Below are 54,828 nucleotides of genomic sequence, written 5' to 3'. Positions count from 1 at the left end.
ACAACGAGCGGCGCCCGTCCGGGCGGGAACATGTCGGTCAGGACGGCCTCAGCACGGTCCTGGACACCGAGGTTCCGGAAATTCTCACCGGCGCAGGCGATGGCACGCGGTTCATTGTCCGTCGCTACCACACGGTGGACGCCACGGCGCGCGAGGACGGCAGCGAGCACCCCGGTGCCGGTTCCGACGTCGAACGCCAGCGTGTCGGAGGGCAGCGGCGCGGCGGCCACGAGATCCACATACTCACTCCGGGTGGGGAAGAACGTGCCATAGTGCGGGTGGATGCGGCCCTGCAGGGCATCGACGTAGACGCCATTCCGTCGCCACTCGTGGGCGCCAATTGCCCCGACAAGCTCATGCAGGGACACAACGGAAGGTTCTCCGATATCGCCGTACGCTTCAGCGGCGGCCTCCCGGATATCCGGTGCGCGGCGCAGCGGCACCACCGGGCCCGGATCAAGAGGAATCAGCAGCAGTCCGAGAATGCGTGCACGATGCGAGCGGGACTGGCGATGCCGATAGAACCCATCGGCCGGAGTTCCTGCGATCTTTTTCTTTCCGGCGCTTGCCCGCCGGTCCATGGCGTTGAGGATCTGCCGTGCGTTGTGGAAGTCACCGCGCCAAAGCATCGCGATCCCCTGTGACGCCATCCGGTTCGCCTCATCGGCCGTGAGAGAGTCGGTGACCACTTCGACGCGCGTCGGCGCCGGCCTGCCGTTCGCCGAACGCCATCGCGCGGTCATGCTGTCACCAGCCTCAGCCCAGGTCACGAGGGCACACTCATCCATCGCAGCTCTGCGCGAGGGCTTGAGGACTGACGTCGGAATTCCCACGGGAGCTGGCATGTCGGTAGTGATAAAGATCCATTCCAAGAGTCCGGGGGGCCGATAGGAGACTGACGATTGCGGCGGTGATTCCACGACGTCCAAGGCTACGGCCCAAGATTCCGGACCGTCATCCGGCCGCGAACCGAGCTTGGTTGATGGCCGCTGAAGCCATTCAACCTGCATTGTCAGGATACAGGTGTGGCCATGGTCGCCACCCGCCGCCCGACCCCTGGGGAGGACGAAACCCCGGCCAGAGGTTGGGTTGAGGTCTTCAACAGTGAGGCGACCGTCGGCGCCCAACCCGGGCGACGCCGTCGTACTCCCCCTACTTTGGGAGCGTTGCATTGTTTTCCACCCGGCCAGGCCATACCGTGAAGGGACGGTCAGCCGAAGTGCAGGTGCGGGCATGCGAGCTATTTCCTGGTCAGTGCGCTGTCTCCTGTTGTGCGTGCTGACCGTGGGGATCCTCGGCGGTGCCACTACCCCGGCGCGGGACCCTACTGACTCACAGCCCCCAGGACCCGCGAGTCCCGGGCAGACCTACGACGCGCTGGACACCTTCCTCCGGGAGCAACTGGACACCCTCGGGATTCCGGGCGCCGCCATCGCCGTCGTCCGGGACGGCGTCCAGGTGCACTCCGCCGCATTCGGCCGCGCCGACGACACTGGGCGGCCGATGACCGCCCAGACGCCGGTCCTGCTGGCGTCCACCAGCAAGTCCCTCACGGCCATCGCCGTGATGCAGCAGGTGGAGGCCGGCCGGCTGCGGTTGGATGAGCCGGTGCAGACCTACCTGCCTTGGTTCAGGCTGAACGACAGCCGCTCGCAAGCCATCACAGTCCGCCACCTGCTCCACCAGGCCAGCGGCATGTCATCCAGGGACACGGCCTTTGAAGCCTCCGACGCGCAGGGCCCGGAGGCTCTCGAAGAAGGGGTCCGCGCCCTCTCAGGTGCCCCGCTCGCCGGCGAACCGGGCGAGGCCTTCCACTACGCCAGCGCCAACTTCAACATCCTGGGCCTCCTGGTGCAGACAGTCTCCGGCCAGCCCTTCGGCGAGTACCTGGAGCAGCACGTCTTCGGGCCGCTGGAGATGGCCCACAGCCACCCCACGCAGGCTGCCGCGCGCGCGGACAATGCGGCCGCCGGCTACTCGCTGTGGTTCGGCTCCTTCTGGCGCCAGACCGACGTGCCCGCACCCACCACCGGCATGCCGTCGTCCACCCTGTACTCGTCGGCTGAGGACCTGGGCCATCAGCTGATTGCATTGCTCGACGGCGGACGGTACGGCGATGCCCAAATCCTTCAGCCCGAGAGCGTGGCGGCGATGTTCGAGCCGGGTGTGCAGGTGGACGGGTCCAAGGGGTACGCCACGGGCTGGTTCACCCGGCCGCTGGTGGAGTCCGCCGATCCCGCAGCACTTCCCGTCCCGGAAGCGGACTTGCCGCTGCTCCTGGAACATCAGGGCGAATGGGGCAACAGCCACACCTACCTGGCCATGGTTCCGAATTCCGGCCTCGGCGTCGCCCTGGTCATCAACGGCAACGACACCGCTGCCCCGTCACGGCTGAAGGCCATCGACACCAACGTCCTGCGGATCCTCCACGGGCACTCGCCCGTGCCGGCGGTTGTCTTCGAGGACTGGCTGCAGCGCTACAGCTGGGCGGTGGCCCTGGTGCTGCTGCTCGCGGAGCTGGTGAGCCTGTGGCTCGCGCTGCGGTTCCTGCTCCGGCGGCGTGCCGCGTCTCCGAAGCGCTGGGTGCCTCTGGCGTGGGGAGTTGTTGCTCTCGCGCTCGACGGTTTCGCCTTGTGGCTGTGCCTCAGCTACGCCCCGGCCCGGTTCGACACCCACCTGTTTGTGATAATCCGTCAATTTCCCGACGTCGGGATCTCTCTGGTGCCGGTGCTCGCACTTGCCATCCTCTGGCCAATTCCGCGGACGGTCTGGCTTCTTTCCGGGATGCGGGCCGGCCAGCAAGAAACGGCTTAAGGTGGTCCGCGATGCGGCAGCGTGGACCGTCAGTGCCCTGTGATGATGACGTCGATACCAAGTCCGGCGAGGTAGTCGACCAGCCAGTCGAACCCGGTGCCGGCAGCGAATATCCTGCCAGGCCCCTTACGCGCCTTGAGGTCCCCGGGCAGTACGCCGTCCCCGAAAAACACGTAGGTCCGGTCTGTATTGCGCTTGTTGCTGACCCACACCAATCCATCGAACCCGGCCGCGTGGGCGGCCTCTGCCCAGCGCACGGTGCGGTGATACTGGGTGGACATCGTCCCGGTGACGTGCTTGGCCTCAGTTCCGAGCACGCGCAGTCCATCGCCCATCAGCGACGCCAGACGCAGGTCCCTAGTCGGCGTGAGCGGCGCGCAGACTTTGTCTTGGAAGCTGTCGGAAAGAATCTGCCCAGGCCCCGGCGGGACGTCGTGCAGGATCGACTCGCAGACGGCGGCTTCTTCGGTGTCGGCCGCATACAGCACGGGTACCTTTAGGTCCCCGAAAAACGCAAACCTACTGGGATCCCCTCCACCCGGGTTGAATTTGTCGACGGTCCTGGAGTTGCTGAAGACGCGGAACAGGTGACTGCCGGCCGGGAGCACGTACTCCTGCGGCTCGAACGGCTTCGGCGGGACATATCTCACCACTGAACGTTGAAGGCGTGCCGGGCTGCCTCCACCACCATATTGGGGTTGGCCAGCTGGTCAACGGGGCGGGCCCCGTCCAGGTATCCGGTGCGGATAAGCATCCACAACGCCAGGCTCGACTCCGAACGCCCGGCTTCCTTGGCAACGCTGAGCAGGTCCGCCATTACGGGCCGAATCTTGTGTTCCTGACGGTCAATCTGGAAGCCCGGGTAACGGTAGGCGCCGGCGCGCCTGACCGCCAGCAGCTTGCCGGCCGTGTGCTGTTCGGACGCATAACTGCGGTTCGGCGACTTCGAACCCACCGCCGCAGAAACTTCAGTGGCCGTAAGGAGTTTGAACTCCCTCTCCATCGCCCGCCACAGGTTTTCCGTGGCCTGGATACTGCGGGCAAGCTGGGGTGAAGCCGGGGTTTCCACTTCCTCCAGCGCAGACCCGAGAGCCTTGATACTGCGTTCCATATTGACTGCGGTGTCGACCAGTACACGCTCCGTGGGCACGCCCTCCACCTGCCGCGGGTCAGGACGCGTGCGGCGCCTTTTTCGCGCGCGAAATGGCAACCCTCCCAGGATGACCTCTACAATCTCGCCGTCCTTTACGGAGATCTTCACCGGGATCCCCACGCGGGAGCCTGTGGGTGTGGTCCCGATGATTTTCGCAGCGGCCAGTTCGACGTCACCCAGCACGTTCTTACGTTCCGTGCCGTACTTGAAGACGCCGAGCTCCTTCGGTCCAACGGCAAACTTACGGCGGCCGTAGACCACGGCCTTCGCGGTGGCCGAATCAGCCAACGCTCCGTGCCGTTTTTTCTGTGGCATTTTGGTTCACTTCCTGACGGTTCTGACATCTAGCATACTTGTCTGAATCGTCAGAAGGTAGTAGTCGGCGCATGTCAAAGAGGGTAGCCCTCCCTGGTTTTCCGGAGGCGACGGTCGGCCCCCAGTCCACGCGCCGCCGGGCTCTACTGATAGGTGCATCATGGGTCCTCAACCTGGCGGTGGCCGAATACTTCATCTACCGGCGCGCCCAAGGACCCGCACGAACGCCCCGCCCTTCCGTCCGGCTGGCTTAGGGCCAGCCGGGAGCTGACGGTAGCCGCAAGCGGCGGAATTAGTAAGTGCGCTTACGGATTGGGATCTAAACTTAATCATGGACACGATCCCGGCGGTTTTCCTCGTCATCGGGGCAGCGTTCGCCTGGCTGGGCGTAACGCTAGTCGTCATTCTCCGCTCTCGGCGCCGAAGGAGTGCATCGAGGCCGATACATCCAACGCATCCGACGGACCAGGCTCACCCCCGGACCGGCATGCGCTGGCGCCGCCTCCGCAGGATCGCGGACCAGAACACGGGAACTCCGGCGAGACGACGCAGTCTGAAAGTCAGGAAGGTCCGCCATTAAGACCTGGTGGTTGAGCCTGTCGAAGCCGCGGTTTCGACAGGCTCAACCACCGGCAAGGTTTCGACAGGCTCAACCACCGGCAACAGGCTCAACCACCGAAACTCCACCGCTTCAGGACACGCGGCGGAATTCTCCTGGCCGGAGCTGGACATGGATGGGCAGCACCAGCTGGATGTGGGTGTCGCCGATGGGCTTGTCGAGCAGCTCGTTGATGGAGGTCTGCCCTTCCAACTCGCTGTGCTGGTTTTTGCCCATGTATCGAGCTTATGTGCGCCACGGCGGGAGTGAATCCTAAGACACGCGTGAGCTATGGCCTCTTGTCTGCGGCAGTGCCAGTATGTGGAGAATCAGGTTCGCTGCAGGCGCCCAAAACCGGGCAGTAAGGACGCGCGGTCATGACCTACGTCAACAGTTTGGCCGATGTGCGCGCAGGCGACATCGCCGTGGCCGGCGGCAAGGCCGTGGGACTGGGCGGCCTCATCCAGGCTGGGCTGCCGGTCCCCCCGGGGTTTGTGCTGAACATCGTAGCCTATTCGCATTTTGTGGAAGCCAATCACCTCGAGGCCGGCATCCAGGAACTGGCAACCCTGCCGCCGCAGGCCACGCCCCAGGACTACGCGGACTCCTCGGACTCCTCGGAGCGGATCCAATCCCTCTTCAGAAGCGGCACGATGCCGGCCGACATCGCAGCAGAACTCGGCGCTGCCTACGGGCGTCTCGACGGGCGTCTCGACGGCGGGGATGTGGCCGTTGCGGTGCGCTCCTCCGCCACGGCCGAGGACCTCGCGGAGGCCAGCTTCGCCGGGCAACAGGAAACCTACCTGAACGTCCGCGGGGCCGAGGCGCTGTCCGCGTCCGTGATCGATTGCTGGGCTTCCCTGTGGACGGCGCGTGCCATGGCCTACCGGAACCGTGAAGGCATCGGACCGGACTCGGTGCGCATCGCCGTGGTGGTCCAGCGGATGGTCGAGGCCGAGGCCGCCGGAGTGATGTTCACCGCCAACCCGGCCAACGGGCGCCGCGACCAGATCGCCATCAGTGCCGCGTGGGGCCTAGGCGAGTCCGTGGTCAGCGGGACGGTCACCACGGATGACGTAGTTGTCGACGCCGGGACGGGCGCCGTGCTGTCGCGACGCACCGCTGACAAGGCGGTTATGACTGTCTATGCCGAGCACGGCACCCGGGAGCAGCCGGTGCCGGCGGACCGCCCTCGTGCGCCCGTACTAGACGACCGTGCCGCAGCCGAGCTGGCCGGCTATGGAACCCGGATCGCCGATCATTTCGGCGCCCCGCAGGACATCGAGTGGGCGCGGACCGGCGACGGGTTCTTCATCCTGCAGTCTAGGCCCATCACCGCGCTGCCCGAACCGTCGGCCGACACCCCGGACATCTGGCCCGTGCCCTATCCGAAGGGGCTCTACTTCCGGGCGAGCATCGTGGAACAGCTGCCCGACCCGCTCTCGCCGCTGTTTGCCGACCTCATTGATGGCTCGGTGTCCCGCTCGCTGAGATCCCTGATGAACGAGGCCGTGGGCACGAACGTCATCCGCGAGGACGACGTGCGACTGCCCACCATCAACGGCTACGCCTATTACTACTACCGCACCTCGGGAATGTGGCGGGTGATGGGCAAGGCGCTGACGGCGGTACGCGCGCTGGCCCGCGGCCAGGCGCACATGGGTGTGGCCGGCTGGCGCGAATTTTCGCATCCCCGCTACGAACGGGTGATCAAAGTCTGGCAGGCGAAGCCCGCCGCGGAGCTCTCCGGTGCGGAACTGCTCGAGGGTGTGCAGGCGCTGCTGGATGCCGGCACCGTGTACTACACAGCCGTGCAGTCAGTCATTGCGCTCGCCGCAAGCAGCGAACTCTCGTTCCGGGCGTACTACGACAAGTTCATCCTGCGCGAGGGGGATCCCCACGCCCTGACGTTCATCCTCGGCTTCGACAGCGAACCCATCCGGGCGGAGAAGTCGCTGTATGATCTCGCAGCCTGGGCCCGCGGCGTTCCGGGATTGGCTTCGGCGATCCTCCATGAACCGACGACGGCGTTGGCCGAGTCCCAGCGCACGGGATTCCCGCCTGCCGGGTTCAGTGAGTCGTTGTGGCAGTTGTGGCGTCTTCGCTTCCAGGACCACCTCGGCCGGTTCGGCCATGCGGTCTACAACCTGGACTTCGCCAGCCCGGTGCCGGCCGACGATCCGTCAGCGCTGCTGGACACGGTCAAGTTCTACCTGCGCGGGCAGGGCGCTGACCCCCATGAGCGGCAGCGGCACTCGGCCGAACGCCGGGAGGACGAAACACGCCGGATCAGCACCCGGCTCGGGCCGCGCCGCCGGGCCGCGTTCCTCCGTTTGCTCCGGTGGGCACAGAACACCGCGCCGATCCGCGAGGATGCCCTGGCCGACGTCGGACTGGCCTGGCCGCTGCTCCGGCGAATGCTGCTGGAACTCGGACAGCGGCTGGTGGACTCCGCTGTCATCGCCGAGCCCGCCGACGTGTTCTGGCTGCGGCACCAGGAGCTGCGCAGCGCCGTCGAGTTCGGGCTGGCCGCGCCGGGAACCCCGGCGGTGGCAATTGCCGGAGCGGACCGGCCCGTCCGCGCCGCCGCCGTCGAGGAGCGCAAGATGCTGTGGCGGGGCCAGGCAAAGGCCGCTGCCCCGCAACTGCTGCCGGAGAGCCGGTGGATGGAAAAGGCCTTCGGGTCCATGATGCCCGCAGGCTCGCAGCACCAAACCGGCGACATCATCAAGGGCACCGGCGCGAGTGCGGGCCGGGTCACCGCCCCGGCCCGCGTCCTGCGGGGGCCCCAGGACTTCGCCCTGATGGAGCCAGGAGAGGTCCTCGTGGCCCGCATCACCACGCCCGCCTGGACCTCGCTGTTCGCGATGGCCTCCGCCGTGGTGACCGACGTCGGCGGACCGTTGAGCCACAGCTCCATCGTGGCCCGGGAGTACGGCATCCCGGCCGTGCTCGGCACGGGCGTGGCCACCCAGCGGCTGACCAGCGGCCAGCAGATCCGCGTGGATGGCGACGCCGGCACCGTCACGATCGAGCAGCCAAGCCCTACACAGGGGCCGTGACCCGGTGGCATGATGGGCGCATGAGCCGAGTCACGAGCGACCTGACCATCTCCCTCGACGGATTCCTCGCCGGCCCGAACCAAAGCCCGACGGATCCCCTGGGCGAGAACGGCGAGCTCCTGCACCGGTGGATGTTCGAGGAACCCGAGGCCAACGCGGCAGCGATCGAAGGCATCCTCGCGGCCGGCGCCTACATCATGGGACGGAACATGTTTGCGGGACCCGGACCCGGGGCGTGGGATGAGGACTGGCGGGGGTGGTGGGGTGAGGAACCGCCCTATCACGCACCGGTGTTCGTGCTCACCCATCATCCACGCGCGCCCCTGGAGATGCAGGGCGGCACCACGTTCAACTTCGTGACCGACGGCATCGCATCGGCACTTGCCCAGGCGCGGGAGGCCGCCCGCAGCAAGGACGTGGCCATTGCCGGAGGGGCGCAGACCGTCCAGCAATACCTCTCGGCGGGGCTGATCGACGAGCTGCGGCTACACACCGCGCCCATCATCCTGGGAGCCGGCGAACGGCTGCTCGACGGCGTCGCGAACCTCAAGCTCGAGCCGACGGAAGTGAGCGGTACTAGCCTCGTCACCCACGTGCGCTACCGCGTCATCCGCTGAAAGGCTGACGCTCAGTGCATCAGACGCACGCGTAAGGTCTTTTGTCGCCCCTTCCCGCTACACTGACTGAATCGAACATAAACTCCCGTTGGCTCCAGGGCGGCCATATGGCTCTGACCTGCGGAAACGCCTGGTGAACAGGTGTCCGAGACGGGTGCCTGAGCATGGTCTTTTTGCGCGCTAAGCTCGGCTCAAGCCCAATGTGGTTCCCGTCACCCTTGGCAGGGGCGCTGCCGCGCTCCTCGCGGAGTGTGGCGTTCACCGTCGCGACCTCACCTGACAGGAGACTTACCGATGAAGGTATTGATCATGACACTGGGGACGCGCGGTGATGTCGAGCCGTTCATAGCCCTGGCACGGGGATTACTCGCTGCCGGGCACGAGGTGGTGCTCACCGCGCCGCAACGGTTCGCCGGGTTCGCCGCTGGTCACGGGGTGCCGTTCGCGGGCGTGGACGACGGCCCGATGCGGTTGATGGATGACCCGGCAGTTGCAGGTGCGGTGATCGAGGGCGGTGTGCGTGCCCGGCTACGGCAGGCACGGACCATGCCGGCCATGTTCACCCAACTGTTGGTCGACTGCTGGGCCGTCGCTTCACACGGCGCGGGTGCCGGTGCGGACATTGTGGTGCACAACGGCCAGATCATCGCCGGGCAGCACGTGGCCGAGAAGCTGGGTATCCCTGCGGTGCTGGCTCTGCCGATACCGATGTACGTGCCGACCAAGGAGTTTCCGTGGCCGGGCGTGGGCATGCCGTCCTGGCTGCCTGCGGTGGCCAATCGGGCCACGTTCCTGGGGATGAAGGCCCCGGCGGCGATATTCGGCCGGGTCGTCGACAGGTGGCGCGAAGACACCCTCGGCCTTCCGCGCCGCCGCGGCCGGCACGACCCGCTGCGCCGGCCGGACAACGGACAGGCTCCGGTGCTGCACGCGTTCAGTCCCTCGGTGCTGCCCCCGCCAGCGGACTGGCCGGACTCGGTGCACACCACCGGCTACTGGGTTCTCCCGCCCTCGGACGAGGCGCTGCCGCCGCGCGTCGAGGACTTCCTCGCCGCCGGCGACCCGCCGGTGTTCGTCGGATTCGGGTCAATGTCCGGCAGTGACCCCGCGCGCAGCACCGCCCTGGTCCTGGAAGCCGCACGCCGCGCAAAGACACGCCTGGTGATCGGTGCGGGATGGGGCGGACTGGACGGCAGCATACAAGGTGACGGCGTTCTTGCTGTGGAGGATGTGGATTACCTGCGGTTGTTCCCCCGCGTGGCTGCTGTGGTGCACCATGGGGGTGCAGGCACAGCTGGCGCCGCATTCGCCTCCGGGCGCCCGCAAGTGGTGTGCCCGTTCGTCGCCGACCAGCCGTTCTGGGCTCGGCTGGCACACCACCACGGTGTCGCTCCCGCACCACAGCCCCAGCGGCACCTCACGGCCGGCGGCCTCGCCGCCTCCATCACCACCGCCGCCACGGATCCCGATATGGCGCGTGCCGCCGAAGAGTTGGGCCACCGTGTACGCGCCGAGGACGGAGTATCCGCAGCAGTGACCGCGCTGGAGCGCATTGCGGTGCCATGAGCGGAGGGGCTTTTGCAGGTGGCCCATTATGCGGGGCCCGAGGACGCGCGCAGGTTAGCCTTTTCGTAACAGGGATGGATCCTCGTCGAAAAGGAGACCACCATGCCCCCCATATCGCCCTCACGCGGTCGTTGCTCGCGTGCGGCATCATCGCGGGAGCGACGTTGCCCATCATTCTCGGAGTTGCTGGAGCTACCCGCCAGGTGTACAGCTTGTTCTGATGCTCGAGCGCTGGCGAACTTCTCGCTCGTCACCGGCACGCTTATCATCGTTTTCGCGTTTGCGGCCGAGATCGCTTACCGCTTGGACGCACTCGAGATCTGGCGGCTCGCACCGGCCGGGATCCTTGAGCAACTATCGCTCCTCGCCGCGTACAGCTGGCTTATCGCAATCGGAATCCACTACTGCCGCACCCAACCCGTCGGCGCGAGCACGTAGGCGCCCTATTGTGTCTGGACTCCCCGCGAGGACCTTTGAGGCGCGCCTGCCGCCTTCGTGGGCACTGGGGCTAGCCGATGATGGGCCGTTCTTCCGGGAGCTGGTAGAGCCGTGGGCGGGAGGACAGGGCGAGGGCGGACGCGACGGCGATGGTGCCGATGCGACCCGTGAACATGAGAGCCATGAGTACCCATTGGGCGTTGGCGGGCAGGTCGTAGGTGATTCCGGTGCTTACGCCCACGGTAGCGAACGCGGAAATTGATTCGAAGAGGACTTTCTCGAGGCTGTAGTCCGTGAACATGAGGAGCAGCAGCGTGCCGCTGACCACGGCGGCGACTCCAAGGAGTGCGACGGAGAGGGCCTGGCGTTGGACGGAGGAGCTGATGGAGCGGTGGGCGATGGTGACCTGGTCGCGGCCCCGGATCTCATTCCAGATGGCGAACCCCAGAACCAGGAACGTGGTGATCTTGATGCCGCCGGCGGTGCCTGCGCTGCCACCGCCGATAAACATCAGGATATTGGTGATCATGAGGGTCTCAGGGGCGGCTGAGGCGTAATCGATGCTGTTGAAGCCCGCGGTGCGCGGGAAGACACTCCCGGCCAGGGTTGCCAGGAGTTTCCCGGCCAACGACATGGGACCGAGGGTCTCGTCCCGGTTCCATTCAAAGGCGCCGAAGAGCACACCCCCGACGGCCAGGAGGAGCAGGGTGCCGTAGACGGTCAGACGAAGGTGAACGCTCCAGTCTTTCATCCTGACACCGCCCTTGAGCAGGGCGATGAGCACGGGGAATCCGAGCCCTCCGGCGATCACCGCCAGGCAGACCGGGATGATGATCCAAGGGTCGTCGGCGAAGCTGATCAGGCTGTCGCTGTAGAGCGCGAAACCGGCGTTGTTGAACGCTGAAACAGCGTGAAACGTCCCGTGCCAGAGGGCTGTGCCCGGATTGTCGTCGTAGGCAAACCAGAAGCGGAGCGTGAGAACGGCGGCCGTGACGGCTTCGAAAACAACCATGATCCGGGCGACCCGGAAAAGGACGGAGCGGACATCGCCGAAGTTTAGGGTGTGCGTTTCGGACTGGGCGACCAGCTGGCCCCGGAGCCCGATGCTTTTGCGCACGAGCAGCGCCAACAAGGTAGCCAAGGTCATGATACCGAATCCGCCGACTTGAATCAGCCCGAGAATCACGGCGTGTCCGAAAGGCGTCCAGAACGTTGGGGTGTCGACAGTGATCAGGCCTGTGACGCACACAGCCGAGACGGCTGTGAACAGGGCCGGAAGTACGGGGTCTGCCTCTGCAGCCGTACGCGCGACAGGCAGCATCAGGAGTCCGGAGCCCAGGAGAATCACGGCGAGGAACGCCAGGGGCACCGAACGGACGGGATGCAGCAGCCCTCGTCCGATGCTGTCGCCTTGGGCTCTGATCCGCAACTGCATTCGCCGGCCGGCATTCAAGGGCGCGGTATTGCGGATCTTCAGACCTTTTTCTCTTCCGTCGGCCTTCACTTGGACATCTCCTCGGCTTCTGCTGCGACGTTGCGGATACCCCGCGGCCGCCCGGCCCGGACCCACGCCCCGTACAGGACGGCCGCGATGATCAGGGCCGCGGCCAGACTGATTATCGGCAGGCCCCGGGAGAGGTTGGCGATGAGGGTGAACCCCACCACCGCGGCGCCCGCGATATTCATGATGAGGTAGCCGCGGCGGCCCTCACGGTGGGAGAAAAGGGCCATGGAAAGCAGACCGGCCAGGAAGCTCAGGAAAACCGACACAGCGTAGAAGAGCACAAGTTCCTGGTCGATGCCGCCGGCCGCGGCGGTGACAGCGCATGCCAGAGCGATGAACAGCACCACCCCCCAGTAGGGCGTGTGGTGGGTGTTTGTGCGTCCCAGCGCGGGAGGAAGAATGCCGACCGTATCGCCCTGCCGGTTCGTGTGGCGGGCGAGGGCCTTGAGCAGGCCCGGTCCTGCCTGGAACGAGGAGCTGGCGGCCGAGAGAAGCAGCAGGGCGGTAACGAGCTGGAAGGCGGCAAAGACCGGGCCGGGGGCCGCGAGCCGGGCCAGCTCAGCGATCTGGGTGCTGTCCTCGGGCGGGATGCCGACCTGCAGGTGCGCGGCTTCCAGGGTCAGGCCCAGGGTGATCGATCCGACGATGGCGAGGGTCAGCCACAGCGTGACCCTCCCGAAGCGGCTCCGGCCGGCATCATCGAGCTGGCCCAGCTGGGCGATCGCCGAAGACGGGGCTTCCACGCCTGTGGCCAGAGCCATGGCCACGGGGAAGGCGAGGACCACGGCGATGACCGGGGTGTGTCCTGGTGTGTCGGTGATGGTCCCCACCGGTTGCGGGGTGGCGCCCAGGCCGTAGAGCAGGACGAGGGCGGAGACGATGATGAACCCGACGGTCATTGCGGCGAACACCAGCCGCCCCAGATGCCCGAACCACGTCGCGGCGCCGACGAGGACGACGAGTGCCAGCGCGAGCGGCAGGCGCCAGGGCGCCAGGGCGGGAAAGTAGGCGATCGCCGCTGACGCCCCGGCCGAGACGCTGATGGCGATCGTGAGGACGAAATCGACCACGAGTGCGCCGATCGGTATGAAGGACCAGCGGTCCCCGAAGGCTTCACCGACTGCTGCCGACGCTCCGCCGCCCTGCGGGTAGCGGATGACCAGTTGCCGGTAATTGAGGATCACCAGGGCGATGATCGCCACGACGAGCACCATCGTGGGCACGAGCAGGGCCAGATCGCCGTTCAGCGCCCGGAGAGCTGCTTCAATGGCGTACGCGACTGAAGACACGGGGTCGGCCATCACGGCAAACGAGAACGCCAGCAGCAAGGCCGTCCGGGAACGCAGAGCTCCGGCGAGTCCGCGCTTTGGGGCCATCCTCTCAGGTGCCGGCATCGGATGATCCTTTCCGTTCGTCGGCCCGGCCTGCTTTTACCGGTGCGTGACCCGGCAGGACTGCCGAGAACATCACGGAGCGTAACACCGGAAATCCGGCGCACCGCCGCCCCCGCCGCAGTCTTAACGAATCCTTAACGCCGCCATTTCCCGGGCGCTTCGCCCCTTGACGGGTCTGACCGCACGTCTTGCACACACCGCCGGGCCGGAGGGGTAAGCGCTGGTCTTCCTTGGCCGTTCGGGTGCTTGTATGCTGTGGATCGGAGAGCCGGGAAGCCTGGTCGGCCCGTGGGCAATGCCCGCGGAACGCCCCGGCGACCGCCTCGGGTGTTCGCGTGATGACCTGAGGAGCGGCCGGCTCATGAATACATCAACACAACCTGTCATCGAGACCCTCGGCCTTGTCAAGGATTTCGGCAGGACGCGGGCACTGGACGGCCTGAACTTGAGCGTCGCCGCCGGTGAAATCCACGGATTTCTGGGCCCCAACGGTGCGGGCAAGTCCACCACCCTGAGGGTGCTTCTGGGCCTGATCCGCCCCACGGCCGGGACGGCCCGGGTCTTCGGCCTAGATCCCTGGGCCGATCCTGTCAGCACCCATCGGGACATCGCCTACGTCCCGGGTGATGTGAGCCTGTGGCCGAACCTTTCCGGCGGGGAAGTCATCGATCTGCTCACCGGCCTGCGCGGCGGCGCCGACGAGAATCTGCGCCGTGAGCTCATCGAGGAGTTTGAGTTCGATCCGCGGAAGAAGGCCCGGACCTACTCGAAAGGCAACCGGCAGAAAGTCGCCCTGATCGCCGCGTTCGCCCGCCCTGCCAGGCTGTATCTGCTGGATGAGCCGAGCGCCGGCCTGGACCCGGTGATGGATGCCGTGTTTCGCGGCCAAATCGAACGGGTCAGGAGGGACGGGGCGACCGTCCTACTCTCAAGCCACATTCTCAGCGAGGTCGAACAGCTCTGTGACCGGATCACCATCATCCGTTCCGGAGCCGAGGTCGAGACCGGGACCCTTGGTGAACTCCGGCACTTGAAGCGCACGCATTTCCGAGTCACCGGACTTGCCGATCCGGCACGGCTCACTGCTCTGCCCGGCATGCACGGGATCAGCATCGACGGCGCCACCGCCGAGTTCGACGCCGATGCCGCCGACCTCGGTGCCGTCCTGGCCGGCATCGCCGAGCCAGGGATCAGCGGACTCACTGTCGCACCGCCTTCCCTGGAGTCCCTGTTCCTGCGCCACTACAGTGACCGCAACGCCAGTGAGGTGAAGTGATGCCCGGCGTGCTGCGGCTGGCGTTGTTCCAGGCGCTCAGGGACCGGGTGACGCTGCCGGTCTGGATCCTGGGCATCGCTCTGCTCGGCTTTGCGACCTCCAGCGCGGTCGTCACGCAATTCGGTGACGAGCCCTCGCAGGCAGCCATCCTGACCCTGGCAGCATCGAATCCGGCGTTTCTTTTCCTCCGCGGACTGCCCGACGGCACCGGCGTCGGGGCGGTCGTGTTCTTCCAGGGCTACGCGTTCACGGCGGTCCTGGCAGGACTGATGAGCACTTTCCTGGTGGTCCGGCACACCCGCACCGATGAAGAGCTCGGACGGGCCGAACTCCTCGGCTCCGTTCCGCTCCCGCGGGCAGCGTCCCTGGCGGCGACGCTTCTGCTGGGCGCGGCCGCGAACCTGCTTCTGGCCGTGTTCGTTGCCGCCGGTTTCGTCGCGGCCGGGCTGCCGGTTCCCGGCGCAGCGGTGGCCGGTGCCGCTGTCGGTGCTGTCGGTGTCTTCTTTGTGGGTCTCGGCGCGGTCGCCGCCCAACTCCTGCCCTCGGGCAGGAGCGCGAACGGTGCCGCTGCAGGCCTGGTCGGAGCTGCATATCTGCTCCGGGGTGCCGGGGACGCGCTGGGGACTCCGGCGGCGGACTTGCTGCACGTGAGCAGTGCGTGGCCGTCGCTGGTCTCGCCCATCGGCTGGGGCCAGCGGTCACGGCCGTTCACCAGCCCGGACCTGTTCGCGCTGGTGGTACTTCTCGCGGCGGCGCTGGGCCTGGCAGCCGCTGCCGTACTGCTCCGGCAACGGCGGGATGTGGGCGCCAGCCTCCTGCCCCAGCGCACGGGCAGGGAGCGGGCCGGAGTCGGGGGGACTTCGTTCGTGGGCCTGGCCTGGCGCCTGCAACGCTCCACCCTGGCCGGATGGTGCGTCGGCGCCGCGGCCCTGGGTGCCGTGGCCGGCGCTCTCGGCCCCCTGGTTACAGAGACCATGTCCAGTGTCGCGCCGTTGAAAGAACTCATTTCCCGGCTCCTGCCGGGCGGCCAGGCCGGGCTGATCGATGTTTTCATCACCGCCCTGCTTGGCGTGGCCGGGGTGTTCGCGGCGGCTGCAGGCATTCAGGCGGTGCTGCGGATGCGCGCAGAAGAGGCCGAAGGAAGAGCCGAGCTCCTTCTGGCCGCGCCGGCATCCCGGAGCCGGTGGCTCGGCGCGAACTTGTTCATCGCTGCCGTCTCCGCGGTCGCCGTCTCCGGAACGGCAGGGGTCTCTGCCGCCGTCGGCCTGGGACTCTCGGGCACCGCCAACGGATCCGCTGCCTCCTTGGTGCCCGCAGCGCTGGCGCACGTCCCCGCGGCCCTGATATTCCTGGCGGCGGCCTCCGTGGTCTTCGGCGCCGCACCACGGCTCAGCATTCCGCTGGGGTGGGGGATGCTGGCCGCCGGACTCGTGCTGGGCGAATTCGGGGAGCTGTTCGGCCTGCCGTCGTGGCTACAGGACGTGAGCCCGTTCCGGCACTCCTCGGCCATGCCTGTGGAACCTTTCGACCCGACCGGGGCACTGGCCATGGCCGTCATCGCGGCCGCCCTGGCCGGCCTGGCCGCCTACTCCATCCAACGGCGGGACCTCAGCGCCTAAAGGGCCATCGTGTGCGAAAGGAGATGGTTAGGCACGGGATGCCATGAAGTCAGCGACGGCTGCTTGGGCTTCTTCCCGTGCTGGTCCGAGCCAGAACAGGTGGCTGGGCGCTGACAGTTCGACGAGCGTGGCCCCGGGAATAGTGTCCGCGTAGTCCTCTGCGTGGGCGAAAGCGACACCGGCATCCTGGCGTGACGCGGTCACCAACGTCGGACAGGTGGTCCGGGTTTGGACCAGTCGGCGGTATGAAGCACGATCGGGTCGGGCCTGCTGCAGATCGTTGACGAACCCACTACCGGAGCGCATCGTCCGGAACAGCTCCCGTGCCCGACGTTTGTCCTCTGCGGACCAGGTATGCCACCAGTCGTCCACCGGCGTCTTGGATAGTGAGCCGACCATCCGGCGTAGCCCGGCATCGGACTCGACCAAACATGCCACCGTCGCCCATGTGAAGCCCTGCAGGGCCGCAGAGAACGCCAACGAGCCGAACCGGGCTTCGCGGCGGGCGTCTGGATACGCCCGCGTCGAAGCGGCGCAGCTGTGCAGGACCAGCCGGGGCACCAGTTCGGGCAGGGACCACGCGGCGTGAAGGGCCTGCATGCCGCCGAAGGAAACGCCAACCGCCCCTGCGGTCTGATCGATGCCCAGTTCCTCGCACCACTCAGCCACCGCCGGAACAAACTCGGCGGCGTTCAGGCGTCCCACATCCGTGTTCCCGTAGCCTGGGCGTGAGAACGCCAGCACCCCGTGCCCTCCTGACGTGTAAAGGCTCCAACCGCAATCACTGGCCGCAGAGCAATGCCCCCCCGTGGAAGAACAGCACAGCCGGCTTGTCCCCGGCCGGTACATGACCTCCACAGGATCCAAGCGTGTTTGGATCACTCGGGACTTGCTCATTGTCCAAGCCTACGGTGTGCATCCCGACCCCACCCAGCAGCCCCAGAACGATGAGTGGAAGGGGCATCATTCCGGTACGAAGTGTTCGGCGGCCGGCGCCGAGTTTGCCGCTGAAGCGTTCGCGCATGCGCATGCTGGCGTCGGCAGGCACGCTGCCCCTCTGCGCAGCGTGGGCTGTCGCGGGGGAAAGATTCTACTGAATATCTGTGGTGACGGCCGGGGTTCGGCGGCCCCCGCCCATAGACTGGAGGAAGGTGAGCCGGGAAGTCTGGTCGGCACAGTATTTGTCGACCCTACGATCGGGACCCCTCATGAACCTTCAGTCAACTCCGCCCCGCGGATCCACTGTCTTTGGACGCGGCAGCTACGCCGAGGCATTGCGCATCGGAACGATCCTGCGGAAAGAAACCGTCGGTGGAGCCCTGCTGGTCGCCGCAGCCGTCATCGCACTCCTTTGGGCGAACTCACCCTGGGCTGAGAGCTATTTTGCCCTTCGGGACTTCAGGATCGGCTACGGGCCCTGGCATCTTGACCTCAGCCTCGGAGCCTGGGCTGCCGATGGCCTCCTGGCGATCTTTTTCTTCCTCGTCGGGCTCGAACTCAAACGGGAGTTCGTCGCCGGAGACCTGCGACAGATCAGTAAATCCATCGTGCCCGTCGCCGCAGCCGTCGGCGGAGTTGTTGTCCCCGCCGTGCTCTACGCCCTGATCAACCTCTCGGATCCGGAGGCACTGCGGGGCTGGGCGATCCCCACCGCCACCGACATCGCCTTCGCCGTTGCTGTTCTGGCGATCATTGGCTCGCACCTGCCCAGCGCCCTGCGGATCTTCCTGCTGACTCTGGCGGTAGTCGATGACCTGATCGCGATCAGCATCATCGCCATCTTCTACACCACCGACATCCAGCCCGCGCCGCTGCTGCTGGCACTGATCCCGCTGGGCCTTTACACCTTCCTGGCCCAGAAATACCGCCGGTTCTTCGGAACCCGGCTGGCGGCCGCCTGGATTATCCTGCTGCCTCTGGGCATCGCCACCTGGGCACTCGTGCACGCCTCAGGCATCCACGCCACCGTCGCCGGCGTGCTCCTGGGATTCGCCGTCCCCGTCATCCGGTCACGGACCGGCGGCGGCCCCTCAGCCGGCCCTGGCCTGGCGGAAACCTTCGAGCACCGCTTCCGTCCGATCTCTGCCGGTATCGCCGTCCCGATCTTCGCGTTCTTCTCCGCTGGCGTAGCCGTCGGAGGCTGGGACGGCCTGGCATCAGCGCTGACCGACCCGGTCGCCGTCGGCATCATCCTTGCCCTCGTCCTGGGCAAACCCGCCGGCATCCTCGGAACCACCTGGATTCTCACGAAGGCCACTCGGGCACGGCTGGACGATTCCCTTAAATGGGTCGACATCTTCGGAGTCTCCGTTCTTGCAGGCATCGGATTCACCGTCTCCCTCCTGGTGGCTGAACTGAGCTTCGGTCACGGAAACATTCATGATGACCACGCCAAGGTCGGCATCCTCACCGCATCCCTCATTGCTGCGCTGCTGGCCGCCGCGGTACTCAGCACCAGAAACCGGCAATACCGGCTGGCAGAAGCGGAAGAAGAAATCGACTCCGACCACGATGGCATCCCCGACGTTTACCACCAGGACCGCCCCTCCTGACTCCACTGCGGCAAACCATCCGCCCGTATGCCCTGGGTCGTGCCACTGAGGCTCGGCTAGTGGCATGGGCACGCCGCTGCCGCTTTGGCCGACGCCCTGCCGATGTCCCAGAGACTGGGAATCGCCCGGGTTCTTCTCACCTTCGATGAGAATAACGCTGGCTCCCGGGCGACTATCGAAAGAACGGCGGCGTCTTCGAGGATACGCGCAACGGCAAACGACGCTATTGGATCAACACCGTCTGACCGGTTGACGGCAGCCTGCACACGTGCGCGACTACGAGCGCGAGCCACGCCCCGAGGAGATCCGCACCATGCGGATCTCGCGCACGCCGTCCTCCACATTCACGGTCCCGTCCGCCACGAACCCGCGCTTGCGATAGAACGCCTGGGCCCGAGGATTCGGATCGGCCACCCAGAGCGCTGCCGAGTCGTCAGGTCCGACGACGGCATCCAGGAGGGCGGCCCCGGCGCCGGTCCCATGCTCAGCCGCCACGACGTACAACACGAAGAGCTGCGTGCCCCACTGCGACTCGGCCTGCGAGGGCCCCGCCATCGCGGTCCCCGCCATCGCGATCCCGATCACTTCGCCGTCGCGCTCCGCCACCGCCACGCGGTTCGCGCGGTAGCGCTCATCACTGAGCATGGCAGTCCAAAACCGGTCCCGGGCGGCGGGCAACCCCGGATCGTCGAGGACGTGGTCCGCCATCACCCCACGGTAGGCCTCACGCCACGACCGCACATTCACGCGCGCCATCTCGGCAGCGTCCTCGACGCGCGCGTAACGAACCCTCGCCGGGGTTTCCATAGGTGAAACTCTACCGAGAGCCGCCCGCGGCGTAGCCTGATTCTATGGACTCCGAAGTCCGCGATCTCACGCTCCGCACCGGCATCACGGTGCCGTGCCTCGTCCAGGGCGACGGCGACGCCGACGCAAAACCGGTGCTGCTGCTACACGCATGGGGCGAATCCCGCCGCAGCTTTGACCGCCTGATACCCCTGCTGACCGGCTTCAGGGTCTACGCCCCGGACCTCCGCGGGCAAGGCGAGGCGGACAAACCGGAGGACGGCTACTCCCTGGCGGAACAGGCCGAGGACGCCGCAGCGATCCTGGACGCCCTCAACGTGCCGAGCGCCGCCGTCGTCGGCTCCTCCAGCGGCGGCTACGTCGCCCAGCAGCTCGCCATTGCCCACCCACAAAAGGTCGCTGCACTGGTGCTCGTGGGCGCTCCCTTGAGCCTTCACGGGCGGGCCCCCTTCGCCGACGAAGTGGACCGCCTGACCGACCCGCTCGACGAGGCCTGGGTACGGGACTCCCTGGCCTGGTTTCCCCTGCTGCACGAGGTTCCCGCCTGGTACACCCAGGACCGCGTCCGCGACGGTCTCAGGATGCCCGCCCGCGCCTGGAAAGCCATCCTCAACGGGCTATGCGAGGCCACCCCGCCCACGGAAGCGGGAACCATCCAGGCGCCCACACTAATCCTGTGGGGCGCCCAGGACAGCTTGCTGCCACACGGCGACCAGGAAATCCTGGCAGCCCGGATCCCCGGCTCCGCGCTGAAGGTCTACCCCGGCGTGGCACACCCGGTGCTGTGGGAGTGCCCGGATCAGGTGGCAGAAGATACGACGGCGTTCCTCGCCTCCCTCTTTGACGCCCGCAAGCCATCGGACGTACTGTGACGGCCCGCTCTGCAAGCTCGCCAGCCAGGCGGTTGAAGGAGGTTTACGACAACCTCCCGCTGCCGCTGCCTATCGTGGCCGCGCTGGCCCTGGATCTCCTCCTTGACCGGGTCCGTCCAATGCCGCTTCCCGGCTCCCGCTCCCTCCACCGGATAGCGGGGGCGGCACTGCTGCTCGCCGGCGTCGGCCTGAATCTTTGGGCGCTGGCTGAACGGCGACGCCGCTCGGCGGGCCCCTTCGCGCTGGAGCGGCCGGTGGAGCTGGTCATCACCGGGCCGTATGCAATCACCCGCCATCCGATGTATGTCGGCTGGTGGCTCATCCAACTGGGCGCGGGAACCTTGGCCGGTTCATCCTGGGTCCTCGCGACGCTGCCGGCCGAATTGCTTGTGGAACACCGCTTTGTCCTCGGCGAAGAGGCCATGCTGGCCGAGCTCTTTGGACGGTCCCACCGTGATTACGCGAAAAAGGTTCCGCGCTACCTCGGGTTCCCGATGAGGCACAGTCCGCCAGATGCATTGCCCGCCGCAAACTCGTGCTGACCTGAATGTGACAGGTGCTGTCCAGAGCGGGTTGTCATGTCTGAATGGGGAGTTCGGCCCATCGTGCAGAGTTTGTCCCTCGGGGAGGATCCGCAGAGACCGCGCGGCACCGTGTGGTTCGCCGGAACGATCTGGCATCCGACGAAATTTCGGGAAATCATGAATCTGTTTTCACGAAAGACTCCAAGTGCCGGGGCATTGCTTGCGCGGCGGGCTCGCTATTTAGCGGCAAGAGAACTCTTCAACGGGCATCGCGGGTGGCACTTCCTTAGTTCCGGCGGTGCCGGTGATGACTTTCGTAGCTTTGGAACACTTCTGAGGAGGTTTGGCCGGTGTGTCCGAATTTTCCGCGGAGGACCTCGGCCAGGTCATCCAAGGCCGCGTGCATCATCCGTCCGGCGAATTGCAGGTCGATGTTCGTGCTTGCCTGCGCTTCTGAGGCCAGTTGGTGCGCATACGCGACGGTGGCCGGCAGTGATCCTCTCTGCTGCGCTTCGTGGAAGTAGTACGTTTCGTCGAAAGCCAGCAGGTCCATGCTGACCGTAGCTACACTTCTGGCGAATGAGGGCGGGGTACGTCTGCAGAATCCAGGAGACCGTGGCCGTAAGCAACCCGAAGCCTGTGACGGCCTGCGCAGCGACGACGAACCGAAGTAATGGCGCCGCCGGAACTATCTCACCGTAGCCCACCGTGGAGAGGCTGACCATCGAGATATACACGGCCTCGGCAAGGTCCCCTCCATGGGGACGCCCTCTGTGTTGACGAACCCGTCCGGTAAATGCGGTAAATACACCAGTGCCCATCCCATGATGGACAAGGACGTCCAGGCGCCGATCACCGCCGCCATGGCGGCGGGTGCAGCGACAGTGGAGGCCCGGCCGGCGAATCGTCGGGACAGGAGCCACAGTGCACGCATGATCAGCCTGCACACGGGTCCCGTGCCGTGAGGATAGAGCAGCGTGTGAAAGACATCTGCGCCCATCAGCAGAATCAGTCCCGCACCGATGACCGTCACCATCACGCGGTGAGGTCACGGCGCCGGAGCAGGTAGGCAGCGATCCCTGCCCCGGCGAGGGCGATGACGGTCATGGTCAGGGCAGGCGCGGGGTTGAAGGCTTCGACTGGCATCGCCGCGGAGTGACGGAAAGGGCTCGCGTCCTGCAGCCAGGCAGGCAGGCGCAGAAGTTCACCGAACTGGCCCAGGACCAGGCCGGCGGCCAGCATGCCCCAACCCAGTGGAATACTCACTCTGGGTGCCGCTGCCAAGAGGACCGCAGTTGCCGCAACGAAGACGACGGCGGCCGGGACGTGCGCCAAAGCGGCGCCGACCAGCAGGCCTGGCGGGCCGTTTTCCGCGCCGGCCAGGGCAAGACCGATGGTGGCTGCGGTCCCGGCGACGACGGCCACGACTACTGTCGAGGAGGCGGCTAGGACCAGGTTCGCGCCAAGCCACCGGGCCTTGGTTCTGGGTGCGGCAAGGAGAAGTTCGGCCCGGCCCTCGGCCTCTTCTGCACGGAGCCGCAGCACCGCCTGGATGCCGGCAGCTGCGGCGAGGACACCTGCGATGCCCAGCAAGGCTGCAGTGAAGACATCGATCATCCCTGCCCGGGCGCCTGGGACGAGCCGGTTGATCAGCTGCCGTAGTGAGTCATTGCCGCCGATCACGTCGCTGACCGCGGGCCCGAGGCCCCCAGCGATGCCTCCCAGGAGGGCTGCGGCGACGGACCAGCCGATCAGGGTGGGCAGCTGCTGGCGCCAGGCAAGGCCAAGGAACGAAGCACCCGCGGCCCCAGCGCGTTCCGGGCCCGCGCGTTCGGGCAGGAGGCTGGCGCCCAGATCCCTGCGGCTCCTGAGGACCATGACCGCACCGGCCAGGACGGCTGCGGCCGCGGCAAGGATCAGTAGCGGTGCCGGATCGGCGGCCGTGAAAGGCCGGGAACGCTGCCCCCATCCGATGGGCGAAAGAAGCAAAGTCATGACTCCGGACATCAGCGCACCTGCCCATTGGAATCGCTGTAGTGGCTCAGGAACAGGGACTCCAACGACGGCGGCGAGACGATCAGTCCGCTGATCCCGGACGCGGCGACCGCTTGCAAAACCGGGGCAAGGTCCGCTGGGTCCACATCAAACTCGTCAATGACTTCCCCGCCGGAGAGGTTCGGCCAAAGGCTCACGTCCCCGGGAACGTAGGCGACGTCCCGGTGGGCCCGGACCGGGTCCCGCCAGGGATCCAGCCCGAACACACGCGCGGTTCCCGACGTCGACCGGATCAGCCCGAGCAGCACCCTGAGGGTTGTTGATTTGCCCGCACCGTTGGGACCAAGAAACCCGTGGACCTCGCCCGGACCAACGCGCAGATCAAGGTTGTCCAGTGCCCGGGTCATGCCGAAAGTCTTCACGAGCAGGGTGGCGTCAATGACCGGTTCCGCTGCTGATGTCATGGTGGGTTCCGTTCCCTCAGTCCAGCGATAACGACCGAGGCGGCTGCCATGGCGTTCCGCGGGCACAGCTTCCCGCGGGCCGACCAGGCTTCCCGGCTCTCCGATCCACAGCCTACGTCCGGCCAACCCGCCAGGGAAGAGCTACCGGCGCAGGCCCGTCACGGCTGTGCGTTGAGTCAGGTCGACTTCCCGGCACGCTGGGTGTCAGGGACGGATGCCGTCGGATGCTTCCACATGCTGTACGCCATGGGCAGCATGGCCACGAGAGCGGCGACACCGTGGACGTAGAACTGGACGGCGGACAGCGGGACAACACGCGACAGGGCCATGACAAGCAGCGCCACGACGACGACCCAGGTAAGCCAAAGGCTCAGCAGTCGGCTACGCGAGACACTGATGGCAAAGCCGACCATCCCGACAGCAAATGTGACCGCCGCGGCGATCAGCAGCGGGATGAACCATGGGAGCAGGGCAACTTGAGCCGCCCCGACGTCTCCGCCCGTTTCACTCGCGGCGAGCGGTGCGAATTCCATTGCCGGCAGCATCGCGTAGAGCGTGCTGCCGATGACGACGAAGGGCAGCGCGGCGGCGCTCCAGCGGTCTTCGCCTAGCTCGTGCAGGTGGCTTCTGATCGCGAGGAATGCCACGGCCAGGACTGCTGAAGCGACTCCCGTCGCCAAGTGCACAACCCCCCAGCGCGTAGGGTCGGCGGTGACCTCCGCAACCAACGCATCAATGTTCGGCTGTGGACCAGGCAGGTACGGGTGGTAACTGAGAGCGGCGAGCAGGATCACTGGCGCGATCGCCACGACGCCTGCGCGAAGCAAATGCTGGGCCTGGATAGACATGAGATGCCTCCTGCAGCAGGTACCACGCCGGGCTCCCTCTCACCGGAGTCGCGGTTCTGGAAACTCAGTATATGCCCGTGAGTCATGGGAGCGATGCGGGCGCCACTCGCCGGTTCCTTGAGGGTGCACCACATCGCCGGTTCCGGATTTCGACGGCCATCCGGTGATGGCTGGCCTTACCCGGAGTGGCCAATATAGTAAGTTGCCTTATGATTTTGGTATATACATTGCCGCAGCGCCGGAAGGAACGGGTATGGTGGCGGAATCGCCGAGCTCCATCAGAATTGACGTGGTTGGCGGACGTTACCGGCTGGGCGAGGTGATCGGCCGCGGCGGCATGTCGTCCGTCTACCGTGCAAGGGATAAGAATCTGGGTCGCGACGTGGCCTTGAAGCTCTTCGCACCCCAGGCCCCCGATGCAGACGAGTTGAAACGCCAGGAGGCTGAAATCACGCTGCTGGCGACGCTGAACCATCCCAGCCTGGTGACATTGTTCGATGTCGGCGTCGACGTACGCATCCCGGATGAGCCCCGGCCGTTCCTGACCATGGAACTGGTCGAGGGACAGGATCTGCGCAGCCGGATCAGGCACAGTGAAGTCCCCTTGAACGAGCTCGCCGTCATAGGAGCCGGCATCGCTGACGCACTGGCCTATGTCCACGGCCTCGGCATCCTCCACCGCGATATCAAGCCGGGCAACATCCTCTTGGTGCAGACCCGGCCCGGGGAGCCACTGCGGGCCAAGGTCGCAGACTTCGGCATAGCACGAATCGCCGACTCAACACGCCTGACCGTTACTGGAGCAATGGTGGGCACCGCGGCGTACCTCAGCCCCGAACAGGCCATGGGCTCCCCGCTCACCCCTGCCACAGACATCTATTCGCTGGGGCTGGTCCTGCTCGAATGCATCAAGCAAACAATGGAGTATCCCGGCAGCGCTGTGGAATCTGCCGTGGCCAGGCTGCACCGCGCGCCCAGAATTCCCGCGGATCTCCCCGCCGAGTGGGCCGATCTGATCCGCTCGATGACGGCAATCGAGCCGTTGGAACGCCCTGCAGCCGCGGACATCGAGACGGCGCTGCGGCAGGCCCTTGTCTCGCCGACATCCACTCCCGGCGAACTAGCACCGGAAACCACGCGCGTGCTGCCGGCCATGCCGTTCAGGACGCCGTCCGTTACAGCAGAGTCGCCCTCCCCCAATCTGCCGGCCAGGCCAACCAACGAAGGCCCCAACGGCGAGGATTCCGCCAACGCCGCCGGGTCACGGCGGGTGCCTAGCGCCGATCAGCCCAGCAGCCCCCGGGGAACGCGCCGACGGCGGTCATCCCGTGCGGGACGGAAGATGCGGCTCCCGGTGGTGGCCATCCTGATCCTTCTTGCGCTGGCAGGCGGGTCCACGGCACTCACGGCGGGCCAGGCCCCACAGTCCACATCCGGCGTCGTGCCTTACCCTGCGGTCACCGGCACGCTCGGTGACCGCCTCTTGGAACTTCAGAAGAGCGTGGAACCATGACCACGTTTCAGTCCAAGAACCAACGCACCGGAGCACGGGGAGCAGGCCTTGCCGCCGCCCTGGCGCTGGCCGCCTCCCTCGCTGGCTGCGGCCCGGCCGATACCGCCATGCAGCGCGACACTGCCCACCAACTCCAGGAACTCGTGCTCGGCGTGAGCCAGGCAGCGGCCGCAAACGATCACACGGCCGCGCTCAAGACCCTGGACAGCCTGGAAGCGGACGTGGCGACTGCAGCTGGCAGCGGCAAGGTTTCAGAGGAACGGCGCCGGAGGATCATGACCAGCATCACCGCTGTCAGGGCCGACCTCAATGCCGCCGTAGAAGCCGCCGCAGCGGCAGCGAAAGCAGCTGAAGCAGTGGCTGCCGCGGCAGAAGCGGAGAAGAGCAAGGCCGACGCGGAAGCCGCCGCGCAGGCCGCCCAGAAAAACACTGCGCCCGTCGTGCCGGTACCTGTGCCGGCACCAGCCCCTGCACCGGAACAGGCAAAAGGCGCCGAGGGCAAAGGCAAAAACAAGAACGGCTGAGGATTTGCCGTCCACCCAGGCGGAGCCTTCGACTACGCTCGTGTGATGCCTGTTCTTATCGCTCCGGACGTCAGCTATCACGCATCCTGGCTGGAAGGATCCACGGAATTTGACGGCGCCAACCGGGACGGCGGGGGCCCGGAGGACTGGTCCTTGGAAGAACTCAAAGATGCCCAGACGTTCCGCCACTTTGTCGATGCCCTCGTCAACGATGCCCTGCCGGAGAGCCCGCGCAAGCCGGGGCACGTGCCCTGCACCTACTTATGGATTGTGGAGGGTGAGACGTTCCTTGGCTCGCTGGCCATCAGGCACAAGCTGAACGATTTCCTCCTCAACGAGGGCGGGCACATCGGCTACAGCGTGAGGCCCTCTGCCAGGCGTCGCGGCCACCCCGCTGCCGCTTTGGCCGACGCCCTGCCGATGGCCCGGAGACTGGGAATCGCCCGGGTTCTTCTCACCTGCGATGAGAATAACGCTGGCTCCCGGGCGACTATCGAAAGAACGGCGGCGTCTTCGAGGATACGCGCAACGGCAAACGACGCTATTGGATCAACACCGTCTGACCGGTTGACGGCAGCCTGCACACGTGCGCGATTACGAGCGCGAGCCACGCCCGAGGAGATCCGCACCATGCGGATCTCGCGCACGCCGTCCTCCACATTCACGGTCCCGTCCGCCACGAATCCTTGCTTGCGATAGAACGCCTGCGCCCGGGGATTCGGATCGGCCACCCAGAGCGCCGCCGACTCGTCAGGTCCGACGACGGCATCCAGCAGGGCGGCCCCGACGCCGGTCCCATGCTCAGCCGCCACGACGTACAACACCAAGAGCTGCGTGCCCCACTGCGACTCGGCCTGCGAGGGCCCTGCCATCGCGATCCCGATCACTTCGCCGCCGCGCTCGGCCACCGCCACGCGGTTCGCGCGGTAGCGCTCGTCGCTGAGCATGGCGGTCCAGAACCGTTCCCGGGCGGCGGGCAACCCCGGATCGTCGAGAACGTGGTCCGCCATCACCCCGCGGTACGCCTCACGCCACGACCGCACATTCACGCGCGCCATCTCGGCAGCGTCGTCGACGCGCGCATAACGAACCCTCACCGGGGTATCCCATCGAGGACCGCGTGCGCGACGGTCTCAGGATGCCAGCCCGCGCCTGGAAAGGCATCCTGAACGGGCTGTGCGAGGCCACGCCACCCACGGACTCGGGAACCATCCATGCCCCCACGCTGATCCTGTGGGGCGGTCAGGATGGCATCCTGCCACGCGGCGACCAGGAAATCCTGGCAGCCCGGATCCCCGGCTCCGTGCTGAAGGTGTACCCCGGCGTGGCACACCCGGTGCTGTGGGAGTGCCCGGATCAGGTGGCAGAAGATACGACGGCGTTCCTCGCCTCCCTCGCATAGCCTGGCACCAAGCCAGCGGCCGCCGTCGTGATTCCCGACGGCGGCCGCTGGCCAGGTGAGGGGCTTACTTGAGGTATCCGTTCGGGTTGAGGACGTATTTGGTGGCTGCGCCGGCGTCGAACTCGGCATAGCCCTTGGGCGCATCCTCCAGGCTGATCGCCTTCGCGTTCACGTTCTTGGCGATGCTCACCTTGTCATGCAGGATGGCCATCATCAGTTGCCGGTTGTACTTCATCACCGGGCATTGTCCTGTGGTGAAGCTGAGCGACTTGGCCCAGCCGGTGCCCAGGCTCAGGCTCAGCGCACCCTTCTTGGCTGCTTCATCCACACCGCCCGGATCGCCGGTGACGTACAGCCCGGGAATGCCCAGCGCACCGCCGGCCGCGGTGATTTCCATCAGCGAATTCAGCACCGTGGCGGGCGCCTCCTTGGCGTCATGACCGTGGCCCCGGGCCTCGAAGCCCACCGCGTCAACGCCGCAGTCCACCTCCGGGACGCCCAGGATCTGCTCGATCTGCTCCGCCGGGCCGCCGTTGCTCAGGTCAATGGTTTCGCACCCGAAACTGCGCGCCTGCTTCAGCCGGTCCTCGTTCAGATCCCCCACAATCACGACGGCGGCACCCAGCAAATGAGCGCTGGTGGCCGCTGCGAGGCCAACAGGCCCGGCGCCGGCCACATACACGGTGGAGCCGACGCCCACCCCGGCCGACACCGCGCCGTGGAAGCCCGTGGGGAAAATGTCCGACAGCATGGCCAGGTCCATGATCTTCGCCATGGCCTGGTCCTTGTCCGGGAACTTCAGCAGGTTCCAGTCCGCGTACGGGACCAGCACGTAGTTGGCCTGGCCGCCCACCCAGCCGCCCATGTCCACGTATCCGTAGGCGCTGCCGGGGCGGTCCGGATTGACGTTCAGGCAGATCCCGGTTTTGCGTTCCTTGCAGTTCCGGCAGCGGCCGCAGGCGATGTTGAAGGGCACCGAACAGATGTCCCCGACTTTGATGAACTCGACGCCGGGACCCACCTCCACCACTTCGCCGGTGATCTCATGCCCCAGCACCAGGTCAGAGGGAGCGGTGGTGCGCCCGCGGACCATGTGCTGGTCAGAACCGCAGATGTTGGTGGCCACGGTTTTCAGGATGACCCCGTGGGGTACTGTGCGCCCCACGTTCGCCGGGTTCACGCCCGGTCCGTCTTGGAGTTCGAAGCTTGGATAGTCGATGTCGATCAGTTCGACCTTGCCCGGTTCCTTGTAGGCAACGGCTTTGTTCCCAGTCATCAGTGCTCTCCTCTGGTCAGAACGGCGAAGCCCGGTGGGGCCGCCATGAATCATGAGTGTTGCGATGGATCCCCACGTGCAGGGCCTGCCCGTTGCTTGAGCAGCTGGATGTTTCCTGGCGTTGGGGGTCCGGCCAGTCTAGGCATGCCGGCCCGAAGGGTCCATAGCCCGAACCCCTATCTGCTCCCCTGCCGTCGCCGCAGCACCGCGACCAGCGCAACGGCGCCACCCAGCAACAGGGCCGCCGCCCCGGCAGCAATGGCCGGAAGCCCGGGCACGGAAGCTCTGTCGGGGGAACCGCCGTCGGGCACCGGTGGCACCGCCCCTGACGCCCCGCCGTCGGACATTCCCGCCCCAAGCGCTGGATCACCGGCGGCGGGAGCACCGGCGGCGCCCGACGCCGCGGCAATCACCGTCAGGGACCTGCCGCCCCTATTGACCACCACCACTGAGCCGTCGGCCCGGACAGCCATGCGGCCAGGATCCTCACCGGTGGGAATCGTCTCCGCCACGGCCGCAGCCCCCGGCGGGATCACCGAGACCGTGTTGTCCACACTGTTGGTCACGTAGACCGTGCCATCCGGTGCGGCCACCACCTCCTGCGGCGCCTCTCCTACCGGGATCCGCCGCGCCACGGTGGTGCCGCCCGGTTCGATGACCGCCACGTCATTCCTCAGGATGTTCGCCACATAAACGGTTCCATCCGGCGCGGCGGCAACCCCGTGCGGGTGGTCCTTGGCGCCCACGGCGATGGTGTGGGAGGGGCTCGGCGAACCGGCGGGCACCACGGTGACAGTGCCCTCGTACTCGTTGGTGGTGTACGCGGTCCCGTCCTTCGCCAGGGCCACCTCCACCGGATAAGGCCCCGCCAGGATGGAGCGCTCCGTCCACACACCGCCAGGCGGCACCACCGACACGGTCCCTTCAGCCGGGTTGGTCGCGTAGAGCGATCCGTCCGGTCCGGCCGCCAGCCAGTGCGCGCCGGGGGTCACGCCGATCGCAAAGCCCGCTTCAGCCGCCCCGGGGGCTACAACCGCGATCTGGGCCTGCCCGGACTCGGTCGACTGGAGCACATAGAGGGTCCCGTCCATCGTCACGGCCATCGACGAAGGAAAACGTCCCACTTTGATGGTGCGGGAGGCGCGTGTTTCGCCGGGCTGGAAGACGCTGATGCCGCCCGCCCAGTGGTAATCGCTGACGTACAGGGTGCCGTCCAGCGCGGCCGCCACACCCAAAGGCTGGATGCCGGCGTTGATCACGGTTGAGTTGGTGACGGTCGGGTCAGTCACAGTCGCGTCTTCAGCGGACGCCGGAACGGCGACGACGGCGAGGCCCAGCAGGAGCCCGGCCGCGGCCAGCAACGCCACCCCTGCGCGCAGAAGAGTTTGCGCGTTCCCGCCCGGTTCGCCCGGATCTCGCGGATCTCGCGGATCGCCCGGATCGCCCGGATCGCCCGGATCGCCCGCGGCGCGGTGCATCAGAAAGTTCTTCACAAGTTCCCCCAAAACCTTGGCTGCCCTGCGGCAGTGCTCCGATCCTACCTGCCGCTGTTATCGCTGCGGGCCTCTGGGATCACCAACCCCGGGCAGGCTACTTGTCATAGAGACGTATTGCTGGACCCGTGGTGGAACCCCGCGTCAGCGTTCTTCCGTTCCCTCAATTGGGGGCAGCCCCGCCAGCCAAGGCTCTCGTTCCGGCCCAGCAACGCGGTCTGTTGACCTGCACGGAGATGCGGAGTCTAATCGGAAGAAGGTGGCGCTGCTCGCGCCGACTTACTCATTCCGGGGTGGATCATGTCCGCTGGAGAAAAAGTTCGGGAGGACCGGCTGGAGGTTCCCGGCGGGAGTGTCTGGTACCGGGTCGTGGGCGACGGTCAGCACACACCGCTGGTCATTATTCACGGCGGCCCAGGTGCCACCCATGACTATCTTGAGCCGTTGGAGGCCCTGGCCGATGAGCGGCCGGTGGTTTTCTACGATCAGCTCGGGGCGGGAAAATCGGATGCGCCCGACGATATCGAGATGTGGACCAACGAGCGCCTGGTTGACGAACTTAGCAGGATCCTTGACGGCCTCGCATTGGGCCGCGTCCACCTGCTCGGCCAGTCATGGGGGACGATCATCGCGACCGAGTACGCCCTCCGGACGCCGGAGAGGCTGGCGAGCCTCGTCCTGGCGAATCCATGCCTGAGCCTGCCCCGCTACGCCGTCGGTGCAGCGGCACTGCGCGCGGCCCTGCCCGCGGATGTCCGCGCTGTGCTGGACCGGCACGAGGCCGCAGGAACTACGGACTCCGATGAATACCAGGCGGCCACGATGGAGTTCTACCTTCGACACGTCTGCCGGCTGGACCCGTGGCCGGATCCTTTGATGCGGACTTTTAGCCAACTGAACCAGGCTATCTATGAGCGGATGCAAGGGCCGAGCGAATTCCAGATCACAGGCATCCACAAGGACTATGACGTTACCGGTCGCCTGGGTGAACTAACGGTTCCTACACTTTTCCTGTGCGGCCGTCACGATGAGATTCGGCCGGAGGACACGGCTTGGTACCACAGCCTGGTGCCGGGATCGGAGCTGGTCATCTTCGAGGAGAGCAGCCATATGCCCCATCTCGAGGAACCTGAGCGATACCAGGAGGTACTGCGAGATTTCCTGCACCGGGCGGAACAGGCACCAACGGAAACGCCCTTACAGGTTCAACGGGGCTGACGGTCCCGTAAGTCCCTGCCTGAGTCTCAACCGGATGAACGCCCGACAAGCCCGCCCAGCACCACGTTCACCGGTTCCTGTCCGGCCTGCAGCAACCCGATCTGCTTCCGGATCAGCCGCGCCACCCGCGGCAGCATGGCCGAGCTCGCCCCGCCCACGTGCGGGGTGATGAGGACACCGGGCACGGTCCACAGCGGATGATCGCGCGGCAGCGGTTCCGGGTCCGTCACGTCCAGGGCCGCCCGCAGCCTGCCGGAGGACGTCTCGCGCAGCAGGGCCTCCGTATCAGCCACCGGCCCTCGCGCCACGTTCACCAGCAGTGCGCCGTCCGGCATGGCCGCCAGGAACCGGGCGTCAACCAGGTGCCGGGTCTGCTCGCTCAGGGGGACGCTGACCACCACAATGTCGTGCAGCAGCAGTTGCTCATAGAGGGAATCAATCCCGTGGATCCTGCCGCGCTCATCGTCGCGGCCGCGGCTGGCCAGCCGCGTCACCTCGGTCTCGAACGGCAGCAGCCGGGCCTCAATCGCTTTCCCCACTCCCCCGTAACCCACCAGGAGCACGCGCCTGTCGGCCAGGCTGGGGCGCTCGCGGTGGTCCCAGGTTCCCGTCGCCGCATGCCGCACAAAGTCCGGGATCCCCCGCTGGCTGGCGATGATCATGCCCAACGCAAGTTCCGCCGTCGACGTCTCATGCACTCCGGCCGCGTTGGCGAACAGGCACCCCGCGGGCAGAACCGCCTCGACGCCGTCGTACCCGATCAGCTGGCTCTGCACCAGACCGACGTCCACGGAGTCCAGCGCAGCCAGCGCCCCTACCCCGCCCATGTAGGGCGGCACCACAATGTCGAACTGCTCCGCCGGCGCCGGGCCGGTCAGGTCCCACAGGAAGAGTTCGACGCCGGCGGACGGCTCGAGTGCGTCCACCAGGTTCTGGCTGGGCAGACTCACCCGTAGTTTCGGTGATGCGGGCAAACCGGACATGGGTGCTCCTTCTCTCGACTTCCCTGCCAGTTAACCAGCCCCGCGCTACCGGTCGGTCTTGACCACCGTGAACAGCACCGCCGAGTCCTCTTCCGCTTCCAGGCTGTGCAGCCCGTCCGGCACGATCAGGAGATCCCCTGCCTTGCCCTGCCACGACTCCCCGCCAGCCCTCAGCCAGACCGATCCCTTCAGCACGTAGACCGTTGCCTCGCCGGGGTTCTGGTGCTCGCTGAGCTGCGTGCCGGCACGGAAGGCCATGACGGTCTGGCGCAGTTTCTTCTCATGCCCGCCGAACGCTGTATCGGCTGCCCGCCCGCTGGGTGCCGCAACAGCGGCAGCGATCTGCTGACGGGCCAAAGCCTCAATCGATATCTTTTGCATGACGCAACCGTACCTACGATTGACTGCGTTGCCGAGGGCCGTTCACTCACCGTCCTGCGGCGCTACCCGTGCGTGACCGCAGCACCCAAAAGCCCGAACAGCGCTCCGGCCGCCAAGGCAATGAGGGCGCGCCTCCCTGTGGGATACAGCCAGCGGACTGCGAACACGGCCACCGCGAAAATGAATCCGTTCACAACGGCCATGGTGACCGCCAGCCATTCGGCCCCGGTATACACCCCGAAACCTCCGCCGCTGCAACCGCTGATCCCGCACCAGGCAAAACCCGCCACGAACCACTGCGGAAGGCTCAGCAAAACTGCCAGAGGTACCGTCCACCGAAGATGCCGGACATACCGAGTGACCCCGTGAAATGTCACCACCGGAACCTGAGGCATAGCGAGAGGCCTGGCGGCTGGAACCGGCTTCCGGATGCTCAGGACCATCCACCGGAAGAGCGCTGCGTTGACCACCGCAAGGGCGAGGAAACCCAGATAGAAGAGAACCGCCGTCGGCCTCAACCCGCCCGACGACGGCGGACCCGAGGAATCAAGGAGGAAGCCCACGGCGAAATACGCTGCCGAAACGGGCAGCGTCAGAACGATCACCGCCAGCCTCAGCCCATCCCGGAACGCGGCATTTAGACCCATTTCGAAGGAGTTGGTGAGGAGCGAAGCTCCAACAGCGGCAACCGTCACCGACAGATAAACGACGACGGCGATCCTCGCCCACCGCGGCAAGGTCCGTTTGTCCGGGCGAGACCCTGTCCGCATGATCACGACCCGCCCCGCGCCGGACGGACCATCCGGATTTCCGGCAGCTCTTCCCACTCGGGTGGCAGCTGGCCGCGCGTGCCGTCAGGGCGAAAGCCGTGTTTGACGTAGAAGGCCTGCGCCCGGGGATTGTTCTCCAGCACCCAGAGATAGGCCGGGCTCTCACCGATGGCCGCGCTCAGCAACGCGGCCCCCAGCCCGCTGCCGTGCGTCCGCCGGAGTGTGTACAGCGAATACAGTTCCAGCGCCTCGGGTCCGTCCTCATCCCGTCCGGGACCCGAGTCGGCGAGACCCACCACTTCATGGTTGGCGTCCACGGCAATGATCCGCGGGTCGCTGCCGGCCAGGGATGGCCGACGGCGTTCCACCCGTTCGGGAATGCTGGCCCTCCGTGTGCGGAAGAACTCCGCTGACAGCCGGTCCCCATACGTCTCCTCGTGGGCCAGGGTGTGCATATGCACCACGGCTTCAGCGTCCTCGGGAGTGGCCTGCCTGATGAGAAAGTCCATGGCCCCAGCCTAGCTACTTCACCCAGCCCGTCTTCTGCAGCCAGTCGGTCAGGATGGGCAGCGCCACCGAGCTGTGCATCGCGCCCATATGATCCAGCCCCGGCAGGACACGGACGTCCCACCCGGCCTTGGTCAGGGTGGCCTGAGGCCTCGCCAGGGGCTCCCCGATGGACACCCGCACGCCGCCCCAAACCGGTTTGTAGTCGATCTGGTCCTCGGCGCCGGCGAACGCGAGTTTGGGCAGATCCCTCGGGAGCACCGCGGCGGAATCGTCAAAGTCCTGCAGCGCTTCGTACAGGGTGACGAACTGCTGTGTCTGCGCCTCGGTGGTCTGGACCGACACTGAATCCCAGTCGCCCGGCTCAGGTCCCGGGACCGGGCCGGCCGTTTCGCCGACATTTTCCACGGACATGGCATGCGCGGCGCGGGTGACGGCCAGCATGCTTCGGTACGGACCCTCGAGCGACGGGAACCCGCCCATGGCGAGCGCCCGCAGACGGTCGGTGCGGAGTGCGAGCTGCAGGCCGCTCAGCGCCAGCCAGGAGTAGCCGTAATAGGCAAAACGGTCGACGCCGGCGGCATGGGCAATTGCCAGCAGCTCTTTCGCGATGTTCCCCGGGGTGAGCGTCTGCGGCGCCGGGTGGGCCATGCGGTGTTCCCCGGGGTGAGCGTCTGCGGCGCCGGGTGGGCCATGCGGTGTGCTTCGTAGTCCGCAGCCACGACCCGGTTGGTTGGTGTAAGCCCGTTGATGAGGTTTGGTCCCAGGTCCGGGTCCCCGCGCCACTGGCGCAGTATCACCGCCTCCGCCGCCGTGTGCAGCGCCAGGCTGACCGGCAGGAGGACGGCGGGTCCGTCTCCATGGACCGTGACGGGGATGGTTGAGCCGTCATGGAGAACTGCCTCAACTGCATCCATGCGATTCTCCCCTACTCGGCGTTCAACCCTTTGGCATAAGCGGCCTGGCCCACGTGCTGGAGACAGTCGGCAATGGTGCTGACCAGCCGCACGCCGAGGGTAACGGGCGGGTCCCAACGCTTGTCAACGATGCGGTCCAAGTCCTCATCGGTGAGAGCCTCCAGGAACCCTGCGGTCTGCCGGTGGACGGCGTCGTAGTACTCAAGCAGAAGTTCCGGCCGGGCCCGCACTACGTCGACCTGGTGGGTCGAGTGACCGTAGCCGGTGTCACGGTCTGTCAGCGGCAGGCCGAAACGGCCGGCAAAGTCCTGTGACGTCCAGACCTGGTCCCGGCCGGCGGCGGAGGCCACCTGGGCGTCCTCCACCCGGCCGAGGTGCCAGATCAACCACGCAATCGAGTTCCCGGTACCCGCCGGGCGCCGGGCCAGCGACCCGTCGTCGAGCCCAACAAGTGTGGCCTCCACCGTCTCCCTGATCCGGCGGAACGCGTCCAGCACTAGTTCGTTGGATTTCATCAGGTCCCCTTCTTGGTGGTCCTTGCCCTACTTCTGGATCTCGGCACGGCGCAGCCGGACGATGTCCTCCAGCACGTCGTCGGGGAGGGGATGCGCCGCCGTGAACCGGATGGTCCCTTTGGACAGGGAGTACCCTTCAAGCCGGCCGGCGACGGCGTCAATCACCGCAGGGGAAAACGGGAAGACGGAGAGGTGCTTGGCTGCCCGGACGACGCCCACGAGTGGCTTTCCCTCAAGTTTCAGGGCGGGCATCCCGTAGCTCATCCCCTGCTCGGCCTCCGGCACAACGGCCCTTGCAATGTCGATCACATGTTGCAGGCAGCCGCGGTCCGGCTCAGGAAGATCGGCCAAGGAATCGTCAACGGTGCCCATGGCGCCCATTCTATTCCTGAGCGTGGCGCGCTATTCCTGAGTGTGGCGCGCGAGGGGCCGCACCTGCCTTTGCGGCAAGCGCGGCCCCTTCGTGCGCCAATCAGCCCTGCGGCTGGCTACTTGCGCTGGGAGATATTGAGAATGTTCCCTTCGCTGTCCAGGAACCAGGCGGACTTACCCCAGTCGTTATCGGCAACGCCGTTCTCCGTCTTCAGGCCGGGGAAATCGTAGTCTTCAAAGACGACCCCGCGGCCCCGCAGTTCCTCCATCTCACCTTCGAGGTTGTCCGTTTCCCAGCCCATCTGGGTGTTCTTGGCCGTCCCGGCATTCTCCGTCTGGTAAATCAGGAAACCCGTTCCGTTGCCGCCGCTGTAAAACAGGCTGTCGTCCTCCATGGACTCCGACGGTTCCAGGCCCAACTTGTCCCGATAGAAATCCTTCGCCCTGTTGATGTCCTTCGCAGCGAGAACAGCCATGATGGTTCGATCCTTGAGCATGATGATTTCCTTTGTGCCTTGCTTTCGCGTTGGTGGCGATGCTCTCCCCCGGTGGCGGATCCGGAACCCCGTTGTCCGGTGCCGCGTGGCCGCCCGTTGCGCCAAGTGCCGGAGCGGCCACCTGGGACTCTCCTGCGCCGCGCCAGCCATCATCGGCGCGAGGGTCCCCGAAGCCTATGTGGCCATTATGGAACTGAAAGGGCACCCGAGGATATAGGGGATTTCAACCGCTTCAGGCGGCCCTCCCGGAAGCCTCCACGGATGCCGGGAACAACTGTGGCATTTGGAGCCGCTTTTGTTGGCGCACACTTAGCTAGTGCGTACTTTTGGTGTTGAAGAAGAATTCCTGATCGTTGATCCCTCCAACGGCAGTCCCCTGCCTCTGGCAGCAGACCTGCTGCGCCTCCAGGACCCGGGCGAACCGGCGGACCTTTCCACGCACCCGGTGCTCGCCGTCGAGCTTCACCAGGAACAGCTCGAAGTGATCACCCACCCGCACAGCACCCTGAGCGGACTCTCCGCCGAAATCCTGTCAGGCCGCGCCTACGCGGACTCGCTCGCCCGAAAAGCGGGCGCCCGGATCGCCGCGCTCGCCACGTCGCCTCTGGCGGTGACACCCCATTCCACCAGCAATCCCCGCTATGACGCGCTGCTGGAAAAGTTCGCCCTCACGGCCCGTGAGCAGCTGACCTGCGGATGCCACATCCATGTCTCCGTCGACTCCGATGAGGAAGGCGTCGCAATCCTGGACCGGATCAGGTCCTGGCTGCCGCCGCTGATGGCGTTGAGCTCCAATTCCCCGTTCTGGGACGGCGCTGACAGCGGCTATGCGAGCTTCCGCACACAGGCCTGGAACCGGTGGTCCTCTGCCGGGCCTACAGAAATCTTCGGCTCGGCGCAGGCCTACCACCAGCGGGTGGCGGACCTGGCCGCAACGGGAGTAGTCAACAACCCTGATTTCGACGCCCGCCTCTCCGCCCGCCACCCCACCGTGGAGATCCGGGTGTCCGATGTTTGCCTCGATCCCCGCGACACCGTCCTGATCGCCGCCCTGGTGCGCGGTCTGGTGGAGACCGCTGCCCGGGAATGGAAATCCGGCCAGGCGCCGGACATGGTTTCGGCCATTATCCTGCGTCAGGGTTCCTGGCTGGCCAGCCGATGGGGAATCCAGGGTGAGCTGCTGCACCCGCTGACCCACAAGCCGGACTCCGCGCGCAATGTCATCGCCGCGCTCCATAACCATGTCCGCGACGCCCTGGTCGAGGCGGGCGACGAAGCCTACGTCGAGGCATCCCTGCACCGGATCTTCAGCAACGGAACCGGCGCCAGGCTGCAGCGGCAGGCCTACGCCCGCCACGGCAGGCTGGCTGACGTGGTGAGCGACGCCGTCGTCATTACGCACCAGGAGCCGGCTTTCTACGAGCCGAGCACCCCGGATGACCTATCACTTTTGGTCCCCAACCCAGTGGTTTAGCCACCAAACCTGATAGAGCAAACCCGCGCGCTTTGGTCTCGCGTTGGATTCTGCCCAATCATCAACTTCCACCCTGCCGGGAGGGCTGGATTTCCGGGGCGGCCCACATGCCGCCGTCGAATGATTGAGCAGAATCTGTCGGCGGCAAGTGGGCCGGGAACCGCGGGATAATGGAAGCATGAGCAATCAGGACCCGGACCCCTGGGCGGAATTCGACAGGCTCAAGCCCGCAGTCCCGGACCGCGTGGCCGGCTACCCCGGTGGCGAACCGGTGGGCTTTGGCTTCCGGACGGGTGTGCGCAGCGCCAAAGTGGCCCTCGGCTTCGCCGTGTACGCGCTGGCGCTGGGAACCACCCTGGTCCTCACCGGCGCGGTGGTCTTCATCGCCCAGGGGCAGTGGCTGCTGCTTGGGCTGATGGTCCTGATCGAGGCCGTCTTTGTCTATGGATTCATCCGGCTGGCACGCCAGGCGCGCAACCGCCGCGTCTCCGGCTAGTCGCCACACAGGCCAGGCGGGCTTCTGGCCGGGCAGGCTGCGGGGCAGGCTTCTGGCCGGGCAGTACGGCTAGGACCGCGCGGCGCGGATGGCCCGGCCCGCAGCGGCGCCGGCAGCCAGGATCACCGGCACCAGGCACATCAGGGTGACCACAGTGTTGGGACGGAACGCCGCGCGGCCGCCGACGGTCCGGTACACACCCAGCGGCAGCACCATCCCGCCGCCACCCCCGCCGGAGGCACCGTCACCGGCTTCGCCGCCTCCCCCGAACCCGAAGGACACCAGGGCAACCGGGACGATTTCTTCCCCGCCCACCTGGACGGCCGGGCCATAAGCCTTGGTGACGCCAATGTTTTTGAAGGTGTCCACGAAGGACGAAAAGGAATCAGACATGACTTCACCATAGGCGCGCGGCGCGGCGATCACTATGGGTGAGCGGCCGGCGTCGAGCCTTCCCCCAGCGAGCCGCGCATTGCCCCGCGACCCCTGCCTGCAATACTTCGGGGATGTCTGCTCCTTCAGCCGCGTTCGCCGAGAACGTCATCCACCAGCCCGCGCGCGCCCAGTTCGAGGCCTTCATCGATGACCACCGGAACATGCTCAGCGCCTGTCTGAACGGCCTCACCGAGGAGCAGGCGCGCCGGTCGCTGGTGGCATCCCGCACCACTCTGCTGGGCTTGGTGAAGCACGCGGCGTTCGTGGAGAAGGTCTGGTTCGACGAGGCCATCACGTGCCGGCCGCGCACCAAGATCGGCATTCCGGCAACACCCGACGAGTCGTTCATCCTCACGGACCAGGACACCATCACCAGCGTCCGGCGGGCGCACCGGGAGGCTTGCGAGGCATCGCGCCAGGCGACGTCGTTGTTGGAGCTCGACGACGTGCTCCGCGGCAACCGCCGCGGCCCGCTCCCGCTGCACTGGGTGTACCTGCACGTGCTGCGGGAGTTCGCCCAGCACTGCGGGCACGCCGACATACTGCGCGAGCAAATCCTCAACGGCTGACGCCAGGCAAACTCCGGCGTCAGCAGCGCCGGGTCAGGCCTTGTTGGCCGTCGCGGCGGCCGAGAGCGCCGCCAGCCCGCGCTCGAAGTCGCCGCCGACCATCTTGTCCATGTTCACGATCATGGCAAAAATCTTCGCGAGCCCCTTGTTGTCGCCGGTCATCCGCCACGTGACCTGGGTTCCGCCGTCGGCGGGTGTAAACGTAAACGTGGTGGGATTCACAGCCTTGAACGGCTTGGTGAACTCAAGGCGGACCTTGATACTCCGGGGAGCATCCGACTCGACGATCTCCATGTCTCCGCTGCCTGCTTTGCGGTTGCCGCTCCAGGCATACTTGGCCCCCACACCGGCGTCACTGCCCGAATACGAGCGGTTAAGTTCCGGGTCCACGTTCTCCCAGGGCGACCATTTGGTCCACTCCAGGAAGCTGTTGACCAGCGGAAACACGTCTTCCGCGGGGGCAGGAATAAGGGCGCTGCGAGTGACTTCGTAAGATGACATGCCGCAATCATAGGTGGAGGCAAGCGACATTCAGCGGGTCCCGCATGTGGCGTTCACCAAGTGTTCCGGAACCCGATACCTGTCTTGCGTACTGTCGCAGGATCGACGGCCGGAGGTACGGCCGCATGAGTGAAAGAGGCATCGATGACCACCGGAATCCACCAGCCCAACCTCAGCCGGCGGGCCGCGCTGGCCGCCGCCGGAACCCTTGGCGCGCTGGGACTGACAGTGGCCGCGGCAGCCAGAAGCTACGCGGCGCCGGGGGCGAAGGCACCCAAACCCACCCTCGCATTCCGCCCAGACGGCGGCTTCAAAGTGATCCAGTTCAACGACACCCAGGACGACGAGCAGACGGACCGCCGCACGATCGAGCTCATGGACAAGACCCTGGACGCGGAGAAGCCGGACTTCGTGGTGATCAACGGCGATGTGATCAATGGCGGCTGCGACTCTGAGCTGGAGGTCAAGCAGGCACTCAACCACGTGGTCCAGCCCATGGAACGCCGGGAGATCCCGTGGGCCGTCACGTTCGGCAACCACGACGAGGATTCCGTGGCACGGACGGGCATGACCGAGGCCAAAATGCTGCAGTTCCTGCAGACCTACGAATTCAACATGAACGGCGACTCCACGCCGGGGCTCACCGGGACGTCGAACTCGCTGCTGCTCGTGCAGTCGGCCAAGTCCAAGGAGCCGGCCTTCGGCCTGTGGCTCATCGACACCGGCCGATATGCCCCGGACGCCATCAATGGACAGGACTTCGAAGGCTACCCCGACTGGGACTGGGTACGCATGGACCAGGTCACCTGGTACCGCAACCTGTCCATCGCCACCGAACAGAAGTACGGCAAGAAGGTCCCCTCCCTGATGTGGGGCCACATTGCGCTCCACGAGCACCGCAACATGTGGTTCGCCAGCCTCGACTCGCGGACGGACGCCGATCACACCCGGGCCCTCACGAAGCACAACATCGTCGGCGAACGGAACGAGGACGAGTGCCCCGGCCCCATCAACTCCGGCCTGTTCAACGCCTTCCTGGAGCGCGGGGATGTGCTCGGCTACTTTGTGGGCCACGACCACGTGAACACCTACGTGGGCAACTACTACGGGGTGCAGCTCGGCTACGCCCCCGGAACCGGATTCGGCGCCTATGGGCTCCCCGGCGCTGAACGGAACCGCCTGCGCGGCGCCCGGGTCTTTGAGCTGGATGAGAACCACCCCGGAATCTACAAGGACACCCGGCTGGTCTTCGCCAAGGACATGGGCATCGACCTGACCGCGAACGACCAGCCGATCGTTCCCCAGCCACTGGACCCGGCCCAGGTCTAGGGACGTTAGCGTCGGCCATGACTAGGTTGCCGCTCCGTGTGGCTCCGTGTGGCTCCGGCGGGACTGGCGGGCGAGGGGGTGGGGCGGGCTATCCGGCTGTTGGCCGGTTCCTGCCGTCCCATCCCCTGTGCCGCAGGTTGCGGGTGGCCATCAGCGAGGCGCCGATGAACAGCACGCCCAGGACCACCGTGGCGACGCCCACGTAGAACCATCCACCCTGGCCGAAGATCATCAGCGCGACGCCCAGCAGGCACAGGCCTTTAGCGGTGATATCCAGGTACAGCTGCACCTTTGGCGAGCCCATACGTCCACGATAAGCCCGGCGGCGGCATCGCACCCCGTGCGCTTTTCCTAGTCCGCCCGCTCGGAGCTACTGGTCAGGCGGACAGCGGCCAGGCCCGCGGCCGCAGCCCAGGCCTGCGGCGAACCTGCGTGATGGTACGTAACCGGCACAGGGAAATCCGCCCGCGAGAACCCGCCGAACAGTTCCGGCAGGCTGTTGCCGAAGTGTGCGGCCGCCTCCCGGATCCCCGCTGCCACGGTCCGCGCCTGGTCGGTCAGCCCGTAGGCTGTCATTCCGTCCGCGGCCAGCATGCTGTCATGCGGCCAGACGGAGCCGTTGTGATAGGACATCGGGTGGTAATAGTGCTGGCCTTCGGCGAGGGTCCGGATCCCCCACCCGGTGAAGAAATCGTCCCGGAGCAACCGGGAAGCGACCGCACGGGCGTCGTCGGCATCGAGGATCCCCGCCCACAGCAGATGGCCGGCATTGGAGGCCAGCGCGTCAACCTGCTGGCCTTCACCGTCCACGGCCAGGGCGGGAAAGTTCTGGTTCTCCATCCAGAACGCGTCCCGGAAGCGGAGCCTCAGCTCGTCGGCGAGCCCGCGAAGGGTGCCTGCCCAGGCCTGGTCATCCCATTGCTCGGCTGCGAGGCGGGCGCATTCCCGGAGGCCGCGCCAAGTGTAACCCTGCACTTCGGCAAGGGCGATGGCGCCTACCGGTTCGCGGCCGTCGGCTCCGGCCACGGCGTCGAACGAGTCCTTCCAGCCCTGGTGGAGCAGGCCGGCGGGGTCCGGGGTGTAGCGGACAAACCCGGTGTCCTTCAGGCCGCCGTCGCCGAGGATCCACTCGACGGCTGCGCGGGCGGGCTGCTCCAGGTCGCGGAGCAGCGCGGGATCCTCCACTTGCCCCATCGCCATCAGGAACAGCGGTGTGGAGTCCACCGTGCCGTAGTAGCGGCCGTAGGGAACGGCACCCAGCTGGGCCAGCTCGCTCACGCGCACCTCGTGGACAATCTTCCCCGGCTGCTCCACCCGCGCCGGATCATCCGCTGTTCCCTGCGTTGCAGCCAACGCGCGGAGCACATCGCCCAGCAGCTGCGGGCATTCTTCACGCGTGAGCATCGACGCCAGCAGGGAATCCCGGCCGAAGAGCGTGAGGAACCAGGGCAGCCCGGCCGCGGGGATGGTCAGTTCGGGCTTGACGGGGCAGGGCATCAGCAGCGAATCAAGGTCTTTCAGGCTCTGGCGCGCCAAGGCGGTCAGCCCCTCGCCGGAACGTACGACGGCGGCCGGAACCGTCGGGCGTGCCTGCCCGCCACTGGCGACCGCAGAAACAGTCAGGGCCTGCGTCTCCCCCGCTGCCAACGCCAGATCCCAGGACAGGGCGGCGCCGACGAAGCGCCCGTCGGCAGGCTCCCTGCGGACCGTTGGCGGGATGCTCGCGGCCAGGCGGACGCCGGCCTGGAAGGTCCGGCCCCGGAAAGTGTGGCTGTAATCGAAAGCCAGCGAGCCGTCGTCGTGGACGTCCATGCTGCTGGCGGCGGCGCTGAGATCGAAGATCCGGCCGTCGGTGCGGACGGTGAACTGGTCCGCGAAGTCTGTGCCGGCCCGCAGGACCAGGCGGGCGGTGATTGGCTCCCGGCCAAGGTTGCGGATGCGCAGGGTATCGGTGAGGCCTCCGGCGTCCAGCTCCTGGGTCCGGAGGACGAAGAGGTCGTGCGTCTGGTTCCGCCGTGCCGCCGGACTGAGGGCGGTCTCGCGGCGGCCCGGTTCACGGACGCTGCCCACATCCCAGAAGGTGGAGTCGTTGATCTCCAGGATCCAACGGGACAGCAGGCGCGTATCGGCAATGTAGAGGCCTTCGGTTCCCTGCGCGGGTGCGTCTGCCCGGCCCACGCTTCCGTCGGCAGCGCCGCGCATCATAGCGCCGTGGGCCACGAGGACCGAGACGGCGGACGGGGGTGCAACAGCGGTCATGGCGTGCTCCGATGATAGGTGGTTTCCAGGGCCAGCGCGGCGGTCCAGCTGAATCTGCGGGTCCCGTGCGCGGCTCCGGTCCAGGGGTCTACGTACTCGGGGAAGTTGTGCTCCGCTGCGAGCCTGCCAATATTGCCCCGAAGGAAGGCCGCCTGGTCCGTACGGCCGAGCGATTCCAGGGCCTCCGCGACCATCCAGGACATGTTGAACCAGGCCGGGCCGCGCCAGTACAGCGCCGGATTGTGGTCCACGGCCGTGGCGTCGTAGCTGGGCACCATCAGGGCGCGCCCGTCCATGAAGCGGGGTCCGTTCAGGGTCTCCAGCAGGGCGTCGGTGTGGACCTGTCCGGGCAGCAGGAGCGGGATCAGGCCGTTGATGGTCGCCTTCTTGACCACTGTCCCATCGGTGATGTCGCGGGCTGAGTAGCAGCCCAGTTCCGGGACGTACAGGTCCTCCAGCGCTTCGGTGATCTGTTGCGCCCGGTCTCGGTGGGCCTCGCCGGGCAGGCCCAGCTCGGCGGCAATGTCCGCCAGGGCCAGCTCCGACACCGCCAGTAGCGTGTTGAACAGCGGATCCTCCATCAGGAACGGGTAGTCCGCATCGGCGTCGTCGCAGCCGTGGTCCCGGTAGCGCTCAGCCATCCAGAAGTATTTGCCGTACTCCTTCTGGCCGGGCCGCTCGCCGGCGTCGGCGTGCTGCAGGTCGGGCCGGTTCAGTTCGGTTTTGTTGTCCGCCGGGATCCGTTTCATCACTGTGTCCCACAGCGGCGAATTGTCCGTGCCGGACTCCCAAGGGTGCACGATGCAGGCCAAGCCGGACCCGCCACAGTCGCGGCGGCCGGACAGGTATTCGTGCCAGTGGACCAGCTTGGAGTAGTTCCGCTCCAGGAAGGAGCGGCGGCGGGATTCGGCGGGGTCGGCCTGGTGGATTTTCCAGACAGCCCACGCGTGGTTTGGCGGCTGGACCAAGCCTGCTGTCTCCACCTGCTTCGGGGAGCCGGGAATGAGGCGGGACTGCCAGAACGATGCCCCCGGGGCGTAGTCCTCGTCCCGGTGGGGATCGAAGATGATCTGCGGCAGCCGGCCGTCATCCCACTGGCCGGCGAAGAGGGCATCCATCTCCTGGCCCGCGCGGCGGGGTGAGATCCGGCTGAGGCCCACGGCAATGAAGGACGAATCCCAGCTCCACTGGTGGGGGTAGAGGCCGGCGGCCGGAACCGTGTGGGTCGTGCGCCAGTTGGCCTCCAGCACCGCCGTGGAACGCGCGGCGATCAGCTCGGCCATTACTGATGACCCGCCGTCGCTGGTCCCCGAGACGGCTGTCACAGGTATCGCCCCAACAGGGAGGGCACCCGTGGAAGGACTTCCTCCGCCGGTCCGGACAACCGGGATTCCACGGCCACTGTGCCCTGGTAGCCGATGGATTTCAGCGTCGCACCAAAGAGGGCCCAGTCGATGTGCCCGGCACCGGGTTCGAGGCGGTTGGAATCGCTTGCTTGAATGTGGCCGATGTATCCGGCGGCGTCCTGGAGGGCCGCCGCAGGGTCGCTTTCCTCAATGTTCATGTGATAGGTGTCCGGAGCCAGGCGTACGGCGTCCAGGCCCACAAGCGTCAGCAACCGCACGCCGTCGGCGAGGGTGTTGATCATGTGGTCCTCATAACGGTTCAGGGGTTCAAGATAGATCTCCACCCCTTCGGCGGCCGCATGCTCGCCAAGCTCCGTGAATGATTCCACCAGCACGGCGGTGTCCTCGTCCTCGGTGCGCGACGGGATGGATGGAGGAAGGCGCTTGGAGAACATGCCGTAGGAGGCCGGCGTCATGACGCCCCGGCCGCCGATCTCGGCCATAACGCTCAGCTGCGATTTGAGCTGGACGACGGCGTCCTTCCGCAGTTCGTCGTCGAAGGCTCCGACAAAGTGGGGCATCTCCACGCAGGCTGTGGGCATGACCACACCGGCATCCCGGGCCCGGCGCAGTTCCGGCAGGCGCGCCTGGAACTGCAGCCCGCCGGCGGACCGCAGTTCGATGCCGTCGAATCCCCAGGCAAGGGCTTGGTCGAATTTCTCTTCCAGGCTGGTACCGGGCAGGTGCTGCTCCTGGACGGTGATGAGGGTCATGGGAACTCCAATACCACCTGGAGGGCGGACTCCGGGTCCGTGTCCAGGAGTTCGTAGGCCTTGGCGGAATCCGCCAGGGAAAAGGTGTGGGTCACCAAGGCCGGCGCGTTCACCCGGCCGTCGGCGAGGTGGTCCACCACGGTCTGCTGCAGCCGGGGCACGGTCCAGCGGGAGCGGAGCCGGTTGGGAACGGAGCCGATCTGGGAAGCGAGGAGCTGAACCCGGTTATGGTGGAACTCCTCACCGAACCGGACACCGGCGGCTTCGCCCTGATAGAAGCCGGCGGCGATGACGGTGCCGTCGGCACCTACCGCCCGGGTGGCTTCGTGCAGTGCACGGTAGTTTCCGCTGAGTTCGATCGCCACGTCCACGCCGGCGCCGCTGGTGATGCGCCGGATGTCCCCTGCCAGTTCCGGGGCGGGGCCGAGGGCATGCAGGGCACCCCATTCGAGGGCACGCCGGCGGCGGGCCTGGATTCCGTCCACGGCGATCACCTTTGCCCCGTTAAGCACTGCGAAGCGGGTGGCAAGCAGTCCGATGACGCCCTGGCCAAAGATGGCCACGGTGGAGCCGGGGCCCAGGTCCGCGGCCAGCACGGCACTCAGGGCGATTGCGCCAACCCGCACGAAGGCGCCGGCGAGGGGATCCATCCCTTCCGGCAGCACGTGGCCCCGCAGTGATTCTGCCGCGAGAACGCCCTCGTCCCGGTGGCCCCAGATCCCCCAGACCATGTCGCCCACCTGCACGGGAGGATCGGCATCAACGGTGTCCACCGCCTGTCCTGCCTGCGGTGCCAGCTCCACTACTTCGCCCACTTCGGAATATCCCCAGCCATCCAGCGGATAGCCAAGCGCCTCCTGCCCGGGCTGGAACAACCGGGCGTCGGGATCCCAGATGGATGTCAGGTAGGGGTTGGTGCCGCGGTAGGCAGTGAGCTCGGTGCCCGCCGAAATGCCGGAATAGATGGTCCGCACCCGCGCCTGACCGGCTTCGAGCGGAACGGAAGGCTGGTCGATCACGGCGAGGCTGCGCGGCGCGGCCATGCGGAGGAAGCGGGACACTTCGGATCGATCCTTAGGTGGGGGCGGCTAGGACTGTGATGCAAACGACATTAGCATAACAACTAGCCTACTTGTGTATAGACGTTAGACAGAATCTGCAGTATCTTCATCACATGGTTTCCGACGCCTCCACGAGGCAATCCGCTGCCCGCTATCCGGCTGTGCAAGTCGGGCTGGTGGGCGCCGGCCAATGGGCCGCAACCATGCACGCACCACTGCACAGCGCGGGCGCCGAGACCGAACTTGCAGGCGTGTGGTCCGCGAGCGGGAGCACCGCCAAGGCGCTTGCCGCAGAGCACGGCGTGCGGGCCTTCGGCACGTTCGAAGAGCTGCTCGCGTCCTGCGAGGCCGTCGACTTCGCCGTGCCGCCCCCGGTGCAGGCCGAACTGGCCCCACGCGCGGCCGACGCCGGCCTGGCCCTCCTGCTCGAGAAACCGCTGGGCGCCTCCTTGCAGCAGGCGGTAGCCGTGGCGGACGCCGTACGCCGCAACAAGGTGGCAAACGCCGTCGTCCTTACCAAGCGCTACCACCAACGGACCCGCAGCTTCCTCACGGAGGCGACGGAACTGCGCAGCGAAGCGGCCGTCCTCGGCGTCACCGGCACGTACCTCCACGGCGGACTCCTTGACGGAGGATTCCTCAACACCGGATTCCCGGCCGGCAAAGCCACCCAAGGCTGGCGCGAGGAGTTGGGCGTGCTGTACGACCTGGGCCCGCACCTGCTGGACCTCATGGAACTCGCTGCCGGACCGATCCAGGCAGTTCGCGCCGAAGGCAGCAAGGACTATGTCACCCTGACCACATTCCATAGTGACGGCGCCACCGGCCAGGCGTGCCTGTCCGGCTCCGTTCGGCTGCCCCAGGCCAGAACCACGCTCAGCGTCTACTCAGCGGCCGGCAGCCTGGACTACACCACCGAGGGGATGGACCACTCCGAATGCTGGCCTGCCCTGCGGCGGGAGTTCGCAGACGCCGTCCGGCTGGGCACCCCGGTAACAGTGGATGTGGAGCGGGCAGTACACGTCCAAGCGCTGGTTGAGGCGGCGGCCCTCTCCGCCCTCGAACAACGGCGGGTCCCGCTGACCGAGATCCTGCCGAACGCGTAATGTGGCGCGGTTTGCAGGCGCCGGCCCAGCCAGGTGTCCGGGCCGGCGCCGCCGTACCGCATGTGCGGCACATCAGCCTTTCTCCGCGCCGGCAGTGAGGCCCTCGGTGAGGAGCCGCTCAGCAGCGAAGAAGATGATGATGATGGGCAGCGTGAGGATCACCGAACCGGCCATCAGCACGGTGGTGGGCACTTCAATGCTGCCGGCCAGCTGGGACAGGCCCAGCGAGACGGTCCAGTTGGAACGGGTGTTCACCAGGAACAGCAGGGCGAAGAGGAACTCGTTCCACGCGATCATGAACACGAACAGGCCGTTGGAAATGATGGCCGGCATGGCCAGCGGCAGGCTGATACGGCGCAGCACGCCGAGCCTGCTGCAGCCGTCCAGGGCCGCGGCTTCCTCCAGGCTGGTGGGAATGGTGTCGAAGTAATTGCGCAGCATGTAGATGGTGACCGGGATGACCTGGGCCACGTACACGATGAGCAGCGCCACCAACTGGCCGCGCAGGCCGAGCCGCGTGAAGAAGGTGAACAGCGGGATGGCCAGCAGGATGCTGGGGAACAGGTACACGGCCAGGAACAGCGCACTGATCTGGCGGCGGCCGAAGAAGTTCAGCCGGCTGATGGCGTAGGAGCCTGGAATGGCCACCAGCAGCGAAATCAGCACCGTTCCCAGCGCCACCATGGCACTGTTGCCCATGAACCTCAGGAAGCCTTGGCCGCCGTCCTCCTGCGGAGTCATGATGTTGCGGTAGGAACCCCAATCGATTTCGCCGAACGGAATGACCAGCGAGCCTGGATCGCGCAGCAGCGAGTCAAGGGGCCTGATGGAGAGGATAAACATGTAGTAGAACGGGAACAGCGTCACCAGCACCAGGCCCACGATCACCACCCAGCGGAGCACACCGAAGACCTTGGTCTCGATCACGTCCCGCGTCCAGCGCGAACCCTCCGGGGGCCGGGACGGGGAGGCCGGGCGTCTCGTTTCGACGGGGACAGCCATCAGGAGACCTCCTCTTTCTTGCCGAAGAATTTGATGTAGATTCCCACCATCAGGCCGAGGATTACGGCCAGCACCAGCGCCTGGGCAGACGCGGCACCAATATCGCCACGGGCGGTCAGGAAGTTGAACACGGTCACGGCCACCACTTCGGTGCCGCCGCCACCGCCGGTGAGCAGGTAGATGTCATCAAAGCTGTTGAACGTCCAGATGAACCGCAGGACGGACAACATGGCGATGGTAGGCAACAGTTGCGGAAGGATGATGTGGACAAAGCGCTGGATGGGGGTTGCCCCGTCCACCCTGGCGGCCTCCTCCAGGCTGTCCGGAATAGCGTTGATCCGGGCAGTGAGGAACAGGAAGGCGAACGGGAAGGACCGCCACATTTCAAAAACGATAACGGCAATCAGTGCGGTGGGGATTTCGAAGTTCAGGCCGAGGAAGGAGACTTCCCTGGCCCGCTCGCTGAGGAACGGGATGGATTCCTCCCAGCCGAGCAGCCGCTTTCCCCAATAGTTGATGAGGCCGAACTGCGGATCCAGCATGGTTGTCCAGGTGAACGTCACGGCCACGATGGGTGACACGTAGGGGATCAGCATGGACGCGCGGATCAGGGTCCTGCCCTTGAAAGGCTTCCGGAGGGCCAGTGCCGCGATCAGTCCCAGGATGATCGCCCCGGCGGTGCCGAAGATGGAGTAGGCCAGCGTGGTGCCGAGCGACGTGAAGAAGCTGCTCGAGAACACGCTATCGAAGTTGGCCACCGTATACGGGCCGAAGATACCGGCGGTACGGATGTTCAGGATCCGAACCCGCTGGAACGCAAGCACCAGGGTCCAGAGGATCGGCAGAACCACCATGACCAGGACCAGGACCAGCGTGGGCGAAAGCAGGGTAAGTCCGGCCCGCTGCTCCTCTCTGGCCATTGGTGAAAGCTTGTGGCGCCCCCGTGGGCCGGCGTCTGATGCCGCCGGCCCTGCAGGAACGTCCTTTTTGACTGAACTCACTTCAGCGAACTCTGAATGGAGCGTAGGGATTCCGCGGCCTGCTTGGCTGCGGTTTCAGGATCGACTCCGCCGGAGGTGACGTCACTGACGGCCTTGGCGATGGGAAGCTCACCCAAGGCCGCGCCCACAAGGTCGCCCTGGCCCTGGGTGATACCCCAGCGCCTCAGGTCATCCGGACCCTGTTCAAGGATGGAGAGGACGTCCTCGGAGTAGAAGTTGCCCAGAGGTTCCTTCCTGTCCACACCGGCGGGCAGTGTCTTCCACTTGTCCGCATACTCGGTGCGGTTGTTCGCCGTTCCCCCGCGGACCGGAAGCCTGCCTTCGGGGGCGATGGACAGCCAGTCAACGTAGCCTTCGGTCATGAAGTACTCCACGAATTTCTTCGCGGAATCCGAGGCAGAGTCCTTCATAACCGTCCAGGACACAATCTCGCCGAACTGGGCCGGTTGGTCGCCGTCGGGTCCCTGGATACCTGTCACCACGCCCGTGTTCTTTGCGAGGAAGGCAGGATCGGCAACGCACTCAGGACACGTGGGCTTGGCGTTGTCACGCAGGCCAGCCATCTCGTCCAGGATGAAGGTGGACCAAATGGCCATGGCTGCCTGGCCGGCGAAGTAGGAGGCGCGGACCGTGTCCACGTCCTGCGCGCCGGGAACCGAGTACTGGGTCAGCATGTCTCGGTAGAACTCAAGGGCACCCACACACTGCGGGCTGTCAAAAGTGATGTCCCCCTGGTCATTGACCATTTCACAGCCGTTGCCCTGCGCAATGTGCTCGAAGGTCTGCTGAGTAAACGCCTCGCCTGGCTTATTGGCTGCCGCAAGGCCTGCGAGCTGCGGGGTGTCCAGCTTTTGCGCCGCTGCCTTGATGTCATCGTAGGTCTTCGGTGCCGCAATGCCGGCCTTGTCGAAGAGGTCCTTCCGATAGTAGAGGAGCTGCTGCCAGGATGAGTCGGGGACCGACAGTTGCTGGTCGCCGTCCCGCGTCATCTCGAGGGCCCGCTCGGAGAATGTGCTTTCGTCCAGGCTCTCGATGACCGCTTTGTTGGATGCGGGGTCCACCAGGTCGTTAGCGGCGAGCGTGCGGACCTGCGCAAGTGAAATGGAGCCGATGACATCCGGGAGGTCGCCGGCCGCAGCGGATGAGGTCAGGACCTGGTTGAACTGGTCCTCCGGCACGCCCACCAGGTCAACCTGAACGCCCGTGGCGGCGGTGAACTTGGCGATGATCTCCTCCGTTTTGGCGACGCGATCCGGCAGGGTGTCCGCGGTCCAGACGGTGATCGCCTGCGTGCCGCCAGTGGTTTGGCCGCCATTCGAACCTTCGTTGGGTGTGCAGCCTGCCAGTATTGCCATGGTCAGCGACGCTGCCGCAATCACGGCCACTTGTGAGCGGCCTCTGGTTCTCATCACTTCGATGCTCCTGTCTTCGGCGGCCCCGGAACCGGTGCCGTGGATTCGCGCGCTGGGCCCCATTTCCGTCTGGCCCGGACCGCTTCGGCCGGGCCAGCAAACAGGTGCTGAAAAACTTCCCGACTGTGAGCGCAGTCACAAAGCCGGAACTTGTGCCTAAAGGCTATCCAAATGTTGTCTAGCTGTCTAGCATTAGCTGCAGAGTCAATCGACACGGGCGCAAGCAGGTTGTGCCTCCTCCACCTCAGGAGCACCTAGGATTGCCAAAGTGCCTTTCAACCGTAGGAGCCGCAGATGTACGTGGGACCAGGGGACGTCCTTCAGCTGATCCGGTCGGGTAAGGCCCGGACGCGCGGGGACCTCCAGGAAGAAACAGGCATGTCCCGCATGACGGTGGCACAGCGCGTGGATGCGCTCCTGAAGGCCGAACTGATCCGCGAGGCCGGCACTGCCAGGCCATCCGGCGGACGCCGCCCCACTGACCTGGCCTTCAACCTCCAGCACTCCTGCACGATTTCAGCGTCGGTTGAAACAACCTCCACCCGCGTCGCCCTCACCGACCTTAGCGGGACCATCGCGGCCGATGAGCACCTGGATATTGCGGTCGACGACGGTCCGGAGAAAGTCCTGCACGGCATCATCGAAGCGGGATACAGACTCCTTAAGAGGTCCAACACGCCGGCATCGAAGGTCTCGGGGGTGGGCGTCTCCATCCCCGGCCCGGTGGATCCGCACACGCTCCGGCCCAGCCAACCGCCCATCATGCCCGGCTGGGACGCCTACCCGATAGTGGAGTTCATCCAGGACGCGTTCCCGGTTCCCGTCCTGGTGGAAAACGACGCGGACGCGATGGCTGTGGGCGAATACAGTGCCGGGTTCGCCGGCACCACTTCGCTGTGCCTGGTGAAGGTTTCCACCGGCATCGGCACCGGACTGGTCATCGACGGGCAGATCTACCAGGGCGTCGACGGCGGCGCGGGCGACATCGGCCACGTCCGCCACCCTGCTTTCGCTGAGCTGCAGTGCCAATGCGGCTCCTTCGGCTGCCTCGCCGCAGGAGCCAGCGGAGGCGCGGTCGCCCGCGCGCTCGCAGGCCTGGGCATCGAGGCTTCCTCGGGGCGGGATGTGCGCCAGCAGCTGCTGGCGGGAAACGTCGACAGCATGCGGCTGACACATGAGGCGGGCCGGCGGCTCGGCGAAGTGATGGCCACCGTGGTGTGCCTGCTTAACCCGGCAGTCCTGCTCATTGCCGGGGACCTTGCATCGTCCTCACTGATCGGCGGCATCCGCGAAACGCTGTACCCCATGTCGCTCCCCCGGGCCACGCGTCACCTTGACGTCCGGCTTGCAGCCCTGGGCGAGGACGCCGGAATCCGCGGGATGTCCTCCCTGTTGGTGAACCAAGTATTCTCTGCTTCCGCGGTCAACGCCCGGCTCGGCTGAGCGCGGCCGGCAACTGACCGCTACGCCCGGGCGGAGCCTGAAGCCAGGACCGCGTTCAGGAATTCCAGGTGCGCCGGCGTGGTGGCCACCGTGGCTGCGGCATACTCCGGGTGTTTGCGGAGGTACTTCTTGATGAAGGGGCAGACCGGAACTATGGCGCGACCATCGTCAACCGTTTCATTGAGCGCCACCTTGGCGAGCTTGCCCGCAAGTCCCTGGCCGCCGTATTCCTCATTGATCACCGTGTGGTAGAAAATCCGCTGCGGCGAGCCGCCGCCGTCGTACTCCTTGTACATGGCTTTACCAATGAGGTTCCCGCCGGTCAGCACTTCGAAGCGCTGGCGCTCCGGGTTGTGCCGGATGGTGACATCGTGCACAGGATCTCCTCGGTTCGGCTTCCGGTACAGCCTAACCTCGGTGCCCCCGCCTTTATTTCGTCTCCCGCTAACAGGCCAGGTTGAGCGCGTTCACGGCTGCTTCGGCCATCTCGAGCGACCGCCAGTCTTCGAAACCAACCGGGTCCGGGACTGGTTCACGGGCCACCGCCATGGCCACCTGCCGGGACCCGTCCGCGCTGATCAGCGCCAGCGCCGCGTATCCCCGCACCACCCCGACATGGCCGAAATAGTCGTTGTTGGAGCACTCGTCATACCGTCTGACGAGACCAAGGCCGAATGTTTCGTATTTTGGATGATGCATCTCCGCCACGCTTTGGAGCGTCAGCAGGGTCCCCTTCTGCAGGGCGGCGAAATAGGTGTTGAGTTCCGGGACGGTGGAAATCATCCCGGTGTCAGGGGAACCGTTGTGGAACGGAACTAAAGCCTTGTCCTCCAGCTCGCCGGTTTCCGTCCGGGTGTAGCCGTGGAGCATCCGCTGCGGGCCCGGCTCATCCCCCGTCATCAGGGTGTCCTGCAGCGCCAACGGCACCACGTTGTCGTCGTGAATGGCCGCTCCGATGTCCTTGCCCCGCAGCTTCTCGACGAGGAGGGCTAACGCCGAATAATTCGTGGCGGAGTAGCGGTACAGGCTGCCCGATCCGCCGGTCCAAGGCATGCCCGCAACGAACGACACACGTTGTTCATGGGTGAAGGGCCCGTCACCTATGTGGATGGGCGATACCCAATAGTCGGGCATACCGGACCGGTGGCTGAGGAGGCTGCGTATGGTGATGGGTCCAGGCGGCTTGATGATGTTCTCGAAGTCCGGCAGGTACTTCTGGATAGGGTCATCGAGCTGGACTTTTCCGTCCTCCACCAGCTTCATGACGGACACCGCCACCATGGTGGTGGTGATGTCGCCGATATGGGTCTGGTCACTCAACTGCACGGGTTCCTGGGTTTCAAGGCTGCGGATGCCTTCGGCCGAGGACCATTCGCCCAGCCTTGACTTCAGCTGGATGATGACGGCCGTCGCTCCCCCTGCGCGCATTTCCTCGCTGTACTTTTCCAGCACAGCAACAAAGGCCCGCGTCTTCGGGGCCGTCGCCGTCGCCGCCGCCGTCGTGGATTGAACAGTCGGGGACTGCTGATCTGGCGGATCCGGGGCGCTGGTGCAGCCTGCGAGCGAGGCCAGCAGCGCGGCCGCTGCCACGGCGACCGCAAGGCCGGAGGAGCTGAATCCATGAACGGCTGCCTGCATCCCACGTCCCTTCACGGGGCCGGTCAGCAACTGAACTCCCAAGAGACCGCCAGCTGCCCCGGCACCTTCGATATTCCTCAGGGCAAAACGGAGTGTCAAGGACGCGCGTTGACTCATCAAAGATGCCCGCGTAGCTGCTATCGAAGAATCATTTGGTAATGCCCGCGTAGCGGCGCGTCTGCTGGGGTGGTATCCGC

Annotated in this window: 54 protein-coding genes and 3 pseudogenes (1 of these 57 only partly in view); 21 read left to right on the top strand and 36 right to left on the bottom strand. The window is 66.2% G+C overall.

The features are described from left to right. Positions 1–743: the 5' portion of a methyltransferase gene (locus tag ACVWY0_RS13515; protein WP_485837144.1), read on the bottom strand. It extends 334 nt beyond the left edge of the window; 743 of the gene's 1,077 nt are visible here — the first part of the coding sequence; it begins with the start codon at positions 741–743; the stop codon falls past the left edge of the window. A 490-nt stretch (positions 744–1,233) separates the two neighbouring features. Between ACVWY0_RS13515 and ACVWY0_RS13510 the strand changes: the two genes are divergently transcribed. Then, entirely contained in the window at positions 1,234–2,814 is a 1,581-nt protein-coding gene (locus ACVWY0_RS13510) for a serine hydrolase domain-containing protein (RefSeq protein ID WP_485837143.1), read from the top strand. 29 nt (positions 2,815–2,843) lie between these two features. On the opposite strand, the gene ACVWY0_RS13505 is transcribed toward ACVWY0_RS13510, so the two are convergent. The 3 genes from ACVWY0_RS13505 to ACVWY0_RS13495 form a co-directional block, all read right to left on the bottom strand. Then, positions 2,844–3,464 carry an RES family NAD+ phosphorylase gene (locus ACVWY0_RS13505; RefSeq protein ID WP_485837142.1) on the bottom strand — a complete coding sequence of 207 codons (621 nt, stop codon included), beginning with the start codon at positions 3,462–3,464 and terminating at the stop codon, positions 2,844–2,846. After that, positions 3,461–4,282, bottom strand: a complete 822-nt coding sequence (locus ACVWY0_RS13500) for a hypothetical protein (protein WP_485837141.1) — start codon at positions 4,280–4,282, stop codon at positions 3,461–3,463. Before ACVWY0_RS13500 ends, ACVWY0_RS13505 begins: the two co-directional genes overlap by 4 nt. 691 nt (positions 4,283–4,973) lie before the next feature. Then, entirely contained in the window at positions 4,974–5,117 is a 144-nt protein-coding gene (locus ACVWY0_RS13495; protein WP_156380336.1) for a hypothetical protein, read from the bottom strand. A 140-nt stretch (positions 5,118–5,257) separates the two neighbouring features. On the opposite strand from ACVWY0_RS13495, the gene ACVWY0_RS13490 reads away from it, so the two are divergent. The 3 genes from ACVWY0_RS13490 (at position 5,258) to ACVWY0_RS13480 (ending at position 10,125) form a co-directional block, all read left to right on the top strand. Then, positions 5,258–7,942: a PEP/pyruvate-binding domain-containing protein gene (locus tag ACVWY0_RS13490; protein WP_485837140.1), complete on the top strand. Its 2,685-nt coding sequence runs from the start codon at positions 5,258–5,260 to the stop codon at positions 7,940–7,942. Between the two features lie 20 nt (positions 7,943–7,962). Beyond that, on the top strand, positions 7,963–8,559 hold the full coding sequence (locus ACVWY0_RS13485; RefSeq protein WP_485837139.1) for a dihydrofolate reductase family protein: 597 nt from the start codon (positions 7,963–7,965) through the stop codon (positions 8,557–8,559). Positions 8,560–8,853: 294 nt separating this feature from the next. Continuing rightward, positions 8,854–10,125 (top strand): glycosyltransferase, encoded by a 1,272-nt coding sequence (locus ACVWY0_RS13480; RefSeq protein ID WP_485837138.1) that lies wholly within the window; start codon positions 8,854–8,856, stop codon positions 10,123–10,125. A 508-nt stretch (positions 10,126–10,633) separates the two neighbouring features. Here the strand turns inward: ACVWY0_RS13480 and ACVWY0_RS13475 are convergent. Continuing rightward, positions 10,634–11,998 carry a TrkH family potassium uptake protein gene (locus tag ACVWY0_RS13475; RefSeq protein ID WP_485837179.1) on the bottom strand — a complete coding sequence of 455 codons (1,365 nt, stop codon included), beginning with the start codon at positions 11,996–11,998 and terminating at the stop codon, positions 10,634–10,636. Positions 11,999–12,063: 65 nt separating this feature from the next. After that, positions 12,064–13,461 carry an APC family permease gene (locus tag ACVWY0_RS13470; RefSeq protein ID WP_485837137.1) on the bottom strand — a complete coding sequence of 466 codons (1,398 nt, stop codon included), beginning with the start codon at positions 13,459–13,461 and terminating at the stop codon, positions 12,064–12,066. Between the two features lie 361 nt (positions 13,462–13,822). Between ACVWY0_RS13470 and ACVWY0_RS13465 the strand changes: the two genes are divergently transcribed. After that, complete coding sequence (locus tag ACVWY0_RS13465) at positions 13,823–14,737, top strand: ABC transporter ATP-binding protein (RefSeq protein ID WP_485837136.1); 915 nt, start codon at positions 13,823–13,825, stop codon at positions 14,735–14,737. Further along, a complete protein-coding gene (locus ACVWY0_RS13460; RefSeq protein ID WP_485837135.1) occupies positions 14,737–16,356 on the top strand; it encodes an ABC transporter permease in 1,620 nt (539 codons plus the stop codon). Before ACVWY0_RS13465 ends, ACVWY0_RS13460 begins: the two co-directional genes overlap by 1 nt. A gap of 27 nt (positions 16,357–16,383) precedes the next feature. Here the strand turns inward: ACVWY0_RS13460 and ACVWY0_RS13455 are convergent, their stop codons facing one another. Then, on the bottom strand, positions 16,384–17,205 hold the full coding sequence (locus ACVWY0_RS13455) for an alpha/beta fold hydrolase (RefSeq protein ID WP_485837178.1): 822 nt from the start codon (positions 17,203–17,205) through the stop codon (positions 16,384–16,386). A 359-nt stretch (positions 17,206–17,564) separates the two neighbouring features. Between ACVWY0_RS13455 and nhaA the strand changes: the two genes are divergently transcribed. Further along, positions 17,565–18,908 carry a Na+/H+ antiporter NhaA gene (nhaA, locus tag ACVWY0_RS13450; protein ID WP_485837134.1) on the top strand — a complete coding sequence of 448 codons (1,344 nt, stop codon included), beginning with the start codon at positions 17,565–17,567 and terminating at the stop codon, positions 18,906–18,908. Positions 18,909–19,184: 276 nt separating this feature from the next. Here nhaA and ACVWY0_RS13445 read toward each other — a convergent pair whose 3' ends face one another. Then, positions 19,185–19,664: a GNAT family N-acetyltransferase gene (locus ACVWY0_RS13445; protein ID WP_485837177.1), complete on the bottom strand. Its 480-nt coding sequence runs from the start codon at positions 19,662–19,664 to the stop codon at positions 19,185–19,187. A 95-nt stretch (positions 19,665–19,759) separates the two neighbouring features. Here ACVWY0_RS13445 and ACVWY0_RS13440 point away from each other — a divergent pair, with 95 nt between their 5' ends. Further along, positions 19,760–20,587 carry an alpha/beta fold hydrolase gene (locus ACVWY0_RS13440; RefSeq protein ID WP_485837133.1) on the top strand — a complete coding sequence of 276 codons (828 nt, stop codon included), beginning with the start codon at positions 19,760–19,762 and terminating at the stop codon, positions 20,585–20,587. Positions 20,588–20,619: 32 nt separating this feature from the next. Further along, a complete protein-coding gene (locus tag ACVWY0_RS13435; protein WP_485837132.1) occupies positions 20,620–21,129 on the top strand; it encodes a methyltransferase family protein in 510 nt (169 codons plus the stop codon). Between the two features lie 268 nt (positions 21,130–21,397). Here the strand turns inward: ACVWY0_RS13435 and ACVWY0_RS13430 are convergent, their stop codons facing one another. Next, on the bottom strand, positions 21,398–21,664 hold the full coding sequence (locus ACVWY0_RS13430) for a hypothetical protein (protein WP_485837183.1): 267 nt from the start codon (positions 21,662–21,664) through the stop codon (positions 21,398–21,400). A gap of 106 nt (positions 21,665–21,770) precedes the next feature. Next, positions 21,771–21,836, bottom strand: a pseudogene (locus tag ACVWY0_RS13425) (ion channel); the annotation flags it as partial. Between the two features lie 33 nt (positions 21,837–21,869). Here ACVWY0_RS13425 and ACVWY0_RS13420 point away from each other — a divergent pair. Beyond that, the gene (locus tag ACVWY0_RS13420) at positions 21,870–22,076 is read left to right on the top strand and encodes a hypothetical protein (protein ID WP_485837131.1); all 207 of its coding nucleotides are present in this window, start codon (positions 21,870–21,872) and stop codon (positions 22,074–22,076) included. A 70-nt stretch (positions 22,077–22,146) separates the two neighbouring features. Here ACVWY0_RS13420 and ACVWY0_RS13415 read toward each other — a convergent pair whose 3' ends face one another. From ACVWY0_RS13415 to ACVWY0_RS13405, 3 genes and pseudogenes are all read right to left on the bottom strand, one after another. After that, the gene (locus tag ACVWY0_RS13415) at positions 22,147–23,106 is read right to left on the bottom strand and encodes a hypothetical protein (protein ID WP_485837130.1); all 960 of its coding nucleotides are present in this window, start codon (positions 23,104–23,106) and stop codon (positions 22,147–22,149) included. A 155-nt stretch (positions 23,107–23,261) separates the two neighbouring features. Further along, positions 23,262–23,570 (bottom strand): annotated as a pseudogene (locus ACVWY0_RS13410) (ATP-binding cassette domain-containing protein); the annotation flags it as partial. 176 nt (positions 23,571–23,746) lie between these two features. Further along, a complete protein-coding gene (locus ACVWY0_RS13405; protein WP_485837129.1) occupies positions 23,747–24,418 on the bottom strand; it encodes a hypothetical protein in 672 nt (223 codons plus the stop codon). 253 nt (positions 24,419–24,671) lie between these two features. Between ACVWY0_RS13405 and ACVWY0_RS13400 the strand changes: the two genes are divergently transcribed. The 3 genes and pseudogenes from ACVWY0_RS13400 to ACVWY0_RS13390 form a co-directional block, all read left to right on the top strand. After that, positions 24,672–25,931, top strand: coding sequence for a serine/threonine-protein kinase (locus ACVWY0_RS13400; RefSeq protein WP_485837128.1), 1,260 nt, complete (start codon positions 24,672–24,674; stop codon positions 25,929–25,931). Next, a complete protein-coding gene (locus ACVWY0_RS13395; protein ID WP_485837127.1) occupies positions 25,928–26,455 on the top strand; it encodes a hypothetical protein in 528 nt (175 codons plus the stop codon). Before ACVWY0_RS13400 ends, ACVWY0_RS13395 begins: the two co-directional genes overlap by 4 nt. Before the next feature lie 45 nt (positions 26,456–26,500). Continuing rightward, positions 26,501–26,896 (top strand): annotated as a pseudogene (locus tag ACVWY0_RS13390) (GNAT family N-acetyltransferase); the annotation flags it as partial. On the opposite strand, the gene ACVWY0_RS13385 reads toward ACVWY0_RS13390, so the two are convergent. After that, the gene (locus ACVWY0_RS13385; RefSeq protein ID WP_485837176.1) at positions 26,809–27,465 is read right to left on the bottom strand and encodes a GNAT family N-acetyltransferase; all 657 of its coding nucleotides are present in this window, start codon (positions 27,463–27,465) and stop codon (positions 26,809–26,811) included. The pseudogene ACVWY0_RS13390 and the gene ACVWY0_RS13385 overlap by 88 nt on opposite strands. 128 nt (positions 27,466–27,593) lie before the next feature. Here ACVWY0_RS13385 and ACVWY0_RS13380 point away from each other — a divergent pair, with 128 nt between their 5' ends. Beyond that, positions 27,594–27,857: an alpha/beta fold hydrolase gene (locus tag ACVWY0_RS13380; protein WP_485837126.1), complete on the top strand. Its 264-nt coding sequence runs from the start codon at positions 27,594–27,596 to the stop codon at positions 27,855–27,857. A 64-nt stretch (positions 27,858–27,921) separates the two neighbouring features. Here ACVWY0_RS13380 and fdhA read toward each other — a convergent pair whose 3' ends face one another. Beyond that, the gene (gene fdhA, locus ACVWY0_RS13375) at positions 27,922–29,133 is read right to left on the bottom strand and encodes a formaldehyde dehydrogenase, glutathione-independent (RefSeq protein WP_485837125.1); all 1,212 of its coding nucleotides are present in this window, start codon (positions 29,131–29,133) and stop codon (positions 27,922–27,924) included. Between the two features lie 176 nt (positions 29,134–29,309). Further along, entirely contained in the window at positions 29,310–30,626 is a 1,317-nt protein-coding gene (locus ACVWY0_RS13370; protein WP_485837124.1) for a YncE family protein, read from the bottom strand. Between the two features lie 300 nt (positions 30,627–30,926). Here ACVWY0_RS13370 and ACVWY0_RS13365 point away from each other — a divergent pair, with 300 nt between their 5' ends. Next, complete coding sequence (locus ACVWY0_RS13365; RefSeq protein ID WP_485837123.1) at positions 30,927–31,844, top strand: proline iminopeptidase-family hydrolase; 918 nt, start codon at positions 30,927–30,929, stop codon at positions 31,842–31,844. 26 nt (positions 31,845–31,870) lie between these two features. Here ACVWY0_RS13365 and ACVWY0_RS13360 read toward each other — a convergent pair whose 3' ends face one another. The 8 genes from ACVWY0_RS13360 to ACVWY0_RS13325 all read right to left on the bottom strand — a co-directional run bounded on the left by ACVWY0_RS13360 (position 31,871) and on the right by ACVWY0_RS13325 (position 36,786). Next, positions 31,871–32,827 carry a 2-hydroxyacid dehydrogenase gene (locus ACVWY0_RS13360; RefSeq protein WP_485837122.1) on the bottom strand — a complete coding sequence of 319 codons (957 nt, stop codon included), beginning with the start codon at positions 32,825–32,827 and terminating at the stop codon, positions 31,871–31,873. Positions 32,828–32,872: 45 nt separating this feature from the next. Then, complete coding sequence (locus ACVWY0_RS13355; protein ID WP_056346835.1) at positions 32,873–33,208, bottom strand: cupin domain-containing protein; 336 nt, start codon at positions 33,206–33,208, stop codon at positions 32,873–32,875. Positions 33,209–33,270: 62 nt separating this feature from the next. Beyond that, a complete protein-coding gene (locus ACVWY0_RS13350) occupies positions 33,271–33,945 on the bottom strand; it encodes a hypothetical protein (protein WP_485837121.1) in 675 nt (224 codons plus the stop codon). A gap of 35 nt (positions 33,946–33,980) precedes the next feature. After that, positions 33,981–34,487: a GNAT family N-acetyltransferase gene (locus ACVWY0_RS13345; RefSeq protein ID WP_485837120.1), complete on the bottom strand. Its 507-nt coding sequence runs from the start codon at positions 34,485–34,487 to the stop codon at positions 33,981–33,983. 13 nt (positions 34,488–34,500) lie between these two features. Next, a complete protein-coding gene (locus tag ACVWY0_RS13340; protein ID WP_485837119.1) occupies positions 34,501–35,136 on the bottom strand; it encodes an alpha/beta fold hydrolase in 636 nt (211 codons plus the stop codon). A gap of 277 nt (positions 35,137–35,413) precedes the next feature. Beyond that, positions 35,414–35,917: a mycothiol transferase gene (locus ACVWY0_RS13335; protein WP_485837118.1), complete on the bottom strand. Its 504-nt coding sequence runs from the start codon at positions 35,915–35,917 to the stop codon at positions 35,414–35,416. A 27-nt stretch (positions 35,918–35,944) separates the two neighbouring features. Next, the gene (locus tag ACVWY0_RS13330) at positions 35,945–36,289 is read right to left on the bottom strand and encodes an iron chaperone (RefSeq protein WP_485837117.1); all 345 of its coding nucleotides are present in this window, start codon (positions 36,287–36,289) and stop codon (positions 35,945–35,947) included. Positions 36,290–36,405: 116 nt separating this feature from the next. Then, positions 36,406–36,786: a VOC family protein gene (locus tag ACVWY0_RS13325; RefSeq protein WP_485837116.1), complete on the bottom strand. Its 381-nt coding sequence runs from the start codon at positions 36,784–36,786 to the stop codon at positions 36,406–36,408. 316 nt (positions 36,787–37,102) lie between these two features. Here ACVWY0_RS13325 and ACVWY0_RS13320 point away from each other — a divergent pair, with 316 nt between their 5' ends. Together ACVWY0_RS13320 and ACVWY0_RS13315 are read left to right on the top strand one after the other, a co-directional pair. Then, entirely contained in the window at positions 37,103–38,260 is a 1,158-nt protein-coding gene (locus ACVWY0_RS13320; RefSeq protein ID WP_485837115.1) for a glutamate--cysteine ligase, read from the top strand. Positions 38,261–38,438: 178 nt separating this feature from the next. Beyond that, positions 38,439–38,756 (top strand): hypothetical protein, encoded by a 318-nt coding sequence (locus ACVWY0_RS13315; protein ID WP_485837114.1) that lies wholly within the window; start codon positions 38,439–38,441, stop codon positions 38,754–38,756. A gap of 69 nt (positions 38,757–38,825) precedes the next feature. Here ACVWY0_RS13315 and ACVWY0_RS13310 read toward each other — a convergent pair whose 3' ends face one another. Beyond that, a complete protein-coding gene (locus tag ACVWY0_RS13310) occupies positions 38,826–39,149 on the bottom strand; it encodes a hypothetical protein (protein WP_485837113.1) in 324 nt (107 codons plus the stop codon). A 113-nt stretch (positions 39,150–39,262) separates the two neighbouring features. Here ACVWY0_RS13310 and ACVWY0_RS13305 point away from each other — a divergent pair, with 113 nt between their 5' ends. Then, complete coding sequence (locus ACVWY0_RS13305) at positions 39,263–39,760, top strand: DinB family protein (RefSeq protein ID WP_485837112.1); 498 nt, start codon at positions 39,263–39,265, stop codon at positions 39,758–39,760. 33 nt (positions 39,761–39,793) lie between these two features. On the opposite strand, the gene ACVWY0_RS13300 is transcribed toward ACVWY0_RS13305, so the two are convergent. Continuing rightward, the gene (locus ACVWY0_RS13300) at positions 39,794–40,261 is read right to left on the bottom strand and encodes an SRPBCC family protein (protein WP_485837111.1); all 468 of its coding nucleotides are present in this window, start codon (positions 40,259–40,261) and stop codon (positions 39,794–39,796) included. Between the two features lie 144 nt (positions 40,262–40,405). On the opposite strand from ACVWY0_RS13300, the gene ACVWY0_RS13295 reads away from it, so the two are divergent. Beyond that, entirely contained in the window at positions 40,406–41,590 is a 1,185-nt protein-coding gene (locus ACVWY0_RS13295) for a metallophosphoesterase family protein (RefSeq protein ID WP_485837110.1), read from the top strand. An 88-nt stretch (positions 41,591–41,678) separates the two neighbouring features. Here ACVWY0_RS13295 and ACVWY0_RS13290 read toward each other — a convergent pair whose 3' ends face one another. The 5 genes from ACVWY0_RS13290 to ACVWY0_RS13270 are packed head-to-tail and all read right to left on the bottom strand — an operon-like array spanning position 41,679 to position 47,029. Next, positions 41,679–41,894 carry a hypothetical protein gene (locus ACVWY0_RS13290; RefSeq protein WP_056346810.1) on the bottom strand — a complete coding sequence of 72 codons (216 nt, stop codon included), beginning with the start codon at positions 41,892–41,894 and terminating at the stop codon, positions 41,679–41,681. A gap of 47 nt (positions 41,895–41,941) precedes the next feature. Continuing rightward, positions 41,942–43,849, bottom strand: a complete 1,908-nt coding sequence (locus tag ACVWY0_RS13285; protein ID WP_485837109.1) for a glycogen debranching N-terminal domain-containing protein — start codon at positions 43,847–43,849, stop codon at positions 41,942–41,944. After that, positions 43,846–45,174: an MGH1-like glycoside hydrolase domain-containing protein gene (locus ACVWY0_RS13280; RefSeq protein WP_485837108.1), complete on the bottom strand. Its 1,329-nt coding sequence runs from the start codon at positions 45,172–45,174 to the stop codon at positions 43,846–43,848. The genes ACVWY0_RS13285 and ACVWY0_RS13280 overlap by 4 nt, the downstream gene beginning before the upstream one ends. Beyond that, positions 45,171–45,968, bottom strand: coding sequence for a sugar phosphate isomerase/epimerase family protein (locus ACVWY0_RS13275; protein ID WP_485837107.1), 798 nt, complete (start codon positions 45,966–45,968; stop codon positions 45,171–45,173). Before ACVWY0_RS13275 ends, ACVWY0_RS13280 begins: the two co-directional genes overlap by 4 nt. Then, a complete protein-coding gene (locus ACVWY0_RS13270; RefSeq protein ID WP_485837106.1) occupies positions 45,965–47,029 on the bottom strand; it encodes a zinc-dependent alcohol dehydrogenase in 1,065 nt (354 codons plus the stop codon). The genes ACVWY0_RS13275 and ACVWY0_RS13270 overlap by 4 nt, the downstream gene beginning before the upstream one ends. Before the next feature lie 113 nt (positions 47,030–47,142). Here ACVWY0_RS13270 and ACVWY0_RS13265 point away from each other — a divergent pair, with 113 nt between their 5' ends. Next, positions 47,143–48,135, top strand: coding sequence for a Gfo/Idh/MocA family protein (locus ACVWY0_RS13265; RefSeq protein WP_485837105.1), 993 nt, complete (start codon positions 47,143–47,145; stop codon positions 48,133–48,135). Between the two features lie 72 nt (positions 48,136–48,207). Here the strand turns inward: ACVWY0_RS13265 and ACVWY0_RS13260 are convergent, their stop codons facing one another. From ACVWY0_RS13260 to ACVWY0_RS13250, 3 genes are all read right to left on the bottom strand, one after another. After that, positions 48,208–49,137 carry a carbohydrate ABC transporter permease gene (locus ACVWY0_RS13260; RefSeq protein WP_485837104.1) on the bottom strand — a complete coding sequence of 310 codons (930 nt, stop codon included), beginning with the start codon at positions 49,135–49,137 and terminating at the stop codon, positions 48,208–48,210. Then, on the bottom strand, positions 49,137–50,057 hold the full coding sequence (locus tag ACVWY0_RS13255) for a carbohydrate ABC transporter permease (RefSeq protein WP_485837103.1): 921 nt from the start codon (positions 50,055–50,057) through the stop codon (positions 49,137–49,139). Before ACVWY0_RS13255 ends, ACVWY0_RS13260 begins: the two co-directional genes overlap by 1 nt. A gap of 77 nt (positions 50,058–50,134) precedes the next feature. After that, on the bottom strand, positions 50,135–51,547 hold the full coding sequence (locus ACVWY0_RS13250; RefSeq protein ID WP_485837175.1) for an ABC transporter substrate-binding protein: 1,413 nt from the start codon (positions 51,545–51,547) through the stop codon (positions 50,135–50,137). Positions 51,548–51,844: 297 nt separating this feature from the next. On the opposite strand from ACVWY0_RS13250, the gene ACVWY0_RS13245 reads away from it, so the two are divergent. Then, positions 51,845–52,993, top strand: coding sequence for an ROK family protein (locus tag ACVWY0_RS13245; RefSeq protein WP_485837102.1), 1,149 nt, complete (start codon positions 51,845–51,847; stop codon positions 52,991–52,993). Between the two features lie 20 nt (positions 52,994–53,013). Here the strand turns inward: ACVWY0_RS13245 and ACVWY0_RS13240 are convergent, their stop codons facing one another. Beyond that, positions 53,014–53,370 (bottom strand): GNAT family N-acetyltransferase, encoded by a 357-nt coding sequence (locus ACVWY0_RS13240; RefSeq protein ID WP_485837101.1) that lies wholly within the window; start codon positions 53,368–53,370, stop codon positions 53,014–53,016. A gap of 67 nt (positions 53,371–53,437) precedes the next feature. After that, positions 53,438–54,631 carry a serine hydrolase domain-containing protein gene (locus ACVWY0_RS13235; RefSeq protein ID WP_485837100.1) on the bottom strand — a complete coding sequence of 398 codons (1,194 nt, stop codon included), beginning with the start codon at positions 54,629–54,631 and terminating at the stop codon, positions 53,438–53,440. Between the last annotated feature and the right edge of the window lie 197 nt (positions 54,632–54,828).

It is taken from the genome of Arthrobacter sp. UYNi723, from assembly GCF_054057635.1.
The sequence above is the reverse complement of the archived record's forward strand: the minus strand, read 5'-3'. Positions and strand labels throughout refer to the sequence as shown.

Bases quoted from the DNA above. Each gene is read 5' to 3' on its own strand.
- ACVWY0_RS13510 (WP_485837143.1), top strand. From the start codon at position 1,234: ATGCGAGCTATTTCCTGGTCAGTGCGCTGTCTCCTGTTGTGCGTGCTG.
- ACVWY0_RS13500 (WP_485837141.1), bottom strand. From the start codon at position 4,282: ATGCCACAGAAAAAACGGCACGGAGCGTTGGCTGATTCGGCCACCGCG.
- ACVWY0_RS13495 (WP_156380336.1), bottom strand. From the start codon at position 5,117: ATGGGCAAAAACCAGCACAGCGAGTTGGAAGGGCAGACCTCCATCAAC.
- ACVWY0_RS13490 (WP_485837140.1), top strand. From the start codon at position 5,258: ATGACCTACGTCAACAGTTTGGCCGATGTGCGCGCAGGCGACATCGCC.
- ACVWY0_RS13485 (WP_485837139.1), top strand. From the start codon at position 7,963: ATGAGCCGAGTCACGAGCGACCTGACCATCTCCCTCGACGGATTCCTC.
- ACVWY0_RS13480 (WP_485837138.1), top strand. From the start codon at position 8,854: ATGAAGGTATTGATCATGACACTGGGGACGCGCGGTGATGTCGAGCCG.
- ACVWY0_RS13475 (WP_485837179.1), bottom strand. From the start codon at position 11,998: ATGCAGTTGCGGATCAGAGCCCAAGGCGACAGCATCGGACGAGGGCTG.
- ACVWY0_RS13470 (WP_485837137.1), bottom strand. From the start codon at position 13,461: ATGCCGGCACCTGAGAGGATGGCCCCAAAGCGCGGACTCGCCGGAGCT.
- ACVWY0_RS13465 (WP_485837136.1), top strand. From the start codon at position 13,823: ATGAATACATCAACACAACCTGTCATCGAGACCCTCGGCCTTGTCAAG.
- ACVWY0_RS13460 (WP_485837135.1), top strand. From the start codon at position 14,737: ATGCCCGGCGTGCTGCGGCTGGCGTTGTTCCAGGCGCTCAGGGACCGG.
- ACVWY0_RS13455 (WP_485837178.1), bottom strand. From the start codon at position 17,205: ATGTACCGGCCGGGGACAAGCCGGCTGTGCTGTTCTTCCACGGGGGGG.
- nhaA (WP_485837134.1), top strand. From the start codon at position 17,565: ATGAACCTTCAGTCAACTCCGCCCCGCGGATCCACTGTCTTTGGACGC.
- ACVWY0_RS13445 (WP_485837177.1), bottom strand. From the start codon at position 19,664: ATGGCGCGCGTGAATGTGCGGTCGTGGCGTGAGGCCTACCGTGGGGTG.
- ACVWY0_RS13440 (WP_485837133.1), top strand. From the start codon at position 19,760: ATGGACTCCGAAGTCCGCGATCTCACGCTCCGCACCGGCATCACGGTG.
- ACVWY0_RS13430 (WP_485837183.1), bottom strand. From the start codon at position 21,664: ATGGACCTGCTGGCTTTCGACGAAACGTACTACTTCCACGAAGCGCAG.
- ACVWY0_RS13420 (WP_485837131.1), top strand. From the start codon at position 21,870: ATGGGGACGCCCTCTGTGTTGACGAACCCGTCCGGTAAATGCGGTAAA.
- ACVWY0_RS13415 (WP_485837130.1), bottom strand. From the start codon at position 23,106: ATGACTTTGCTTCTTTCGCCCATCGGATGGGGGCAGCGTTCCCGGCCT.
- ACVWY0_RS13405 (WP_485837129.1), bottom strand. From the start codon at position 24,418: ATGTCTATCCAGGCCCAGCATTTGCTTCGCGCAGGCGTCGTGGCGATC.
- ACVWY0_RS13400 (WP_485837128.1), top strand. From the start codon at position 24,672: ATGGTGGCGGAATCGCCGAGCTCCATCAGAATTGACGTGGTTGGCGGA.
- ACVWY0_RS13395 (WP_485837127.1), top strand. From the start codon at position 25,928: ATGACCACGTTTCAGTCCAAGAACCAACGCACCGGAGCACGGGGAGCA.
- ACVWY0_RS13385 (WP_485837176.1), bottom strand. From the start codon at position 27,465: ATGGCGGACCACGTTCTCGACGATCCGGGGTTGCCCGCCGCCCGGGAA.
- ACVWY0_RS13380 (WP_485837126.1), top strand. From the start codon at position 27,594: ATGCCAGCCCGCGCCTGGAAAGGCATCCTGAACGGGCTGTGCGAGGCC.
- fdhA (WP_485837125.1), bottom strand. From the start codon at position 29,133: ATGACTGGGAACAAAGCCGTTGCCTACAAGGAACCGGGCAAGGTCGAA.
- ACVWY0_RS13365 (WP_485837123.1), top strand. From the start codon at position 30,927: ATGTCCGCTGGAGAAAAAGTTCGGGAGGACCGGCTGGAGGTTCCCGGC.
- ACVWY0_RS13360 (WP_485837122.1), bottom strand. From the start codon at position 32,827: ATGTCCGGTTTGCCCGCATCACCGAAACTACGGGTGAGTCTGCCCAGC.
- ACVWY0_RS13355 (WP_056346835.1), bottom strand. From the start codon at position 33,208: ATGCAAAAGATATCGATTGAGGCTTTGGCCCGTCAGCAGATCGCTGCC.
- ACVWY0_RS13345 (WP_485837120.1), bottom strand. From the start codon at position 34,487: ATGGACTTTCTCATCAGGCAGGCCACTCCCGAGGACGCTGAAGCCGTG.
- ACVWY0_RS13340 (WP_485837119.1), bottom strand. From the start codon at position 35,136: ATGGCCCACCCGGCGCCGCAGACGCTCACCCCGGGGAACATCGCGAAA.
- ACVWY0_RS13335 (WP_485837118.1), bottom strand. From the start codon at position 35,917: ATGAAATCCAACGAACTAGTGCTGGACGCGTTCCGCCGGATCAGGGAG.
- ACVWY0_RS13330 (WP_485837117.1), bottom strand. From the start codon at position 36,289: ATGGGCACCGTTGACGATTCCTTGGCCGATCTTCCTGAGCCGGACCGC.
- ACVWY0_RS13325 (WP_485837116.1), bottom strand. From the start codon at position 36,786: ATGCTCAAGGATCGAACCATCATGGCTGTTCTCGCTGCGAAGGACATC.
- ACVWY0_RS13315 (WP_485837114.1), top strand. From the start codon at position 38,439: ATGAGCAATCAGGACCCGGACCCCTGGGCGGAATTCGACAGGCTCAAG.
- ACVWY0_RS13310 (WP_485837113.1), bottom strand. From the start codon at position 39,149: ATGTCTGATTCCTTTTCGTCCTTCGTGGACACCTTCAAAAACATTGGC.
- ACVWY0_RS13305 (WP_485837112.1), top strand. From the start codon at position 39,263: ATGTCTGCTCCTTCAGCCGCGTTCGCCGAGAACGTCATCCACCAGCCC.
- ACVWY0_RS13300 (WP_485837111.1), bottom strand. From the start codon at position 40,261: ATGTCATCTTACGAAGTCACTCGCAGCGCCCTTATTCCTGCCCCCGCG.
- ACVWY0_RS13295 (WP_485837110.1), top strand. From the start codon at position 40,406: ATGACCACCGGAATCCACCAGCCCAACCTCAGCCGGCGGGCCGCGCTG.
- ACVWY0_RS13290 (WP_056346810.1), bottom strand. From the start codon at position 41,894: ATGGGCTCGCCAAAGGTGCAGCTGTACCTGGATATCACCGCTAAAGGC.
- ACVWY0_RS13285 (WP_485837109.1), bottom strand. From the start codon at position 43,849: ATGACCGCTGTTGCACCCCCGTCCGCCGTCTCGGTCCTCGTGGCCCAC.
- ACVWY0_RS13275 (WP_485837107.1), bottom strand. From the start codon at position 45,968: ATGACCCTCATCACCGTCCAGGAGCAGCACCTGCCCGGTACCAGCCTG.
- ACVWY0_RS13265 (WP_485837105.1), top strand. From the start codon at position 47,143: ATGGTTTCCGACGCCTCCACGAGGCAATCCGCTGCCCGCTATCCGGCT.
- ACVWY0_RS13260 (WP_485837104.1), bottom strand. From the start codon at position 49,137: ATGGCTGTCCCCGTCGAAACGAGACGCCCGGCCTCCCCGTCCCGGCCC.
- ACVWY0_RS13255 (WP_485837103.1), bottom strand. From the start codon at position 50,057: ATGGCCAGAGAGGAGCAGCGGGCCGGACTTACCCTGCTTTCGCCCACG.
- ACVWY0_RS13250 (WP_485837175.1), bottom strand. From the start codon at position 51,547: ATGAGAACCAGAGGCCGCTCACAAGTGGCCGTGATTGCGGCAGCGTCG.
- ACVWY0_RS13245 (WP_485837102.1), top strand. From the start codon at position 51,845: ATGTACGTGGGACCAGGGGACGTCCTTCAGCTGATCCGGTCGGGTAAG.
- ACVWY0_RS13235 (WP_485837100.1), bottom strand. From the start codon at position 54,631: ATGCAGGCAGCCGTTCATGGATTCAGCTCCTCCGGCCTTGCGGTCGCC.